Raw genomic sequence first — 56,850 nt, forward strand, 5'->3', positions numbered from 1 at the left:
CTTATGGGTGTTCATCCGGCTGGGTTCCTGGAAGGTTGGGTGTTTGGCGACTTCCAGTCTCCCAGACTCAGTCCGGATGAACCATCGATACAACCTATTGAAGCTTCACAGCTAGCCAACCAAATTGGCTCTACGCTCGCTCGCCTTCGTGCGGAGCGGGGATATACACAAGAATTTCTCGCCGAGCGGCTGGATGTAACGATTGAGACCATCGGGCGATTCGAGCGAGGTATTGTCCTTCCGACTTTGCCTCGCTTGTATCAGCTGGCTGAGGTGCTGGCCGTGCCAGTGGTCGACCTTTTACAAAGCGGGTCGTCTCGGTCAGGAGACGTTGCCCTGGAAATGACGTCGTTGCTCGAGCGACTCTCGCTTGACGACCAGACCTTCGTCCGGAAGTGGCTCTGGGAACTGTGCGAGCACCTCAGCAAGCCTCGCCATTCACGCAAAAAATGACCTGATAGCTCCCTCAGAATGCCATCGGCTGACGCTCGCCCCAACTGGACTGTTCGAAGCATACCCACACACCTCTGCCTCCGCAGCGCTCAAAGCGAGGCGGGTCGGACGAAACATTCGCGGCACTAAGAGTTTGTGCAACTACTCCGGCCCGTTCCAGTCGCATCTAGCCAAGAAGTTGCTTTTCGCGGGCGTTATCGCTCGCAAGACAGCCGGCAAGTCAGCGCAAAAGTACGAAAACGTTATGGAAGAACTGCCTGCGGACGGCCCAGATGTGCCTTTGCAGCTTCCCCGTGTGTACAACTTCGCTGCCCACACCGCGAGGGTGTGGACAGCCGCCTGACGGTGGTTCCGAAGTTGCACACACTTGAGGCTGACGCGCCGGCGTTGCCGGCTTGCCCTAACCTGGATAGATAGCCTTAAGACGACCGGCATCAGTTTGCGAGCCATCGGGTGCTGAAAGGCCGCAAAACCGATGTGGGGCTTTGAGCAACTTTTCACGCATTTTATGCTGGAAAGCAAAATGCCGGAATTCGACCGGCACGTGCTGGAAATGCTGCGTGAGCCGCTCGAAGCTGGCCGCATCACGATCTCGCGCGCGGCGCAACAGGCCGACTTCCCTGCCGCGTGCCAGCTGATCGCCGCGATGAACCCGTGTCCGTGCGGCTGGCACGGCGATCCGTCCGGGCGCTGCCGCTGCTCGCCGGACGTGGCCGCGCGCTATCTGCGCAAGCTGTCGGGGCCGCTGCTCGACCGCATCGACATCCAGATCGACCTGCCCGCGCTGTCGCCGGCCGAACTCGCGACGCGCGCGACGGCGCCCGGCGAGCCGAGCGCGGCGGTCGCCGCCCGGGTCGCGCAGGCGCGTGCGCTGCAACTCGAGCGGCAGGGCAAGACGAATCACATGCTGAGCGGCCGCGAAACCGACGACCTGTGCCGGCCGACCGACGAGGGCGAGCGGCTGCTGCGCGAGGCCGGCGAGCGCTTCGGCTGGTCGGCGCGCGCGTATTTCCGCGTGCTGAAAGTCGCGCGGACGATCGCCGACCTGGCCGGCGACCCGCTGCCGACGGCCGCGCAGATCGCCGAGGCGATCCGCTAGCGGCGTGCGCTGACGGCGCTGTGAGCGCGCGAGGAGGACAAAATCAGGCTGTCAAGACTTGACTTATACACAATTCCACTAATCCGGCCCCGGATCGCGGCTCGCCGCGGCCTTTGCCGGACCGAATTCGTATCCTTTTGTTTTAATTGATTTTTCTCAAACGGCGAACGGGCGACCAAACGAGCCGGAAGACCGTCCGGCGCGGCTTTGCGGGAAATACGCGCGACTTTTCAACAAAGTTATCCACATGCGCTGTGGATAGCCGAAAAACCCTCGCAAAATCCGTCGATTAGCGTCGAAAGCTGCGAATGAACTTTCAGTTGTCACCGCGTGTCTGAGCGCCCTCGCCGGCCGCCGTCAATCGAGTTTGAACGAGCCGAAAAACTGGTCGAGCTGCTCCTGCGCGAGCGGCCCGTCGGCGATCACGACGGCCTGGTACGCGTGCCGGCCGCGCGCGGCGAGCCGCGCGACGATCGTCTTGCGCGCGCGATCGCCGCCGGCGGCCGCGCCCGCGATGCGCAGTTCGAGCCCGTTCACCGCGCCGCCGGCGGCGAGCGGCACCGGCACCGACGCCGTCTGCGGCGTGCCTTCGAGGTTGCGCGACAGTCCCGCGCGCAGGAAGTCGAGCGCCGCGCGCCGTGTGTCGTCGCGGTCGTCCGGCAACGTCAGCGTGCCGACCGCGAATACCGCGCCGTCGACGTGCGCGGCCTGCATCCGCATCGGCATCGACTTGCCGCCGACCGCCACCGGTTGCTCCTCGACGGTCGGCTTCGCCGGCAGGTCGATCGTGTAGCCGGCGTCGTTGTGCAGCGTGCGCCAGTCGTACGACGGCGAGCACGCGGCCAGCGCGGCGCTTACGCAGGCCAGCGCGGCGAAGTGCCGCAGCGGGCGAAAAAGGGGGCGCAACGGATCGGTGACTTCCTTCGGCATGGCGTGGATCGCGGCAGGCAAAACGGCGATTATCCACCGAACCTGAAACGGGGGATGCACGGCCGCCGCCGATGCACACGCCGCATTCGCGCTAAAATAAGCGCCGAATTTCGACGTCCTTTGCATCGATCCGCGTCATCGACCCCGAGAGCACCAAGATGAACACCACGCCCCCCGCCCGCCGCAGTACCGGCCCCGTCCGCTACCTCGTCGCGGCCGCCGTCGTCGCGGCGATCGCCGTCGCCGGCTTCTTCGCGTTCAACGGCAAGTCCAGCGTGCCGGACGCGACCTTCACGCTGCTGTCGGGCCAGAAGGTCTCGACCGGCGGCGACCTGAAGGGCAAGGTCTATCTGGTGAACTTCTGGGCGACGAGCTGCGCGACCTGCATGCAGGAAATGCCGCAGATGGTCGATACCTACAATCGCTTCAAGGGTCAGGGGCTGGAATTCGTCGCGGTCGCGATGAACTACGATCCGCCGATGTACGTCGCGAACTATGCGCAAACGCGCCAGTTGCCGTTCAAGGTCGCGCTCGACGACGGCAGCGTCGCGAAGCAGTTCGGCAACGTGCAGCTCACGCCGACGACCTTCGTCGTCGACAAGGACGGCAAGATCCTGAAGCGCTACGTCGGCGCGCCGCAGTTCGCGGAACTCGACGCGCTGCTCAAGAAGGCGCTCGACGGCAACGCGGCCTGAGCGCCGCACGACAGGACTCGCAGGGCCGCACGCCGCGCCCTGCTCCGCGAAACGGACCGCACTGCGGTCCGTTTGCTTTTCAGCGCTCGGTTTCGCCTTTCGCCGACAGCCCGTAGCGCTTCATCTTCTCGTACAGCGTCGCCTTGCCGACATGCAGCCGGTCGGCCGTCGCCGCGACCGCGCCGCCCGTCTGATTCAGCGCCTCGGCGATCACCGCGCGCTCGAACTGCTCGATGCGCTCCTTCAGCGTCTGGTCGTTGTCGGCGTCGTCGCCCGCGCCCGTTTCCGGCGGCATGTCGGCCACGCCGAGCACGAAGCGGTCGGCCGCGTTGCGCAGCTCGCGCACGTTGCCCGGCCAGTCGCGCTGCATCAGGCTCGCGCGCTGCCGGTCGGTCAACACCGGCGCGGGCCGCCCGTAGCGCACGGCCGCATCGAGCATGAAGTGCTCGAACAGCGGCACGATGTCCTCGCGGCGCTCGGCAAGCGGCGGCAGCGCGATCGTCACGACGTTGAGCCGGTACAGCAGGTCGCGCCGGAACGTGCCGGCCGCGACGAGCTCGCTCATGTCGCCCTTCGCGGCCGCGATCACGCGGCAGTTCACGCGGATCGGCTGGTTCGAGCCGAGCCGCTCGAGCACGCCGTCCTGCAGCACGCGCAGCAGCTTCACCTGCAGCGCGAGCGGCATGCTTTCGATTTCGTCGAGGAACAACGTGCCGCCGGACGCGTATTCGAGCTTGCCGATGCGCCGCTTCGCGGCGCCGGTGAACGCACCGGACTCGTAGCCGAACATCTCCGATTCGAACATCGGCTCGGGCAACGCGCCGCAATTCACCGCGATGAACGGCTTGTCGCGGCGCGGCGACAGCTCGTGCAGGCTGCGCGCGATCAGCTCCTTGCCGGCGCCCGTGTCGCCGTTGATCAGCACCGACGCGTCGGTCGGCGCGACGTTCGCGATCAGCTTGCGCACCTGCTCGATCGCGGGGCTGCGGCCGATGATGCGCGGCGCGACGACGTTCTGCCCGGCCAGCTCGCGCCGCAGCGCGTGATTCTCGAGCACGAGCTCGCGGCGCTCGAGCGCGCGGCGCACCGTCTCGATCAGGCGCTCGGCCGCGAACGGCTTTTCGATGAAGTCGTACGCGCCGTCGCGCATCGCCTGCACGGCCATCGAGATGTCGCCGTGCCCGGTAACGAGGATCACCGGCACGTCCGGCACGCGCTCGCGGCACTGCGCGAGCACGTCGAGCCCGCTCGCACCGGGCAGCCGGATGTCGCTGACGATCGCGCCGGCGGTATCCGCGACGATCGCCTTCTCGGCCGCCTCGGCCGATTCGAAGCCGGCGACGTCGAAGCCCGCCAGTTGAAGGCTCTGCACGCTCGCCCGGCGCACGAGCGCATCGTCTTCGATATAGATCACTTGCAGCCGGTTGGCCATCTTGGTCACTCGCTCCTGACAGGCGCAGCGCTCGCGCGCGGCGCTCGTTGATGCCGGTCGTTCGCCGACCGGGTCTGCGGCCTACGGCGGGCTCGCGCTAATGCGAGCCCGCCGGCTCGGACACGGAGTCCGGATGATGCGTGCGAGCGCGACGCAGCGTCAAGACGAACAGCGCGCCGCCCGACGGGGCGTTGCGTGCGGTCAGCGCGCCGCCCGCGTCGCTCGCGATCGACGACGAGATCGCAAGGCCCAGCCCGAGCCCGCGCCCCATTTCCTTGGTCGTGAAGAACGGCTCGAATAGGCGCGGCAGCAGATCGGGCGCGATGCCGGAGCCGTTGTCGCGCACCTCCACCGCGAGCGTCGCGGCCGACACCGCGATCGTCACCTCGATGGCCGGCGCCGCGACGCCGGCGACCGCGTCGAGCGCGTTGCCGAGCAGGTTGATCAGCACCTGTTCGAGGCGCAGGTCCTCGCAGCGCGCGACGAGCTCCGGATAGTCGCGCGCCAGATCGAGCGGCGCGTCCTGCGCGGGCGACACGGTCGCGTCCTGCAGCGTCAGCGTGAGCGCGACGCCGCGCAGGCGCTCGTCGAGCAGCGACAGCACGCTGCGCAGCGCGCGCACGACGAGCGCCTGCTCGTTGCGCGGCTTCGCGCGGCCGACGAACAGCTTCAGCTGGTTCGTGATCTTGCCCATCCGCTCGGTGAGCGCGGCGATCGCTTCCAGGTTCTCGCGCGCGGCGGCCTGTTCGCCGCGATCGAGCAGCACGCGCGTGTTGTCCGAGAAACTGCGCAGCGCCGCGAGCGGCTGGTTCAGTTCATGCGTGATGCCGGCCGCCATCTGGCCGAGCGCGGCAAGCTTGCTCGCCTGGATCAGTTCGTCGTGCGCGGCGCGCAGCTCCTGCTCCGCACGGATCCGGTCGCCGACTTCCTTCTGCAACTGCTCGTTCGCTTCAGACAAATCGGCCGTACGCTCCTCGACGCGCCGGTTCAGCTCCGCGTACGCCTGTTGCAGCAGCGCACGGCCGCGGATCATCTCGCGCACGCGGGCGCGGCGCATCCGCCAGTAGAACGCGAGCAGCGCGACCGACACGAAGCCGAAGCCGGTGACGATCGTCGCGTTGCGCGCATCGGCATCGATCGGCGCGATCGGCGCGAGCGTGACGAGCTGCCAGTCGGGCTCGCCGATCCGGCGCTTGCTGGCGAGAAAGCGCGGCGCGCGCCGGCCGGCGCCCAGGCGCACGATTTCCGCATCGGCGCCGAGCGTCTGCTCGACGCGCAGCGGCAGCGGCGTGACCGGTTGCTGCGCGTACTGGCGCGTTTCGTAGATCGATGCGGCCACAGGCCCCGTGAGCGGGCGCAGCGTGTGGTACTTCCACGCGGGCACCGACGACAGGAACACGACACCGTGATCGTCCACGACGACGAGCGGCTCGGACGCATCGGCACCCTGGAACCATTCGAGGTTGAGCTTCACGACGACGACGCCCGCGATCTTGCCGTCGTGCCACACGGGCTGCGAGATGTAGTAGCCGGGATCGCGCGAGATCGTGCCGATCCCGAAGAAGCGGCCGACCCGGCCGTTCATCGCATCGAGGAAATACGGGCGGAAACGGTATTCGATCCCGACGAAGCTGTCGGGCGCGCGCCAGTTGCTGGCGGCGACGCACAGGCCGTCCGCACCGATCACATAGGTGACGGTCGCGTGCGCGTGTTCGTTGAGGTCTTCGAGATAGCGGTTGACGCGGGCGGTGTAGTCGCCGCGCTTCGGCTCGGCGAGCAGATCCTGCACGTACGGATGGCTGCCGAGCAGATAAGGCAGCGATTCGTAGCGGTCGAGCGTGCTCTTGAGCGCGTTGGTGGTGCGATCGACGCGCACCGCGGCATTGCGCTGCAGCTCGGCGACGCCGCGCTGCCAGGTGACCGTCCACGTGAGCGCGCATGCCGCGACGAGCGCGGCGGCGAGCACGACGAGGATGAGCAGGCGGCGCGTCACGGTCGAGGCTTCCTGGCGATGCGGATCGCCTATTGTGTCATAGGCCTGCGCATCGATACCCCGGCCGCCGCGGGCCGCACGGCCGGCGGGCGGTGCCGCCGCCTGCTCGTTCATCGGGTCAGACGCCGGCCGCCTTCTCGGTCGGCGCGACTTCGCCGCCGCCCTTCAGCGCCTGGCGCAGCTTGTTGCGGTCGAGCTCCTTCTCCCATGCCGACACGACGACGGTCGCCACGCCGTTGCCGACGATGTTGGTCAGCGCACGGCATTCGCTCATGAAGCGGTCGATGCCGAGGATCAGCACCATGCCCGACAGCGGGATCGTCGGCACGACGGCCAGCGTCGCGGCGAGCGTGATGAAGCCCGCCCCCGTCACGCCGCTCGCGCCCTTCGACGTGAGCATCGCGACGGCCAGCAGCGTGAGCTGCTGCATCCACGTCAGCTCGATGTTGGTCGCCTGCGCGATGAACAGCACGGCCATCGTCATGTAGATGTTGGTGCCGTCGAGGTTGAACGAATAACCGGTGGGCACGACGAGGCCGACGACCGAACGCGAGCAGCCGGCCTTCTCGAGCTTTTCCATCAGCTGCGGCAGTGCGGCTTCCGACGAGCTCGTGCCGAGCACGATCAGCAGCTCTTCCTTGATGTACGACACGAAGCGGATGATCGAGAAGCCGGTGGCGCGCGCGATCCCGCCGAGCACGACCAGCACGAACACGACCGAGGTCAGGTAGAACGTGCCGATCAGCTTCAGCAGCGGCACCAGCGAGCCGACGCCGTACTTGCCGATCGTGAATGCCATCGCGCCGAACGCGCCGATCGGGGCCAGCTTCGTGACGATGTGCACGATGCCGAACAGCACGCGCGTCAGGCCGTCGATGAAGTCGGTCACGACCTTGCCGCGCTCGCCGAGGTGCGCGAGCACGCTGCCGAACAGCAGCGCGATCAGCAGGATCTGCAGGATTTCACCCTGCGCGAACGCGTCGACCATCGTGTTCGGGATGATGTGCATCAGGAAGTCGACCGTCGACTGCCCGTGCGCCTTCGCCGCGTACGACGCGACGGCCTTGCCGTCAAGCGTCGCCGGATCGATGTTGAAGCCGACGCCCGGACGCAGGATGTGCGTGGCCGCGAGGCCGAGCAGCAGCGCGAAGGTCGACACGATCTCGAAGTACAGCAGCGCCTTGCCGCCGACGCGGCCCACCTTCTTCATGTCCTCCATGCCGGCGATGCCGGTGACGACCGTACAGAAGATGATCGGACCGATCACCATCTTGATCAGCTTGATGAAGCCGTCGCCGAGCGGCTTCATGTCGGTGGCGATCGACGGGTAGAAGTGGCCGAGGATCACGCCGACGATGATGGCGAAAATCACCTGCACATAGAGCACTTTGTAGAAGGGTTTCTTCTTCACGATGGTTCCTGCTGAAGTAGATGAGCCGTGGAAACGGCGTCACGCGCGCAGGCGAATGTCTCAGGGGAAAGGCATTCGCCCGCGCGGCTGCCGTGCCGCAACAAGCGATGCCTCAGGACATCCGGAGGGGGAGGAAGGCATTGGTCATCGGTTGTCTCCTTGCTTGCTGTAGTAGTTCGGCCGGGGGGATGGCCGTGCGTTTTATATCGCAAGGTCGATGCCAGGTTTCCGGAACCCCTCAAGCCGTTGTTTTCATTGTATTTCCCATAATGCGGCAGGCAAGGAAATCCGGTATTCCGGATTTCCGGAAAATATCCGTCCGGCGATCCGGACGGATGCATCGTTTCATCGGATGAATCAATGCTGGACGGCGCGGCTCGCGAGCACGCCCGTCTGCGCGTAGAACTCCTGCCGAGCGAACGCGTCGCGCTCGCGGCGTGCGCGTTCGCCGCGATCCGCGAGCGAGCCGACCACGATCCCGACGAACGCGAGCGGCACCGACACCAGCGCCGGGTTGTCGAGGAACACCGGTGCATGCGCATGGTGCAGCACGTCGACCCACACCGACTTCGACAGCACCGTGAGCGCGACCGCCGACACGAGGCCGAGGCCGCCGCCGAGCACTGCGCCGCGCGTGGTCATCCCGCGCCAGAAGATCGACATCGCGAGCACCGGGAAATTGGCGCTCGCGGCCACCGCCGCGACGAGCCCGACCATGAACGCGACGTTCACGTGCTCGAACAGGATCGACAGCGCGATCGCGATGGCCGACAACCCGATCGTCGCCGCGCGCGAGATGCGCATCTCGAGCCGTTCGTCGGGCTTGCCGCGCGCCCACATCTGCGCATACAGGTCGTGCGAGATCGTCGTCGCGCCGGCGAGCGTCAGCCCCGCGACCACCGCGAGGATCGTCGCGAACGTGACGGCCGCGATGAACCCGTAGAACCAGTTGCCGCCCACTGCCTGCGCGAGCTTCACCGCGACCATGTTCGAGCCGCCGAGCAGGTCGTGCGTCAGGTTGAACGTGCCGTTCGCGCCGAGCCGGAAGAATTCCGGATGCTGCGCGAGCAGCACGATCGCGGAGAAGCCGATCACGAAGGTCAGCAGGTAGAAGTAGCCGATGAAGCCGGTCGCGTAGAGCACCGACTTGCGCGCCTCCCTCGCGTTCGGCACCGTGAAGAAGCGCATCAGGATGTGCGGGAAGCCGGCCGTGCCGAACATCAGCGCGATGCCGAGCGACAGCGCGTTGGCCGGGTCGCGGATCAGCTTGCCGGGCCCCATGATCGACAGCGCGCCCGGATGCACGGCCACCGCGCGGCGGAACATCGCGTCGATGCTGAAGCCGAATTCGCCGAGGGCGAGCAACGCGAGCAGCGTCGCGCCGCACAGCAGCAGCACGGCCTTGATCACCTGCACCCAGGTGGTCGCGGTCATCCCGCCGAAGAACACGTAGACGACCATCAGCACGCCGACGATCAGCTCGGCCGTGCCGTACGACAGCCCGAACAGCAGCTGGATCAGCTTGCCCGCGCCGACCATCTGCACGACCAGGTACAGCACGACGATCGTCAGCGCGTTCGCCGAGGTCAGCAGCCGGATCGGCCGCTGCGCGAAGCGGTACGCGACGACGTCGACGAACGTGAACTTGCCGAGGTTGCGCAGCGGTTCGGCGATCAGGAACATCACGAACGGCCAGCCGACCAGGAAGCCGATCGAGTAGATCAGCCCGTCGAAGCCGAACATGAACACCATGCCGGACAGCCCGAGGAACGACGCGGCCGACATGTAGTCGCCGGCGATCGCGAGCCCGTTCTGCAGCCCGGTGATGCCGCCTCCGGCCGTGTAGAAGTCGCGCGTCGAACGCGTGCGGCGCGCGGCCCAGCGCGTGAGCGCGAGCGTCGCGAACACGAACGCGAAGAACATCCCGATCGCGACCGGGTTCAGCTCGACCTTGTCGGGCATCGGGCCGGCGACGCCGGTCGCATGGGCGATGGAGGAAACGAGGGAAACGAGGATGGCCAGCGCGCCGGGCGCGCTCGAAATGAATCGCATGTCGGGCTCCGTCACGGACGTTGCAGGATCGCGTCGACGCGGCGGTCGAACGCACGGTTCGCGCGCAGCACGTAGCACGCGGTCAGGCCGATCGCGACCAGGATGATCGCGACGCCCGCGGCGATCCCGACCGTCGTCGTCGCGCCGCGGTACAGCGGCGCGGCGAGCACGTGCGGCGCGAGCGCGACGAGCAGGATGAAGCCGTAGTACGTGGCGATCATCAGCGCCGTCAGCGTGAAGCTGAAGCGGCGCCGCGCCCGCACGAGCTGCTGGTAGTCGCGGCGCGCCGTGACCGATTCGATGACGGAAAGCTCCATGGTGTCTCCATTTCCGGCTCGTCATGGCGAGCGGTGTTGTGTGGTATGGTCGGCGCGCGTCGACTCACCGCCCGCGCCGCGGCGGAACAAGCGAGCTACACGACGCGATCCGCGCGCAGCCGCGCGATGTCCTCCGCCGACATCCCGAGCCAGCCGCCGAGCACCGCGTCCGTATCCGCGCCGAGCACCGGCGGCGCACCGCGCACCGGCAGCCGCGCGCCGTCGAAGCGGTACGGCGGTGCGAGCACGTCGACGCCGCCCGCGACCGGATGCGGCTGCCGCGTGACGAGCCCGGCGCGGGTCGCGCGTTCGGACGTCAGCGCTTCGTGCAAACCGAGCACTTCGCCGCACGGAATGCCTGCCTCGGCGAGCGCCGCCAGCAGCGTCGCGCGCGACCGGCGCGCGAGTTCGCCGCGAATCTCGGGCAGCAGGCCGGCGCGATTCTCCGAGCGGCCGAGGTTCGTCTTGTAGCGTTCGTCGGCCGCGAGATCGGGCCGCCCGATCGCATCGCAGAAACGCGCGAACTGCGTGTTGTTGCCGACCGTGATCACGAGCGGGCCGTCGGCCGCGTCGAACACGCCGTACGGCACGATCGACGGATGCGCGTTGCCGTAGCGCGGCGGGTCCTCACCCATCAGCAGCGCGTCGAGCCCGTAGTACGCGGTGATCATCAGCCCGCAGTCGAACAGCGCCATCTCGATGCGGCGTCCGCGCCCCGTCGTATGGCGCTCGTACAACGCGGCGAGGATCGCCTGCGCCGAATACATGCCGGTGAACAGGTCGACCGCCGCGACGCCGAACTTCAGCGGCGGCTGGCCGGCCTCGCCGTTCAGCGCCATCAGCCCCGCCTCGCCCTGCACGACGAGGTCGTAGCCGGGCCGCGCGGCCTCCGGGCCCGAGCGGTCGTAGCCGGAAATCGCGCAATGCACGAGCCGCGGATTCAGTTCGGCGAGCGCGTCGTAGCCGAGCCCGAGCTTCTCCGCGCCGCCGCACTTGAAGTTATGGAGCACCACGTCGGCCTGCGCGGCCAGCTTGCGCGCGATGCGCTGGCCGGCCTCCGTCTGCAGGTCGACGCAGATCGACCGCTTGCTGCGATTCACGCTGTTGAAATACGTCGTTTCGGTCTCGCCGATCCGCAGCCCCCAGTCGCGCGTATCGTCGCCGCGCGCCGGATGCTCGACCTTGATCACTTCCGCGCCGAAATCGGCGAGCACCATCGCGCACCACGGGCCCGCGAGCACGCGCGAGAAATCGAGCACCTTCACGCCGGCCAGCGGCAGCGCGTGCGCATCGTTCGTCATCGTCGTCTCCTCCATTCACGTGTCCGCGCTTATTGTTTCGACAGCGCGATGTAGCGCGCGAGGTGGTGATCCTCGTCGCCGAGCTGATGATCGATCATCACGAGGCGCTTCGCGTAATGCGACAGCGGCAGCTCCCACGTCATCCCGATCCCGCCGTGCAGCTGGATGCTTTCTTCCGCGACCAGCGTGCCGATCCGGCCGATGCTGTATTTCGCCGCCGCGAGCGCGCGCTCGCGCACCGCGCGCGGCGCATCGAGCTGCGCGGCCGCGTTGATCACGGCCGAGCGCGCCTCCTCGACTTCGAGCAGCAGGTCGGCCATCCGGTGCTGCAGCGCCTGGAAGCTGCCGATCGGCATCCCGAACTGCTTGCGCGTGCGCAGGTAGTCGAGCGTGTGCGCCTTCGCGACGTCCATCGCGCCGAGCGCTTCCGCCGACAGCGCGAGCAGCCCGTAGCCGAGCACGCGTTCGAGCAGTGCGGCGCCCGCTTCGCCGTCGAGCGCGTCCGGCGCGCCGAGCGCGGCATCGGCCGGCAGCGCGACACGCTCGAAGCGCACTTCGGCCGCGCGACCGCCGTCGATCTTCCTGTAATCGCGCAGCGACACGCCCGGCGCATCGGCCGGTACGACGAACAGGCCGATGCCGGCCGCGTCGTCGTCGTTGCCCGACACGCGCGCGCTGACGACGAAGAACGCCGCCTGCGCGGCCTGGTCGACGACGCCCTTCGCGCCCGTCAGCACCCAGCCGTCGCCCGACCGTTCGGCGCGCGTGCGCACCGTCGTCAGTTCGTAATGCGAGCCCGGTTCGTCGTGCGCGAATGCGGCGCTCGCGCTGCCGTCGATCAGCGCGGCGAGCCGCTCGCGATGCGCATCGCCGCCGGCGAGCGCCAGCGCACGGCCCGCGAGCAGCGCGCCGAGGAACGGCTCGACGACGAGCCCGCGTCCGAGGCATTCGAACACCACGGCGATGTCGAAGCCGGCGCCGCCGAAGCCGCCGTCGGCTTCGGCAAACAGCGCGCCGACCGTGCCGAGTTCGGCGAAGCGCTGCCACATCGCGCGGTCGAAGCCTTCGGCCGACTGCGCGATGCGGTCGCGCACCGGGAACGCGTACTGTTCGGCGATGAAGCGGTTCAACGTGTCCGCCAGCATCCGGCGGTCTTCTGTGTGCTGGAAATCCATCGTCGCGTCCCTCTTACAGCCCGAGCATCATCTTCGCGATGATGTTCTTCTGGATCTCGTTCGAGCCGCCGAAGATCGACAGCTTGCGGTTGTTGAAATACTGCTGCGCGGCGCTCGCGGCTTCGTCGGGGCCGACCGGTTCGCCGGCGTAATCGGCGTCGAGCGCGTCGTCGACGAACGGCTGCGCGTACGGCCCCATCGCGCGGCGCATCAGCGCGGTGATCTCCTGGCGGATCTGCGTGCCGCGGATCTTCAGCATCGAGCTCTCCGCGCCCGGCACGCCGCCGCCCGCGACCGCGGCCAGCACGCGCAGATTGGTCGTGCGCATGTTTTCCAGTTCGATCTCGACGCGGGCAAGCCGCGCGGCGAAGAACGGATCGTCGGCAAGCGGCCGGCCATTCTTCGTGACCTTCGCGGCGACCGCGCGCAGCCGGTCGAGGGCGGCGGTCGAGAAGCCGATTCCGGCGATGTTGGTGCGCTCGTACGTGAGCAGGTATTTCGCGTAGGTCCAGCCGCGGTTCTCTTCGCCGACGAGGTTCTCCACGGGCACACGCACGTCGGTGAAAAACACCTCGTTCACCTCGTGCTCGCCGTCGAGCGTGATGATCGGGCGGACCTCGACGCCCGGCGTGTTCATGTCGATCAGCAGGAAGCTGATGCCTTCCTGCTTGCGTACGTCCGTCGCGGTGCGTACGAGGCAGAAGATCATGTTCGCGTAGTGGCCGAGCGTGGTCCACGTCTTCTGGCCGTTCACGACGTAATGATCGCCCTGCACGTCCACACGCCGCACCGCGCTGGTCTTCACCGCCGCGAGATCGGAACCGGCGCCCGGCTCCGAATAGCCCTGGCACCACCAGTCGGTACCGTCGAGAATGCGCGGCAGCCAGTGGCGCTTCTGCGCTTCGTTGCCGTACTTGATCAGCACGGGGCCGAGCATGTTCACGCCGAACGGCACGATGCGCGGCGCGCCGGCGAGCGCGCATTCGTTGTCGAACAGGAATTTCTGCGCGACGCTCCAGCCGGGGCCGCCGTATTCGCGCGGCCAGTGACTCGCGAGCCAGCCGCGCGCGTTGAGGATCGCATGCCATTCGCGCATGTCGTCGCGCGTCAGGTGCAGGCCGCCCTTCACCTTGCGCGCGATGCGCTCCGGCAGTTCGGCTTGCAGGAAGCGCTGCACTTCCGTGCGGAACGCTTCCTCTTCGGGAGTGAAATCAAGGTCCATCGTGGGTCCGTGGCGAATGCGGTGGGCGTTCAGTCGATGCGGTTCAGGCTCGCGAAATCCGCGCCGCGCGCGACGAGATCGACGAGCAGCGGCGACGGCTTCCAGAACAGCGGATCTTCGTTCGCGAACGCGCGGATATCGGCGAGCACGTTCGCGAGGCCGACCGTGTCCGCGTAGTGCATCGGGCCCCCGCGATAGCGCGGGAAGCCGTAGCCGTACAGGAACACCGCGTCGACATCGAGCGGACGCAGCGCGATCTTCTCGTGCACGACGTTCGCGCCTTCGTTGATCATCGCGGCGAGGTAGCGGCGCAGGATCTCGTCATCGGCGAACGTGCGCGGCGTGACGCCCTTCTTCGCACGCTCTGCCGCGACGATCGCGTCGACTTCCGGGTCGGGCGTGCCGACGCGCGCGCCGTCCGGATACAGGTAGTAGCCGCGACCGGTCTTCTGCCCGAACCAGCCGCGCTCGCACAGCCGGTCGGAAATCTCCACGTAGCGCGCGTTCGGATCGCGCGTCGCCGCGCGGCGCTTGCGGGTCGCCCAGCCGATGTCGCCGCCCGCGAGGTCGACGACCTGGAACGGGCCCATCGGGAAGCCGAACTCGCGCACCGCGCGATCGATCTGGTACGGCGACGCGCCGTCTTCCATCAGGTAGTCGGCGGCAGTGCGATAGACGGCGAGGATCCGGTTGCCGATGAAGCCGTCGCACACGCCCGCGCGCACCGGCGTCTTCTTCAATTGCCTGGCCAGCGCGAACGCGGTCGCGACGACGTCCGCGCTCACGCGCTTCGGCACGACGATCTCGAGCAGCTTCATCACGTTGGCCGGCGAGAAGAAATGCAGGCCGATCACGTCGGCCGGCCGGTCGATGCTCGCGGCGAGCGCATCGATGTCGAGATACGACGTGTTGGTCGCGAGCACCGCGCCCGGCTTGCACACGCGCGCGAGTTCGGCGAACACCGCCTGCTTCACGGCCATGTCCTCGAATACGGCTTCGATCACGACGTCGGCCTGCGCGAGCGCGTCGTACGACGTGCTGCCCTCGAAGCGCGCGAGGCGCGCCGCGTGCGCGGCCGGCGTCATCCGGCCTTTCGCGACGAGGCCGTCGTACACCTTCTCGACGTGCGCACGGCCGCGCGCGAGCGACGCGTCGTCGCGCTCGATCATCGTCACCGGCAGCCCGGCGTCGAGCGCCGCGACCGCGATGCCCGCGCCCATCGTGCCGCCGCCGACCACGCCGATCCGCTCGACCGGCCGTGCGCTCGCGCGCCGCGCCTCGGGCGCCTTCGCCGCTTCGCGTTCCGCGAAGAACGCATGCACGAGGCCCGCGCGCTGCGGGCTGTCGATGCACTGCAGGAACAGGCTGCGTTCGTACTTCATCCCCGCGTCGAACGACTGCGTGAGCGCGGCCTCGACCGCATCGACGATCTTCGCCGGCGAGAAGAGCCCGCGCGACTTCTTCGGCAATTCCGCGCGCGCCGCGTCGATCGCGGCCTGCGCGGCCGCGCGGTCGGCCAGGCCCTGCGCGTCGCGCGTGCGGCGCACCGGCGCGCCGAGCGACACGAGTTCCTGCGCGTACGCGAGCCCTTCGGCGAGCGTGTCGTCGCTGTGCGCGATGCGATCGACGAGGCCGAGCGCGAGCGCTTCGTCGGCGCTCGCATGGCGGCCCGTCAGCATCAGGTCGAGCGCGGCCTTCGCGCCGATCAGGCGCGGCGCGCGCTGCGTGCCGCCCCCGCCGGGCAGCAGGCCGAGCGTCACTTCGGGCAGACCGAGCTTCGTGCCGGGCACCGCGAGCCGGTAATGCGCGGCCAGCGCGACTTCGAGGCCGCCGCCGAGCGTCGCGCCGTGCAGCGCGACCACGACCGGCTTGGTACCCGATTCGATCCGCTCGCACACGTCGGGCAGCGACGGCGGCACGGGCGGCTTGCCGAATTCGCGGATGTCGGCGCCCGCGATGAAGTTGCGGCCGGCGCCGACGATCAGCACCGCGCGGATCGCGTCGTCGGCCTGCGCGGCGTCGATCGCGTCGGCGAGGCCGCGCCGCACGTCGGCGGACAGCGCGTTGACGGGCGGATGGTCGACCGTGACGACGAGCACCTTGTCGCGCCGTTCGCGCGTGACGGTGCCGGCCGTCGGGCTGGCGGGGGAAGCGGTGGCATTCATCGTGTCTCCAGTGGTGCGGTGCGCCGGGCGGCAGGAACCGGTCGGGCCGGCCAGCAGCGCCGGTGCGCGAGCCAGTCCGGGCGGCGCGGGAAACCGTCCGGCATGGTTGCCGGGCATGACTCGATTCTCGATTGATCGAGATTCATTGACAATTCCCGCACGCCTTTACAAGCTGTCAAATCTGACTTGACACTGAATGCTTCCGGACCGTTTCTGTGCGTTAAACGGGACGGATCAGGAGACACCCGCATGGACCTGAACGCGCTGACGCTGCTCGTCGAGATCCTCGACGCCGGCAATCTCAGCAAAGCCGCGCAGCGACTCAAGATGAGCCGCGCGAACATCAGCTACCGCTTGAACCAGCTCGAACGCTCGATCGGCCAGCAGCTCGTGCGGCGCACGACGCGGCGCATGGAGCCGACCGAGATCGGGCTAAAGCTGTACGAGCACGGCCGGCGCATCCGCAACGAACTGCTCGCCGCGCAGGAATCGGTGACGACGCTCGGCCAGGACCTGCAGGGCCGCGTGCGGCTGTCGGTGCCGAGCGGCTACGGGCAGATGGTGATGTCCGACTGGCTGCTCGCGTTCAAGCGGCTCCATCCGGGCATCGTGCTCGACGTGGTGTTCGAGAATCGCGTGGAAGACCTGATGCGCGACGAAGTCGACATCGCGATCCGCGTGATGTCCGAGCCGCCGCAGAACCTCGTCGCGCGCGACATGGGCGCGGTGCGCTACGTCGCATGCGCGTCGCCCGCGTTCGCGGCCGCGCACGGGATGCCGGCGAGCCTCGGCGCGCTGGCCGCCGCGCCGGTCGTCACTGCGACGGTGCTGGGCCGGCAGCTCCGCATCGCCGCGTATCTCGGCGACGAACGCCACGAGGTGCTGCTCGAACCGACGTTGATTTCGGAGAACTTCCTGTTCCTGCGCCAGGCGATCCTCGCGGGGATCGGCGTCGGCATCGTGCCCGACTACGTGATGCAGGACGACCTGCGGCACGGCGCCGTCGTCACGTCGCTCGATGCGTACCGGCTCAGCATCTTCGGCACCCACATGTACATGCTCTACATGCCGAACCGCCACCACACGCGCGCGACGTCGACGTTCATAGAGTTCATCCTCGAACAGGCCGGCAAGACCGGCCGGGGCGGGCCCGGCGGGAGGCGTCAGGGTTTCCTGTCGGATGACAAGCCGCCGGGCGCACGGCGACAATAGCGCGCCGGGGCGGGCAGCGCCGTTGCGCCCGCACCGATGTCAACGTCAACGCCGCTCTCCTTCGAATTCACTGCTGCCGAGGGTTCCATGTTCGACCGGATTCGTCCGCATTCGCGTCCCTGGACGCTGCTTGCCGCCGTCGCGCTCGTCGCGTTGAACGCCGGCTGCACGTCCCCGTCCGCGCCGTCGGGCGCCGTCGTCCCGGTCGCCGCCGCATCGGGCGCGGCCGTCCCGCTGCCCGGCGTTCACGCGCCCGAACTGTCGTCCGGCTGGACCGACAAGCCGGGCTGGACCTCGCAGCACTTCATGATCGCGGCCGCGAACCCGCTCGCGACGCAGGCCGGCTACGACATGCTGAAGGCCGGCGGCACCGCGATCGACGCGGCCATCGCGACGCAGATGGTGCTCGCGCTGGTCGAGCCGCAATCGTCGGGGATCGGCGGCGGCGCGTTCATGCTGTACTTCGACGGCAAGACGACGCAGGCGTACGACGGCCGCGAAACCGCGCCGGCCGCCGCGACCGAGCGCCTCTTCTACGGGCCGACCGGCCAGCCGATGGGCTTCTACGAAGGCGTCGTCGGCGGGCGCTCGGTCGGCACGCCGGGCGTGCTGCGCATGCTCGACGCCGCGCACCGCGCGCACGGCAAGCTGCCCTGGCGCCGGCTGTTCCAGCCGGCCATCCGGCTCGCCGAGCGCGGCTTCACGATCAGCCCGCGCCTGGCGATGCTGATCGCGAACGACAAGTACCTGAACAACGACCCGGCCGCCCGCGCGTACTTCTACAACGCGGACGGCACGCCGAAGGCCGCCGGCACGGTGCTGAAGAACCCGGCGCTCGCAACCGTGCTGCGCCAGGTCGCCGATCGCGGCGCGAACGCGTTCTACAGCGGCGCGATCGCGCGCGACATCGTCGCGAAGGTACGCAAGCATCCGACCAACCCGGGGCTGCTGTCGTTGCAGGATCTCGCGCGCTACCAGCCGAAGGTGCGCGCGCCGCTGTGCGCCGACTACCGGCGCTCGGTCGTGTGCGGGATGCCGCCGCCGTCGTCGGGCGGCCTCGCGATCGCGCAGATGCTCGGCATGCTCGAAGCGATGCCCGACTGGCAGCAGATCGGCGCGCAGAAGCCCGTGCGCAACGCGGTCGGCTACGAGCCGACGCCGTTCGCCGCGCACCTGTTCAGCGAAGCCGGGCGCCTCGCGTATGCGGACCGCGCCCGCTACGTGGCCGATCCCGATTTCGTGCCGCTGCCGGGCGGCAACTGGGCGAGCCTCACCGACAAGACCTATCTCGCGCAGCGCGCGCGGCTGATCGGCGACAGCAGCATGGGCGTCGCGCAGGCCGGCACGCCGCAGGGCGCGACGCTCGCGCTGGCCGACGACCGCAGCCCCGAATTGCCGTCGACGTCCGACATCGCGATCGTCGACCGCTACGGCCAGGCGGTGTCGATGACGACCAGCGTCGAGGATGCGTTCGGCTCGCGGCTGATGGTGCGCGGCTTCATGCTGAACAACCAGCTCACCGATTTCTCGTTCGCATCGACCGACAACGGCCGGCCGGTCGCGAACCGCGTGCAGCCCGGCAAGCGGCCGCGCTCGGCGATGTCACCGGAACTCGTGTTCGACAAGAAGACGAAGCAGGTGACGATGATCGTCGGCTCGGCCGGCGGCCCCGCGATCATCAATCACGTCGCGAAGACGCTGGTCGGCGTGCTCGACTGGGGGATGACGATGCAGCAGGCGATCGCGCTGCCGAACTTCGGGTCGATGAACGGGCCGACGCAGCTCGAGCGCGGCCGCGTGTCGGACGCGCTCGCCGACGGGCTGAAGGGCCGCGGGCACGACGTGCGGATCGTCGAGATGAATTCGGGGCTGCAGGGGATCCAGCGGCTGAACGTGCAGGGGCAGACGGTGTGGTTCGGCGGCGCGGATCCGCGGCGGGAAGGCGTGGCGATGGGGGATTGAGCGCGGCAGGCACGAGCGGCGCGTACGCGCTCGTTACCCGTGCCGTCAGCGTGACGTCAGCGTGACGTCAGCCGCGCCCCTTCCACGGCACCACCCGCCGCTCGACCCAGCGCATCGCAAGATCGAACAGCCACGCGATCGCGCCGATCAGCAGAATGCCCATCACGACGATGTCGGTACGCAGGAAGCTCGATGCGTTGAGCACCATCTGCCCGAGCCCGGCCGTCGCGGCAACCATCTCGGCCGCGACGAGCGTCGTCCAGCCGAACCCGATCGCGATCCGCAGCCCCGTGAGGATTTCCGGCAGCGCGGCCGGCAGCACCACGTGGCGCACGATCTGCACGAAGCTGCCCCCGAGCGAATACGCGGCGTTGATCTGCTCGACGGTTGCCGCACGCACGCCGGCGCGCGCGGCCATCGCGATCGGCGCGAAGCAGGCGAGGAAGATCACGACGAGCTTCGCCGTCTCGTCGATGCCGAACCAGATCACGACGAGCGGCAGATACGCGAGCGGCGGCAACGGCCGATAGAACTCCAGCAGCGGATCGAGCACGCCGCGCGCGATGCGGCTCACGCCCATCAGGATGCCGGCCGGCACGCCGATCGCGGTCGCGAGCGCGAACGCACCGAACACGCGAGCGGCGCTCCACAACAGATGGTCGGACAACGGCAGGCCGCCCTGGATGCGGCCGTGCCACGCGTCGACGAACGCGGTCCACACCGCTTCCGGCGCGGGCAGGAACAGCGGCGGCAGCCACTGCAGATGCGTCGCGACCCACCACAGCACGGCCAGCGCCGTGACCGTCGCGGCGCTCAACGCGGCCGTCTTCCCCTGCCCCGGCAACCGGTAGCGATGCGATATGCGTGCAGGACGCGCGGCGCGATGCCGCTGCGTCGCGCGTTGATCCTGCCCGAGCTCCGCGGCCGTTCGATCCGCCGCCCACGATTCCTGCGTGCTCATGTCGTCCTGCCTGTGCAATGTACTGATCCGGCCACGCCCGACGGACGCGCCCTGCCTCGCGAATTCATGCATCACGCCGACTCCGCGACCGCCTCGTCGCGATGCAGATACGCGATCAGCCGCTCGCGCCACGCGATGAAATCCGGCGACGACTTCACCGCACGCGCGTCGCGCGATTCGACGTAGCGACGCGCGAACGGCAGCTCGAAGGTTTCGGCGATGCGGCCGGGACCCGGCGTCATCACGACGAGACGCGTCGCGAGAAACAGCGCCTCCTCGACGTCGTGCGTGATGAAGAACACCGTCTTGCCGGTACGCGCCCATACGTCGAGCACGAGCGCCTGCATCGTGCCGCGCGTCATCGCATCGAGTGCGCCCATCGGCTCGTCCATCAGCAGCACGCGCGGATCGCTCGCGAGCGCACGCGCGATGCCGACGCGCTGCTGCATCCCGCCCGACAGCTCGTACACCCGCGCATGCGCATGGCGCTCGAGGCCGACAAGCGCGAGCATCTCTTTCGCGCGCGCTTCGCGTTCGGCTTTCGACACGCGCGCGAAGCGCAACCCGAGCGCGACGTTCTCGAGCACGTCGAGCCACGGCAACAACGCGTATTTCTGGAACACGACGCCACGATCGGCGCCGGGGCCCGTGACGGGCACGCCGTCGACGCACACGTCGCCGGTCGTCGGCGCGACGAAGCCGGCCATGCAGTTCAGCAGCGTCGTCTTCCCGCACCCGGACGCACCGAGCGCGACGACGAATTCACCGGACTCGATGCGCAGGTCGACGCGCGCGAGCGCCTGCGTCGTCGGCCTGCCGCGCTCGCCCGGATACGCGACCGATACCTGACGGACTTCCAGCGTGCTCATGATCGAAGGGCTCCGCGATGAGTGGGCTAAGTGGCCGCGCTCAGCGCGCGGCCTTCTGCACGAACTGCGGATCGACGCCGGCCGAATAGTCGGCGAGCACCGTCTGGATCGTGCCTTGCGATTTGAGGAATGCAGCCGTGGCCGCGAGCGACTTCGCGGCACCCGATTGCGCGCCGCCGCCGAGCCACGTCGGCGATGCCTGTTCGGCCGCCGTCGGGAATGCGTAGAGCGCGAGGCTGGCCGGCACGTCCTGCGCGTTCGCGCCGGACACCTTCGCGACCGCCGCGACCTGCGGCGAGCCGACCTTCCACGCCGCCGCATGCGCGCGGTAGTCGGCGTCTGCCGCCGCGAGCACCTTCACGAAGCGCGTGACGAACTCGGGGTTCTCGCGCGCGAACTTGCGGCTCACGACGAAGCCGTCGAAGGTCGACTTGCCGCTTTCCTTCGCAACCTGGCCGGACGTCGTCAGCACGGTGCCCGACTGCTTGACCTTCGCGAGCACCGGGTCCCAGATGTAGGTCGCGTCGATGTCGCCGCGCGTCCACGCGGCCGCGACTTCGGGCGGACGTAGGTTGACGATCTTCACGTCGTTCGGATTGACGCCCGCGGCCTGCAGCGCGACGAGCGTATGGAAGTGCGACGTCGACACGAACGGCACGCCGATCTTCTTGCCCTTCAGCGCGGCGACGCTGGTCACGCCCGAGCCGTTGCGCGCGACGAGCGCCTCGGCGTCGTTGATGTTGTCGAGCACCCAGAACAGCGAGATGTCGAGCCCCTGCGACAGGCCGGCCGCGATCGGGCTCGACCCGGCTTCGCCGAGCTGCACGGAGCCCGACGCGAGCGCGCGGATCACGTCGGCGCCGCTGTCGAGCTTGCGGAACGTCACCTTGTAGCCGGTCGCCTTTTCGACTTCACCGCTCGCCTGCGCGTAGCGCCACGGCACGACCATGTCCTGGTACGCGATCACGACTTCGCGCGATTCGGCGTGCGCCGCGCCGAGCGCGGCAAAGGCGGTCAGTGCGACGACGGCGCGGCGGATGAAGCTGAAACGGGACATGCGGCTCTCCTTCGGAATGCGGGCATTGCTGCGGGAGAGCCGACTTTACGAGCTTTGCGCACGGCGGGAGCGAACTTATCCTGCGAAGCTATCGATGCCGTTTCAGCTTTGCTTTTCATGCTCGACCGGAATGCGCGTCCGGTCGGGTGACGTTTGTCGTGCAAAGGCGCGGGTCGCGCGTTTCATCGAACGCACACGGCGCAAGCCGCCCTTAACCTCCGTGTGCGATGCGACGCGCTGGCCTGCCGAGAAGCGCGCGAACCCGCTCGGTCTGAGCATGCTCGAATGCATCCTCGAGATCGTCGAGCTCGCGGGGCGTCATGCCGACGTCGGCCGACTGGCCGACGCGTCGCCACCCCTGAACCCCATCGAACACTTCGCCCGTCGCGGCAAGTGCCTGCTCACGCGTCAACGAAAAGTAGCCACACGCATCGAGCAGCATGTCGATCGAATCGATAGGGCCGACCTCTTCGGTAAGCCACGTTTTCGACTCGCGCAGCTTGCCGGGTATCGGATTCAGGTCGAATGCAGGCGCGAGCCGCCAGCGCCCGTCGCCGTCGTACAGAAAGCCGAGATTCTGCAGATGGTCGTCGGTGTTCGTGATGAGCAGGTTGAACACCAGACGCCGCCAAAGCTGGCGCACATCGTCGAGCGGGTGCGCGCCGCGCTGCCGCATGATGTCCACGATCTCGGTATACGCGTGTTCTTCATGGCGAGCGGCCTCCAGCATCGAGGCGGCAGACAGATACGGAATACGACGACCGTCATCGGTCCGATCAAACCGCTCGATGAGCGCGACCGGCGTGCCGCCCACCTTCACGCAGCGCGCGGCCGCCGTATCGATCCGGGCCGCGCGTGCGAGACGCAAAGCCAGCACTTCGGCCCGCGTCACGCTGATGGTGTCTCCGACACTCGGGAACTTGCCGATCGCCAATCTGCCGTTCTCGTCCAGCACCGTGCATTTCGGGCGCATACCGCCCAGCGAGGTGCCCTTGCCTTGCAGGTAGCGCAAATCGTCGGCCGTGTCGGTTCCCGCATCGAGCGCATGAGTGGCTTCGGCGATCCGCCCGAGTTCGATGAACGGCGGCGTGGTTCGGCAGCCGTCCTCCGCGGTCCGCAGATACCGACCCGCGCGGCAAAGCCGCAACGCACCGACCCGACTGAAATCGTCCACCGCGCACAGATAGTCCAGCTCATTGAGCGGCCTCAGATCGGGCTGGGTCCGGCGCAGCTTCGCATGCGCGCGATCGATGACGCGCCGCCCCCAAGCATCGGGCTCCGTATCGGCGAGTGCGAAGTGAAACGCCGAATCCGCGGCATGCGGCGCTCGACGAGTCTGATAACCGGATTGGAGCGGCAGATCGGGTGAAATCTCGAAACGGTCGGGATGCGACAGCCAGGCCTCGTCATAGACGAACTGGGACAGCTCGCGCCGCCCTCGACTCACGTACAGTACCTGGCCGACCGGCAGCCCGGCCGTGCCGATACGTAGCTCCAGTGTGTCGCTGACATCCGGTTTGATTGCTTTGCCGTTCATTCGCCGCTCAGAATGCATGGGTGGTTTTCTTGCGCATGCGAACCCGCTGCGGCAATTGGTCATCCATCAACGCAAGCCCGACATCGTCCTGCGCGCTATCGAGCAGATCGCCCAGCCGGTCGAGCTCGCCGAATACCTGAAGCACGCGCGCCAGCACATGCAGTTGCATACGCGGATCGCCGGCCTCCAGTCGCTTGATCGTGCTGAGTCCCGCGCCGACGCGCTCGGCCAGCGCCTGCTGCGTCAAGCCGCGCCGACGCCGACCGCGATTGATGTCGCTGCCCAGTTTCTTGAGTGTCCGCTGTACGGTGACAGGAAGAGGTCGCTCATTCTGACGGCTCTCAACCGGACCCTTATTGGCTTTAATAGTTCCCATATGACCCATTATAGGTCGAGATATGACGAACGGAGGCTCGATGCAATTTAAAGGATCCGAACAGAACCGCAAACGGTCTTAAAGGATCTCACCAGACACTTAAATGCCAAAAATGATCGGCGACACGGCGTGCGTGCAACCCGAATACCATCGGTAGCGCTCGACATGTCGCCCGGACCTTGGCGCGACATCGCAATCATCATCGGCCACAACGGGCCGGGCCTCAATTCGGCCGTTTGGTCATGTTCCGCACCGCCAACGAAAAAGCCCGCATCGCTGCGGGCTTTCGGGACTGCGGGACTTCTGCCGAAGGAGGCGAATGCGGTGCTCAGACCACCCCGGCCCCGTGCGCCTGCAGATCGGCGTGATAGCTCGAGCGCACCATCGCGCCGACGGCCGCGTGCGTGAAGCCCATCTTGTACGCCTCTTCTTCATACATCTTGAACGTATCCGGATGCACATACGCACGCACCGGCAGGTGGTGCTCGGACGGCTGCAGGTACTGGCCGATCGTCAGCATGTCGACGTCGTGCGCGCGCAGGTCGCGCATCACCTGGAGGATTTCCTCTTCGGTCTCGCCGAGGCCGACCATCAGGCCCGATTTCGTCGCGACGTCCGGATGCAGCGCCTTGAAGTCCTTCAAGAGCTTCAGCGAGTGCGCGTAGTCCGAACCCGGACGCGCTTCCTTGTACAGGCGCGGCACCGTTTCGAGGTTGTGGTTCATCACGTCGGGCGGCGCGGCGTTCAGGATCGAGATCGCGCGGTCGAGACGGCCGCGGAAGTCCGGCGTCAGGATCTCGATGCGCGTGTCCGGCGACTGCGCACGCGTTTCGCGAATGCACTCGACGAAGTGAGCGGCGCCGCCGTCGCGCAGGTCGTCGCGATCGACGCTCGTGATCACCACGTACTTGAGCTTGAGCGCGGCGATCGTGCGCGCGAGGTTCTTCGGTTCATCGGCGTCGAGCGGATCGGGACGGCCGTGGCCGACGTCGCAGAACGGGCAGCGGCGCGTGCACTTGTCGCCCATGATCATGAACGTCGCGGTGCCCTTGCCGAAGCATTCGCCGATGTTCGGGCAGCTCGCTTCCTCGCACACGGTGTGCAGGTTGTGCTCGCGCAGGATCGTCTTGATCTCGTTGAAGCGCGAGCTGCCGGTGGCCGCCTTCACGCGGATCCACTCGGGCTTCTTCAGCTTTTCGATCGGAATGACCTTGATCGGGATGCGCGCCGTCTTCGCCTGCGCCTTCTGCTTGGCGGTCGGATCGTAGGCAGGAGTCGCGGCCGTATCGGCCGGTGCGGGAGAAGCGGTAACGTCAGTCATTCGATTGTTCCAGTGCGTGCGGCTTGTCGGCGGCCGCGGATGCGCCGTCGAGGTTGGCGATCAGACGGCTCACCAGCGTGTGGGCGACGTCGTTCCAGTCGGCGGCCACCTCGAGGCTCGCCATGTCGACGGTTTCCAGTCCGGCATAGCCGCACGGGTTGATCGCGAGAAACGGGCGCAGATCCATCTTCACGTTCAGGCTCAGCCCGTGATAGCTGCAGCCGTTGCGGATCTTCAGGCCGAGGGCCGCGATTTTCGCGCCCTCGTGCACGCCGGATGCCACGTAGATCCCGGGCGCGCCCGCCTTGCGGACCGAAGCGAGATTATACGCCGCGAGGGTTTCGATCACGGCCTCCTCGATCTTCGTCACGAGCGTGCGCACCATCAGCTTGCGCCGGCGCAGGTCCAGCAGCAGGTAGACGACGATCTGGCCGGGGCCGTGGTAGGTAATTTGCCCGCCGCGGTCGACCTTCACGAGCGGCACGCCGCTGTCGGCCACCAGCAGGTGCGCCGGGTCGCCGGCCTGGCCGAGCGTATAGACGGGCGGATGCTCGACCACCCAGAGCTCGTCGCCGGTGTCGGCCGTGCGCGTGTCGGTGAACGCGCGCATCGCGTCGAAACTCGCGTCGTACGCCTCGCGGCCCCGCCACCGCACGATGACCGGCTGGGCCGGCTGATCCGGGACTCCGGCGGGCGATGCGGAAACGGCGACAGGCGTGGACACGATGGAAACCGGCGAAACGGACATGGGCGGTAGTTTACCGAAAACCCGTGGGTCTCGCCGGCCTGGGGACGGGGACGGATCGCCGGTATCCGTCGGATGAAACGATGGTCAGACGGTACGCCAGCCGTCGTGCAGCAGCGCGTTGACGCGTTCGCGCAGCCGCGACAGCCCACCGAGCGCGACTTCCCGCGGCGGGCGCGACACCGAGAACGCGACGCATGCGCCCTCGCGGCCTTCCGCGCTGAGCCACAGCCGCTCGCCGCGGCGCAGCTTCAGCGTCTCGCCGTCGGCCAGGAAGTAGTCGTCGACGTCGTTGCTGCGCGTCGCCCAGACCGGCCCGCACTGGACGATCAGCCGCGTGCTGCGTTGCACCTTCATCGGTACGGTCTCGCCCGGGGGAATTTCGAAGGTGATGCTTGAAGAGATTTCTTGCATGATCGACTCCGCCAATAAGTGCTTCGATGACTACAATCCTAGTCACTTGAAGGTGTCCGACCAAACGACCAATTTTCACGTCGATGTGAGGAAAATTAGCAAATGGACCTCCGCCAGCTGCCGGCGCTGAACGCGATTCGCGCGTTCGAAGCCGCCGCCCGCCACGAGAACTTCTCGCGCGCCGCCGACGAGCTGTTCGTCACGCACGGCGCGGTCAGCCACCAGGTGCGCGCGCTCGAGGAGGAGCTCGGCGTGCAGCTGTTCACGCGCAACGGCAAGCGGCTGTGCCTGACCGACGCCGGCATGCGCTACGCGCAGCAGATCCGCACCGCGCTGATGGTGATCGCCGACGCGACGCGCGACGTGCGCGCGAGCGACCGCGACCGGCGGCTGGTGGTGTCGATGCTTTCGTCATTCGCCGCGCGCTTCATCACGCCGCGCATCGGCACGTTCATCGAGCGGCATCCGGAAATCGACGTGGAGCTGCAGTCGACCAACTCGCTCACCGATTTCGCGCGCGACGACGTCGATCTCGCGATCCGCTTCGGCTTCGGCAGCTATCCGGGGCTGCACGTGGAGCCGCTGTTCGAGGAGGTATTCTTTCCGGCGTGCGCGCCGACGCTGAACGGCGGCAAGCTGCCGCAGACGCCCGCCGATCTCGCGCACTACCCGCTGCTGCGCTCGGACGACGAGCTGTGGCGGCCGTGGTTCGACGCGGCCGGGCTCGATACGCTGACCGAGCCGAAACGGGGGATTCTGTACCAGGATTCGTCGAACCTGCTGCTGGCCGCGATCGAGGGCCAGGGCATCGCGCTGGTGCGTCGCTCGCTCGCGGTGCACGACCTGCTCGACGGGCGCATCGTGCGCCTGTTCGACATCGACGGGCCGAGCCCGTGGCACTATTTTTTCGTGTGTCCGCCGCCGCTCTTGAACACGCCGCGCGTGCAGGCGTTCCGCACCTGGCTGTTCGAGGAAGTCGCCGAATACAAGCGTCTGTGCGACGAGTTGGACGCGCGGCGCGCGGCGGGCAAATGCCCCGCCGAGTGCGCGCTGGAAGGAGGATGGAAAGGGATCAGCGGCCGATTACGCTGACCCGGGCGCCGGAACGAACGAGCGCTTAAAGAACGACCTTGACCATCGGATGGCCGGTCAGCGCGCGATAGATGTTGTCGAGTTGTTCCTGGCTCGTCGCGCGCACGGTGATCGTCAGGCCCGTGTAATTGCCGCCGCTCGACGCGCGCTCCTCGATCTTCTCGACGTCGATCTCGTTGTCGTGAACGGCGACGACCTTGAAGATCGTGTCCTTGAATTCGGGGTGCGCCTTGCCCATGATCTTGATCGGGAAATCGCACGGAAACTCCAGCAGCGACTCCTTCCGGGTCTCGATCGCGCCGGTGACCTCGACGGTTTTGGTCGGTTCGCTCATCATTTTCTCCGGGTTAGGTCAAACTGTTCAAACTCGCGTGCCTTCGCACGCTGGTACGCGTCATACAGCGCCGCGAACACGGGGCCCGGCTTGCCGCCCTGCACGGGCAGATCGTCGAGCGACGTCACAGGCAGGATTTCCTTGGTGGCCGACGTCAGCATGATTTCGTCGGCCGAGCGCAGCTCGACCTCGCTGATCTCCCGCGCGACGAACCGGATCCCGCACTCTTCGGCCAGCTGCTCGACCAGCGCGTAGCGGATCCCTTCGAGGATCTTGTTGCTGCGCGGCGGCGCGAACAGCTCGCCGTTCTTCACGATCCACACGTTCGACGACGAGCCTTCGGTCACGTTGTCGTCGCGCAGCTGGATCGTCTCGAACGCATCGCGTTCGGCCGCATGCTGCGCCATCAACACGTTGCCGAGCAGCGAGATCGACTTGATGTCGCAATGCAGCCAGCGGCGATCCTCGGCCGTCACGCAGCGCACGCCCTTCGCGCGCTCCGCTTCGGACGGCAGGCGCAGCGGGCTCGTCATCGCGAACACCGTCGGCACCGCGTTCGCCGGGAACGCGTGGCCGCGCTTCGCGACGCCGCGCGTCACCTGCAGGTAGACGAGCGCGTTGCCGTCGGCGAGGCCTTCGGCGTTCGCCGCGACCACCCGCTCGATCAACGCGCGCCAGCCGGCCGCATCGTGCGGGTTGTCGATGCCGATCTTCTTCAGGCTGCGCGCGAGCCGGTCCAGATGCTGTTCGATCCGGAACGGCACGTGCGCGCCGTCGTGCGCATAGACGGGGACGACTTCATACACGCCATCGCCGAAGATGAATCCGCGGTCGAGCACCGGCACACGGGCTTCGGACAGCGGCACCAGTTCCTCCTGCGCCGAGACGCTGAGGTAGACGATCGGTTCGAATTCGGCTTGGCTCATAGCTTTGACAGATGGGGATGAAGTCGTGAAAACAAAGGCCCGTCGTGCTTACTTCTTCTTGCTGAACATCAGCAGGATCGAGTCCCAGATACGTCCGAAGATACCCGCTTCCGGCACCGCCTGCAGCGCGACGACCGGGAATTCGGACAGCGTCTTGCCGTCGGCGACGATCTTCACGGTGCCGACCTGCTGGCCTGCCGCGAGCGGCGCGATCAGCGGCGCGTTGACGTCGACCTCGGTCTTGACCTTGTCGCCGAGGCCGCGCGGCACGGTCGCCCACTGGTCGCCCTTCACGCCGACCTGCACGGTGTTGTCCTTGCCCTTGTAGACGCGCGGCGTCGACATCGCCTGGCCCCCCTTGAACAGGCGCACCGAATCGAACGCGCTGTAGCCGTAGTTCAGCATCTTCATGCTGTCCTGCGTACGGTCGCTTTCCTTCTGCTCGCCCATCATCACCGACACGAGGCGGCGCTGGCCGTCGACGCCCGGGATCGCGCGCTTCGCCGACGCGATCAGGCAGTAACCGGCCGCCTGCGTGTGCCCCGTCTTCAGGCCGTCGACCGTCGGGTCGAGCCACAGCAGACGGTTGCGGTTGCCCTGGCGGATGTTGTTGTACTTGAATTCCTTCTCCGAGAAGATGCCGTAGTACTGCGGAAAATCGCGGATCAGGTGGGCCGACAGCTTCGCGAGATCGCCGGCCGTCGTGTAGTGGTTCGGGTCGGGCATGCCGTTCACGTCGGCGAAATGCGTGCCCTTCATGCCGAGGCGCTGCGCCTCGTCGTTCATCAGCGTGACGAACTGTCCTTCGCTGCCGCCGACGAGTTCGGCCAGCGCGATCGCGGCGTCGTTGCCCGACTGGATGATCATCCCGTACACGAGGTCGTGCACGGACACCGGCTTGTTCGCCTCGATGAACATGCGCGACTCGTCGCGGCCGACGCGGCGCACGGCTTCGCTCGGCGTGACGATCTGCTCCATCGAGATCTTCTTCTTGTCGAGCGCCTCGAACACGAGGTAGGCCGTCATCAGCTTCGTCAGCGACGCCGGCTCGACGCGTTCGTCCGCATTGCCCGATGCGAGCACCGTGTTGCTCGTCGCGTCGACGAGCACCCACGAGCGCGCGTTCACGCCCGGCGGCGGCACCACGCCCGGCATGTAGGTCGCGGGCGCGCCGGTGAACTGCTCGGCGGCCGGCGCCGCATGCGCGGCCTTGGCCTTGGCGGCCGGCTTCGCCTCGGCGACGACGATCGTCGATGCGAGCGCGACGGGCAGCATCACGCCGAGCGCGACGTTGCGCGCGGCGGTGCTGAAGGCGATGGAGGAAGCGAGGGACTTGAGGCCTTGGGAAGACAGACGCATGATCGATTCAGGCTGATGGCAGAAAGTGCGGTGCGAAACGCGCAGGGTTGAACGGCAAGGCGGCGGGCGTGTCGGTCGCTCGCCCGACACCGTCGGGCGACGCGAAACGCGCCGGTTGGACTCGTGCGGGCGCGTTCGGTTCGCGGCCGTCGCGAGCGGGCGGACAGGCGGCGAAACGAGCGCCGCATGGGCCCAGCCGGGCCGCGGGCAACGCGAAAGCGGCCATTATACGTGGCCGCGAACGGCGTTTTCGCGAACGTGGCGGCGGACGTCCGCAACCCGGTTGCGCGAGCATCGCACGGGAATGCGGCGGGCACGCGTGCTCGAAGCCGCGCGAAAGGCGTGCGCAGGCGGCGTGCAAGCCGGGTTACGCCGCGATGCGGCAGGCGGGGCGCCGTGCGGTGCGGCGCGATGTCGCGTGAAGTTTCGGGAAGGGTCGCGCATCGTCCGGACGGGCGCCGGTGCGCGGTACGGGCCGCCCGCGCTTACACCGGCGCCCGCCTGCCGGCTAGCGCCACGCGTCGACGATGATGCGCTTCAGCACGTGCAGCTTGCGATGGAGGAAATGCTCGGCGCCGGGGATCACGACGACCGGCAGCTCCTGCGGCCGCGCCCAGTCGTACACCGACGCGATCGGCACCGTGTCGTCGGTTTCGCCGTGGATCACGAGCGTGTTCTCGGGCACGTCGGCCACCTGCCAGCGGCTCGCGGCCGTACCGACGAACACCATCCGCTCGATCGTCTCGCCCGCGTCGCGCAGGCGCTTCGCGACGTGCGACAGCACGAAGGTGCCGAACGAGAAGCCCGCGAGCACGAGCGGCAGGTCCGCATACGCGGGCAGCGCGCGCATGTGCGCGAGCACCGCGAGAAGATCGTCGGCCTCGCCCGTGCCGTTGTCGTGCACGCCTTCGGTCGCGCCGACGCCACGGAAGTTCGACCGGTAGACGACGTAGTTCAGTTGCACGAGCGTGCGCGCGAGCGTCTGCGCGACCTTGTTGTCCATCGTGCCGCCGAACAGCGGATGCGGGTGCGCGACGAGCGCGACGCCGCGCGGCGCGGCGCCGCCTTCGCGCACGGCGTCGGGCAGGTCGACCGCGATTTCGATCTGGCCGATCGGGCCCGCGATCAGCGATTTCTGCGTATGAACGTTCATTCGGCCGGCCCGCTCAGATCTTCAGGCGGTCGACGACGTTGCCGTCGCGCAGGTGCGACTCGACGATCTCGTCGATGTCGGCCTGGTCGACGTACGTGTACCACGTGCCTTCCGGATACACGACCATCACCGGCCCTTCCTCGCAGCGGTCGAGGCAGCCGGCCTTGTTGATGCGCACCTTGCCGGGCCCCGCGAGACCGAGTTCCTTCACGCGCTTTTTCGCGTATTCCTGCATGGTCTGCGCATTGCATTGCGCGCAGCTCGGGCGCTCGGCGCCCGGATCGCGCTGGTTCAGGCAGAAGAAGACGTGGTGCTGGTAGTAGGAATCCATGATGGTGACGAGCGGCCCGGCGCGAGGCCGTGCGCAAAGAAGGGCGATGAATTGCCGTTGCGCAAGGCGGCAACGGAGGATGCGGACGATTATAGCGAGCGGCGCACGCGGCTGCCCGCGGCACGCCCGCCGCCGCGCGGCCCCGGGCTGCCGCGTCAGCGGCGCAGCGCGGCCGGCAGCCACGCGTGCTCGACGCGCTGGCCGAGCCAGATCAGCGCCGCGTAGGGCCAGATCCACGCGAGCCAGCGCGCGAGGCTGTTGAAGTGCACGTAGCGGCCCTGCCGCCACCCCGACAGCGTGAAGTCGAAGAACGGGTTGACCGGCAGCAGGTTCACGAGCGCGACGCCGGCCAGCAGCGCGAGCGCCGCGAGCATCGCGCGCCACGTCGCCGGCACGCGCAATGCGACGAGCGCCGCCGCGAAACCGAGCTCGATGCCGAGCCGCGCGCCGGGCGTCGCCCACACGACGACGAGGCCGGTGGCCGACTGCATGAACGTCGCGGCCGCCTTCAGCACCAGCGTGGCGACCACCAGCGCGATCAGCAGCCGGATGCGCGGCGCGCGCGGGCGCATCGCGAGCGACGCGATCGCCAGCGCGGCGAACAGCATCAGCCCGCCGAGCACCGCTTCCCACGCGGAATCGGACAGCCAGCCGTCGACCCGCTCGGGCCATTCGCTGACGCGCCACGCGGCCGGCAGCCACGCGAGCAGCGCGTCCTGCATCGACGCGTCGGCGCGCTCCCACAGCGCGGCCGGCCAGTCGCCGATGCCGAACAGGAACGGCGACGGAAACACGATCGCGAACGGCCACAGCGCGGCGAGCAGCAGCGGCGTCGAACCGTCGGCCTCCAGCCACGCGAAGCGCAGCCGGCGCAGCGCGCCGCGGTCGAGCAGCGCGCCGGTGGCCGGCGCGGCGAGCGCCGCGCCCAGCAGCGCGCCGAGCGCGTTGGCGCCAAGGTCGAGATTCGACGCGACGCGCGTCGGCAGGTAGGTCTGCAGCGCTTCCATCGCGCCCGACAGCAGCACGCCGAGCGCGCCCGCGATCAGCGTCGCGGCCACGCCGCGCCAGCGCGGGTGCAGCGCGAGCACGCCGAGCGCGCCGAACGGCAGATAGCCGAGCACGTTCGTGGCCACGTCGAACGTGGTCACGTAGCGCTGCATCGGCGCGAACAGGTAATCGAACGGACCGATGCCGAGCGACAGCCAGCCTTCGAACGGATACAGCGACGCATAGACGATCAGCGCCGCGTAAGCGGCAAACGCCTGCCGCGCGAGCGGCGACGCGCGATGCGTGCCCGGCACGTTCATCGCGGATGCAATCGCGGCTGCACGTCGGCCGTCACGGCGTGCCCGCGTACGCCTGCACGCCGACCCACGCGGCGATCTGCGACACGAGTTCGTCGCTGGCCGCCGCGAGCGCACGCGCGCCGCCGGCCGCGTCGGGCGTGCTCGACGGCGCCCGCGCGACGAACGTGCGCTGGCCGAGCACCTTGCCGTCCTGCATCAGCGTCGCGCGCGCGGTCACCGCGCCGTGGCTTTGCGACTGTCCGTCGAAAACCTGTTCGAATTCGCTCAGGTCGACCTTGAGCGTCGGCGCGCGCACGCCGTCGGCGCCTTCGAGCACCGTCCCGCGCGACGACAGCGCGCCGCGCAGCCGCTGCGTGAGCAGTTGCGCGGGCGGCGCGGTCCAGCGGCTGTCGCGATAGACGGCCACGTGCTGCGCATCGGCGTACGCGAGGCGGTACGCGAACTTGTCGGAATCGAGCGCGTCCGGCGCGGCGACGTCGAGCACCTTCAGCGCGGGGCCCGAACCGGTGGTCGTCACCGACGACGCGGGCCCGAGGTCGTAGCGGATATTGGACAGCACCGCGTCGTTGCCGGCGCAGCCGGCCGCCAGTACGAGCGTCAGTACGGCAAGCGCGGCCGCGGCCGGGCGCAGCGCGCGGTCAAGAATTCGTGGCATGGCGTATTCCTGCATGAGGTTTCCGGTTTTCGATGGGCGTCACTTCCCGGCCGTCGCACCCGGCCAGACGAAGCCCGCTTCGCCCGGCCCCGGCGCCGCGCCGGGCGAGCCGAACAACAGACTGCGCGGGTTGCGACCGAGTTCACCGGCAACGTCCTTCAATTGCCGCGACGCATCGCCGACGCTATCGGCCAGCGCGTTGAAGCGCGGCAGCGTGTCGTACTGCACGCGCGCGTTCAGGCCGTTCAGCGCGACGCCGACCTGCTCGGCGGCCGTGCCGGCCTTGTTCAGGTTCGACACGAGCGGCCCGTTCGGCTGCAGCAGCGTGTTCGCCGACGCCATCGCGCGGTTCACCTCGTGCATCGTTTCCGGCAGCGCGGTGACGGCCGGGCCGAGCTGCCTGGTCAGCGTCGCGGCGCCGTCGGCCGCGTGCTGCAGGCTTTCGGCGGTCGCGCGCAACTGCTCGCGCATCTCCGGCGACATCAGCGCGTTCGCGCTCTTCGCGGCCAGTTCGAGTTGCCGCAGCAGCACGTCGCCGCGCTCCTGGATCTGGTCGAACAGGCTCGGCCGCATCGGGATCTGCGCGATCGACTTCGCGGACGACGGCAGCGGCGCCAGATCGCGCCCCGTATCCTCGAGCTGCACGAACGCGATGCCGGTCACGCCCTGGAAGCCGAGGCTGCCGTAGGTCGACTGCGTGATCGGCGCGTCGTGATCGACGAGAATGCGGATCCGGATCTGTCCCGGATGCGTGCGATCGAAGCCGATCGACTGCACCTTGCCGACGTCGAGGCCGCGAAAGCGCACGGCCGCGTCCGGGAACAGCCCGGTCACGTTGGTGCGCGCGAGCAGGTCGTACGGCACGCGCACGGTGCGGTCGACGTTGAACCAGAACACGGTGCCCGCGATCGCGAGCGTCAGCGCGATCGTGAACAGGCCGGCCCAGAACGCATGTGATTTGTTTTCCATTCGCGGGTTCCTTGCTTCTACAGCTCGACGCTCGACAGCGCCGGTTCGAGGGCCGCCTTCGGCAGCTTCGCGCGCCGCTCGGGCGGCAGCGCCTGCAATGCGCGGCGCCCGCGCAGCCCCAGGAAATATTCGTGGATGAACGGATGGTCGACGTTCGCGGCCTCCTCGACGGGCGCGGCGACCAGCACCTTGCGGTCGGCCAGCACCGCGACGCGCGTCGACAGCGCGACCATCGTGTCGAGGTCGTGCGTCACCATCACGACGGTCAGCCCGAGCGTGCGGTGCAGCGTCGCGATCAACTCGACGAATTCGTCGGACGCCTGCGGATCGAGGCCGGCCGTCGGCTCGTCGAGGAACAGCAGCTCGGGCTCCAGCGCGATCGCGCGCGCGATGCCGACCCGCTTCACCATCCCGCCCGACAGCGCGGCCGGCATCTTCGACGCGTGCTTGCACGGCAGCCCGACCATCTCGAGCTTCAGCATCACGATGTCGTGCAGCAGGTCCGGCGGCACGCGGCCGAGCTCGCGCAGCGGCTGCGCGACGTTGTCGAACACCGTCATCGACGAGAACAGCGCGCCCTGCTGGAACAGCATCCCCGAACGCGTGCGCATCATCCGCGCGGTCGCGTCGTCGATCGTCGCCGTATCCTCGCCGAACACCTTGATCGTGCCCGACGTCGGCCGCTCGAGGCCGAGGATCTGGCGCACGAGCGTCGTCTTGCCGGAGCCCGACCCGCCGACGATCGACACGATCTCGCCGCGCCGCACGTCGAAGTCGAGCTTCTGGTGAACGACGTTGCGCCCGTAGCGCTTGGTCAGGTTGCGCACCTCGATCACGAGGTTGCCGGCGTCGGCGGCCGCGTCCGGCCCGGCGCCGACCGACCCGGCGCCGATCGCCGCGGCATGCGCGGTCGTTTCGTTCGATGCGTTCATCCGAGCCCCACGTTCTGGAACAGGATCGCGAACACCGCGTCGGCGAGAATCACGACCGTGATCGACGACACGACCGACGTGGTCGTGCCTTCGCCGAGGCTCTGCGAGTTCGCCTTGATCCGGAAGCCGAAATGGCACGCGACCAGCGCGATCAGCATGCCGAACACGACGCCCTTGCCGACGCCGATGTACAGGTTCGCGATCGGCACGACGCCCGGCAGCGAGCGCACGAAATAGTTGATGTCGATGCCGAGCACCAGCTTCGCGGCGAGCGCGCCGCCCGTCAGCGCGATGATGTTGGTCCACATCACGAGCAGCGGCATCGCGACGCCGAGCGCGAGCACGCGCGGCAGGATCAGCCGCAGCCCGTGCGGGATGCCCATCACGCGCATCGCGTCGAGCTCCTCGGTCACGCGCATCACGCCGATCTGCGCGGTGATCGCCGAGCCCGAGCGGCCCGCGACGAGGATCGCCGACAGCACGGGACCGAGCTCGCGGATCACCGACAGCCCGAGAATGTTCACGATATAGCGGTTCGCGCCGAACATCTGCAACTGCTGCGCGGACAGGTAGCTGAGCACGATGCCGATCAGGAACGCGACGAGCGCGGTGATCGGCAGCGCCTGCGCGCCGGCGCTGTAGATGTTCGCCGAGGTCTCCTTCCACGGCATCGTCCGTGGGCGGCGCAGCACCGACAGCGCGTCGAGGATCACGCGGCCGAACATCGCGATGCCGCCCTGCAGGTGTTCGCCGAACGCGAAGATCGCCAGGCCGAGCCGCGTGACGGGATCGAACCGCACGATGCGCTCGGGCGCCTCGCGCTGGCTGTCGAGCCGTTCGATGCGCTCGAAGATCGTGCGCTGCGTGGCGCTCAGCGCGACGCCGGCCGGCAGCTTGCGGCCCCACACGCGCCACAGCGCCTGGCCGCCGACGTGGTCGAGCCGCTCGATGCCGGACAGATCCCATTCGCTCACGCGCCCGCTGGCGAGGGTCGCGATGCGGCGCGCCACGGCGCCGCGGTTGCGCGCGAGCGACAGCGCGGTCCACTGGCCGGTCAGGCGCACCGTCTGGCCCTGGCCGCCGGCGTCGACCGACAGGCCGGGAGGAGTCTCGAAGTCCAAGGGCGGGTTGTTTGCAAAAGGATGACAGCGGCCATTGTAGCGAACCGCCCGGCGCCGCGACGTGAGGATTACGGCCGGCATGCCCGGCCGCGGCGCCGGGCCGGGCATGCCGGCCGGGGCCGGCCCGAAGCCGCCGCGGGCCTCGGCCAGCGGCCGGCGTCGCGACCTTTCATTGTTCCGTCACGTTTCCTTTCGATACTCTCACGCGCCGCACCTCAGGCCGTCGGCGCGCCGCGCCGCCATTCGTGCGTACCTCGCGTTTCATAAAACAGAACACCGAACAGGACAACCGATGCGTCTCCCCCCGCTTTCCCGCCGCCACGTGCCGGCCGCCGCCGCGCTCGCCAGCCTCGCCTTCGTCCTCGCCGGCTGCGGCGGCGACGACGTCACCGCCACGCCGCCGTCGCAGCCCGAGGCCCAGGCGCCCGTCGGCACGACGGCCACGCTCGCGCTGCTCGAGACGACCGACCTGCACACCAACGTGCTGTCGTACGACTATTTCAAGCTCGCCGCCGACAATTCGCTCGGCTTCGAGCGCGTGTCGACGCTGATCGCGCAGGCGCGCAAGCAGTACCCGAACACGCTGCTGCTCGACAACGGCGACACGATCCAGGGCACAGCGCTGTCGGACTACCAGGCGCTCGTGAAGCCGATCGGCTGCGACCAGACGCTCGCGATCTACAAGGTGATGAACGCCGCGAAATTCGACGGCGGCGGGATCGGCAACCACGAGTTCAACTACGGGCTGCCGTACCTGTCGCAGGTGACCGGCAACACGTTCGAGGTCGACGGCCTGCCCGCGCCCGCCCAGCAGAAGAAGTGCGCGGGCCCGGACTTCCCGCAGGTGCTCGCGAACGTGATCAGCGCGAAGACCAATGCGCCGCTGTTCACGCCGTACACGATCCTGACGCGCACGGTGACGGCCACGACGCCGGACGGCAAGACGGTCAGCGCGCCCGTGAAGATCGGCATCATCGGCTTCACGCCGCCCGCGATCATGAACTGGGACAAGCGCTGGCTCGACGGCAAGGTCTACACGACCGGGCTGAAGGAAGCGGCCGAGAAGTACATTCCGGAGATGCGCGCGAAGGGCGCCGATCTCGTCGTCGCGATCTCGCACGGCGGCCTCGACAATTCCGCGTACTCGCCGACGATGGAAAACGGCAGCTGGTGGCTGTCGAAGGTGTCCGGCATCGACGCGATGCTGATCGGCCACTCGCACCAGGTGTTCCCGGACGCGAACAGCACCGTCGCGCAGTTCAACCTGCCGGGCGTCGACAAGGTCAAGGGCACCGTCAACGGCGTGCCGACCGTGATGGCCAACTACTGGGGCAAGCACCTCGGCGTGATCAAGCTCGGCCTGAAGTTCGACGGCAAGACGTGGATCGTCGACAAGTCGCTAACGACCGTCGAGGCGCGGCCGATCCAGAACGCCGACAAGAGCTACGTCGCGGCCGACCCGTCGGTGTCCGCCGCGATCGCGGCCGAGCACCAGGCGACGATCGACTACGTGAAGACGCCGATCGGCTCGACCGACTACCGGATGAACTCGTACTTCGCGGACGTCGGCGATCCGGGCGCGATCCAGATCGTCAACGAAGCGCAGGCCGACTACGTGAAGACCTACGTGCAGGCGAACCTGCCGCAGTACGCGTCGCTGCCGGTGCTGTCGGTCAGCGCGCCGTTCAAGAGCGGCTTCGGCGGCGGCACCGACTACACCGACGTCGCGCCGGGCGCGCTCGCGATCAACAACGCGGCCGACCTGTACCTGTATCCGAACACCGTGTACGCGGTGAAGGTGAGCGGCGCCGACGTGAAGAACTGGCTCGAGACGGCCGCGAAGCGCTTCAACACGATCGACCCGACCAAGGCCACCGTGCAGCCGCTCGTCAGCACCTTCCCCGGCTACAACTTCGACATGTTCACGTCGGCCGATCTCGCGTATGAAATCGACGTCACGCAGCCGGTCGGCAGCCGGATCCGGAACCTGACGTACAAGGGTGCGCCGATCGACCCGAACGCGCAGTTCATCGTCGCGACCAATAACTACCGCGCGAGCGGCGGCGGCAACTTCCCGGGCCTCGACGGCAGCAAGACGATCTTCGCGTCGCCCGACGCGAACCGCGACGTGCTGATCGCGTTCATCAAGAAGCGCGGCGCGATCACGCGCGCGGCCGACGGCGCGCAGCGCAGCTGGCGCTTCACGAAGCTCGCGAGCTCGGTCGCGCACGTGCGGTTCGCGTCCGCGCCGAACCGCCTCGGCGACGCGGCGGCGGCCGGCCTGACCGGCATCACGCAGGTCGCGGCCGACGACGGCTCGGGCAAGAACCTCGCGACCTACGAGATCGACCTCACGCAATGAGACACACGATGCAACCGATCCGGACGATGCGGCCCGCCGAAACCGGCTTCGCCGCCGCCGCGCGGCGCGTGCTGCGCGCGAAACTCCCGCCGGCCGCGCTGCTTGCGACGGCGGCCGTGACCGTCGCGGCCGTCGTCGCGGCGACCGGCCTGCGCGGCGCCGGCGCCGGCGCCGCGCCGAGCGCCGCGCAGCTCGACGAATGGCAGGCGATGGTCACGCAGGCGACCGAGCCGCATGCGCTGGCGCAGTTGCGCACGCTCGCGCGCCGCGGCTCGGGCGCCGCGCAGGCAGCGCTCGGCATCGCGCTCGTCGATGCGCATGAACCGGGGCTGCGCGACGAGGGGCGCGGCTGGCTGGAAACGGCCGCGGCGGACAAGGCCGACAAGGCCGACGCGCCGGCTGCGCGGCGCGCGCAACTCGCGCTCGGCAAGGCGTTGCTGCTCGGCAGCGGCGATCTCCCGAAAGACTATGCGCGCGCCCGCGCGCTGCTCGGTGCAGCGGCCTCGGACGGCGACCCGGCCGCCGCGTATTACCTCGGGCTGATCTACCGCAGCGGCTACGGCATCGCCGCCGATCCGGTGCAGGCCGCGCACTGGTTCGACATCGCGTCGCGCGCGGACATCCCGGCCGCCGACTTCATGCTCGCGAACGCGTACCGCGACGGCAGCGGCGTGCCGCGAGACGACGCGCGCGCGCTCGCGCTGTATCGCCGGGCCGCCGAGCACGAGCTGCCGGAAGCCGTGCAGACGCTCGCGATGGCCTATCGCAACGGCGAACTCGGGCTTCGGCCCGATGCGGACGAGTTCCACGCGCAGTGGATCGAGACCGCGCATGCGCTGAAGCACCCGGTCGTCGCGCCGTGACCGCCGTTCGGCCGGACGCGCGCGAGCGTGACCTGGCCGAACGGGCGCTGCTTCGCATGCGTCATCCTCGCGGCGCGTGTCGGTCATCCGGCAACGGAATCGGTTGCAGGGCGCCGGTCGCCGGCTTCAGCGCCCCCGTCGGCGCGCGGCGATGTCTTAACATGCAGCCTCACAATAAAACCTGAGAGAACTGCATCATGTCCGATCGCCTGTCGCGACTTCGCGTCGCCCTCGGCCTGGCCGTCATTTCGGTCACGGCCGCCCCGTTCGTCGCGCTCGCCGCGCCCGCCGCCCGCTACGACATCTTCGACGCCGCCCTCTGCAAGCCGCCGTTTACGGCGGACCTGATGGATTCGATCTACAACACCGCGAAGGCGGCCGATCCGAAACCGGACACGTCGATGCTGGGCGCCATGGTCTATCGCCTGCCGGAGCCGATCCGCCGCGACGGCTTCACGACGCAGCACGTGGTGTTCGTCAGTACCGGCATCGGCGTGCTCGTCGACGGCGAAGTCGCCGACCGGCTCGCCGAGCGCTATCAGCTCACGCTCGAGAAAGGCCACCTGCTGGGGGCATCGTCCGTCGGCTATTCGCGCCGGCTGACCGTCCGCGGCCCGGGCGGCGCACTGATCCTCGTGTCGGCTCGGCAGGGCCCGGCGCTCAAGGGCAAGACGCTGCTCGTGTGCGAAATGACGACCGAAGACGACATCAAGGCGCTGGAGCGGATGGAAAAGCACTAAACCGCACGGCGGCGCCCCGCCGCCTTGCAGGTTCGCGCGCGCCGTCCGGCGCGCGCCCACGCCCCCTGTCGCTACAATAGGCGCCATGAACGCCCCCACCTCCTCCGACACGCCCGAATCCGGCGACGCGCACATCGCGCGCAACCGGCTCGAGGCGCACCTCGACGCCGCGCCGCGCGCGTGGCCGCTCGACATCGTCGCCGCCACCGGCTCGACCAACGCCGACGTCGCGACCCGGCTCAAGGCGCTGCCGCGCAGCGCGAACGCGTTGCCCGCGCCGCTCGTGCGCGTCGCGTTCGAGCAGACGGCCGGCCGCGGCCGGCAGGGCCGCCCGTGGTTCGCGCAGCCCGGCAATGCGCTGCTGTGCTCGGTCGGCTGCATCGTGCCGCGCGCCATCGACGCGCTAGGCGGCCTCAGCATCGCGATCGGCGTCGCGCTCGCCGAAGGGCTGGCCACGCTGCCGCTCGACGCCCGCATGCGCGTCGCGCTCAAATGGCCGAACGACCTGCTGCTGACGGCCGACGACGACGGCGCGCCGCGCATCGTCGGCAAGCTCGCCGGGATCCTGATCGAAACCGTCTGGACCACCGCCGACGCCACCGCCGTCGTGATCGGCTTCGGCATCAACGTGCGCGGCGCGGAAGCCGTCGCCGCGCAGGTCGACGCGCTGCGCGCGCGCGAAGCCACGCTCGCGAGCGGGCTACCGCCCGCCGCGCTGTCGATCGCGTGCGCGTCGGCGAACCTCACCGATACGCTCGCCGCGTCGCTGAACGCACTCACGCCCGCGCTCGCGCAGTTCGGCACCGACGGCCTCGCACCGTTCCTGCCGCGCTGGCACGCACTGCACGCGTACGCGGGCCGCGAAGTCGCGCTGCTCGAACAGGGCGTCGAACGCGCGCGCGGCATCGCGACGGGCATCGACGCGACCGGGCAACTGCTGCTCGACACGCCGAGCGGCGTACAAACGATCGCAGCCGGCGACGTATCGCTGCGCGAAGCGCAATGAGCGAACCGCACCTGCTGATCGACGCCGGCAACAGCCGGATCAAGTGGGCGCTCACCGACGCGCGGCGCACGCTCGTCGACACGGGTGCGTTCGGCCACACGCGCGACGGCGGCGCCGATCCCGACTGGTCGATGCTGCCGCGACCGCGCGGCGCGTGGATCTCGAACGTCGCGGGCGCCGACGTGGCCGCACGGCTCGACGCGCTGCTCGACGCGCGCTGGCCGGGCGTGCCGCGCACGACGATCCGCTCGCGCCCCGCGCAATGCGGCGTGACGAACGGCTATACGACGCCCGACCAGCTCGGCAGCGACCGGTGGGCCGGCCTGATCGGCGCGCATGCGGCGTTTCCGGGCGAGCATCTGCTGATCGCGACGTTCGGCACCGCGACGACGCTCGAGGCACTGCGCGCGGACGGCCGCTTCACCGGCGGCCTCATTGCGCCGGGCTGGGCGCTGATGATGCGCGCACTTGGCACGCACACCGCGCAGTTGCCGACGCTGACCACCGATATCGCCAGCGGCCTGCTCGCGGGCGCGCAGGCCGAACCGTTCCAGGTCGATACGCCGCGCTCGTTGTCGGCCGGCTGCCTGTACGCGCAGGCCGGGCTGATCGAACGCGCGTGGCGCGATCTCGTCGCCGCGTGGCAGGCGCCGGTGCGGCTCGTGCTGGCCGGCGGTGCGGCGGACGACGTCGCGCGTGCGCTGACGGTCCCGCATACGCGGCATGACACGCTGATCCTGTCCGGGCTCGCGCTGATCGCAGCGGACACGGCCGGCCCGGCGACGGTGCAGGATTGATGTAAAGGCGCCGGCATCCCAGCGGCGCGTGGCGACGCAGACCGAAGCGGGCCCGCGTCACGCCGACGATGCAATACGCGCGGTGCCGCACCGGCGGCCCGCACGCACGGTCGACGGAAGCCATGAAAAAGCCGGCCATGCGGCCGGCTCGACTGAACGACGTGAACCACGTCGATGACGACAAGGAGTTTCGACGATGCTGCGCTGGCTGATCGCTGTTCTCTTTCTCGCCAACATGCTCGCGTTCGTGGTGGCGCGCGGCGTGTTCGGGCCGCTGCCGGCGGCCGGCCCGCGCGAACCCGGCGTGCTGTCGCGGCAGGTGCAGCCCGACGCATTGCGCGTGACCCCGCTCATGCGGGCGACCGACCAGCCCGTCGTCGGCGGCCCGATCGCGGCGCCGGCCGTCACGACCGCACCGCTCGCGGCATCGGCCCCGTGACGGCGCCGCGCCCCGCTCAGGACTGTTGCGCGCGCACCTTCTTCAACAACGCAGTGGTGGAGCGGTCGTGCTCGAACGGAATCGCGAGCGCGCGGCCGCCCCAGCCGCGCACGAGCGCGGATTCCGGCAGCGCATCCATGTCGTAATCGCCACCCTTCACGAGGATGTCCGGACGGACGGCCTCGATCAGCGACACGGGTGTCTTTTCCGCGAACGTCACGACCCAGTCGACGCTTTCCAGCGCCGCCAGCAATGCCGCGCGATCCTCTTCGCGGTTGATCGGCCGGTCGTCGCCCTTGCCGAGCATGCGCACCGACGCATCGCTGTTCACGCCGACGATCAGGCACGCGCCGAGCGCTTTCGCATCGGCGAGATACGTGACGTGGCCGCGATGCAGGATGTCGAACACGCCGTTGGTGAACACGACGGGCGACGGCAGCGACGCGCGCAGCGCGACGAGGGCATCACGGGTGATCAGCTTGCGTTCGAAGGTGGCGGACATGATGGAGATCGGACGGAATGAACGACGGCGCGCGCGACGGCGACACCCGATAAAAAGCCCGCCGGACCGGCCGGGCGGGCTTCATGCAACGAACGCGACACGGTGTGCCGCGAGCCGCGTGCGAATCGGGTGCGAATCGGACCCGACTTGCGCCGGCGGCGCCGGCCGGCCTCAGGCCGGCTGTGCGGCCGACGACGGGCCGCTTTCGGCCTGCAGGCGGCCGGTGACTTCCTTGCGGTAGCGGTTCAGTTCCTGCGCGGTCGCGAACGTGCGCTCGAACAGGATCGACAGGTTGTGCAGGATCCGCTCGACGACCTTCTTCTCCCACTCGCCGTCGAAACGGATCTGCTCGTCGAGCCAGCGCTCGAGCCATTCCGGATCGGGCAGGCGCGACTGCACGGTGTCGCGCGGGAACAGCGCCTGGTTCACGTGCAGGTTGGTCGGGTGCAGCGGCTTCTCGGTGCGACGCGCCGACGCCATCAGCACGCCGATCTTCGCGAATGCGGCGCGGGCGACGTCGCCGCAGTTGTTCAGCGCTTTCTTCATATAGCGCAGGTACGCGCCGCCGTGACGCGCTTCATCGCGCGAAATCGTTTCGTAGATCTGCTTGATGACGGGTTCGGTGTGCCAGTCGGCCGCGCAGCGGTACCAGTGATTCAGGCGGATTTCGCCGCAGAAGTGCAGCATCAGCGTCTCGAGCGGCGGCGCCGGATCGAACTGGAAACGCACCGCGTGCAGTTCCTCTTCGGTCGGCACCATCTCCGGCTTGAAGCGGCGCAGGTATTCCATCAGCACGAGCGAATGCTTCTGCTCCTCGAAGAACCACACGCTCATGAACGCGGAAAAATCGCTGTCGTGCTGGTTGTCGCGCAGGAACATTTCCGTCGCGGGCAGCGCCGACCATTCGGTGATCGCGTTCATCTTGATCGTCTTCGCCTGCTCGTCGGTGAGCAGCGAAGCGTCGAACTTGTCCCACGGAATGTCCTTCTCCATGTCCCAGCGGACAGCTTCGAGCGACCTGTAAAGTTCCGGATAAAGCATGGTGTTCATGATGGTCCCACCCCTGTTCTGCGCAATGCGACTTCTCTAAACGTGACTGTTGCCGCGCAAGCGCGCCACGCGCGCTTTTTGCAGCCAAGACTGTAATTTTACGCGGGAAACCGGCCCGCCGGACGTCGATTCCTCGTCCGGCAGCCAGGCGGCCGCGTTGCCGCCGTTGGGCATGCCGCAACCCGCTCCGTTCGGACGAAGCCGGCCGCGCTTGCCTGAGTGGGGGCCGGCGCTGGCCGGCTCGTTGGCGCGCCCGTCCCCTGCCCCAGGCGGGTTCCCCGAAAGGTCCCCGTGCGGATGCCGGATCGGCGGGCTGCTCGATATGGTGTATACGGCGGCGGCCATGATAGCACGCGTGCATGACGGTTCCGAGACGCCCGGCCGGTCGCGCGCCGCCTACCTCGGTGCGGCGATCGGTCGCGGCCGACCGTCGCGAAAACGCAACCTTACAGTGCGCCTGCGCGTATCAGACCCGTATTTCGCCGGTCGCGAGGCCGTCTTCCGGCGGCGTGCCGGCTGCCGGCGCGCTGCCGCCGTCCGCCCCCGCGATCCAGCCGGCGAGTGTCTCCCGCTGGGCCCGGCCGTCGCGGTAGCCGAGCTCGATCAGCTCGCGCGTGAACGCTTCCTCGAACAGCAGGTAGCTGGCGAACGACGCGCCGGCCGGCTGGCTGCCGCCGATCGCGCCGAGCAGCCCGCGCATCGTCGCCGGCATCTGCTTCAGGTGTTTCGCGGCGATCAGCTCGATGCGCTCGGACGGCGCGATCGCGAGCACGTCGACGTGCCGCCAGCCGCTGTCGATCTCGACCTGGTGCGGCAGGTGCTCGATCATCTGGTTGATGTGCTCGATCCGTTCGATGTCCGAGCCGATCGAGTCGAGGAACACGCTCGCGAGCACCTGCTGGCCGATCTGCGCGAGCGTCGGGTAGCCACGGGCCCGTCCCGTGCCGTTCGCGGCCGGGATCTCGGGCCGCGGATCGGCCGCACCGACGACGACGATCCGGTCCGCGCCGAAGTGGATCGCCGGCGACAGCGGTGCGATCTGCCGGATCGAGCCGTCGCCGAAGTACTCGACCTGTCCGTCGAGCACGAGCGGCACGGCGGGAAACACGAACGGAATGGCCGACGACGCGAGCAGGTGCGACGCCGACAGGTCGACGAGCCGCGCGGTGCGCTGCGCGCGCCGCCACGCCTGGATCGGCTCGGCGGCCTGGTAGAACGTGAGGTGCCGGCCGCTCGAATAGCTGAGCGCGGTGACCGCGAGCGCGTGCAGCAGGCGCGCCTCGAGCATCTGCTCGATCCGGTGGAAGCTCAGCTCGCGCTGCAGCAGGTGCGCGAGCGGCGTGTTGTCGAGCAGCCCGCGCGGCGAGCGGCGGGCCGCCCAGCCGAACGTCATCGTCGCGAGCCAGCGCGCGCCGGCGCCCGCGATGCCGAGCCAGTCGGTGCGATACACGTAATCGGCGCGCAGCGGCTCCCAGAATTCGAGCAGGCGCCGCACGCCGTGGGAAAAATCGTCCGCGTGGCTCGCGATCGACGTCGCGTTGATCGCGCCGGCCGATGAACCGCAGATCACCGCGAACGGCACCGTATGCCGCTGCGGATCGGCCTCGCGCGCGATTTCGGCCAGCGCCTTCAGCACGCCGACCTGGTATGCGGCGCGCGCGCCGCCTCCCATCAGAACGAGCGCGAGTCGCATGATCGACCGGCTAGCTGCGCCGCATCACGTCGAGCGCTTCGGCGGACGCGTTTCGGGCGACGAAGCGGCCGCCGCGCGCGCCGCGGCCGAACCGGACGGCTTCGCGCGCTTCGCGGCGGGCTTGCGCGGCGCGGCCGCGGCGGACTTCGTCGCGGGCCCGGGCGCGGCGGCGGCCTCCGGCGGCGCGGCGTCCGACGCGGCGGGCTGCATGCCCGGTTGCGCCATCGCGAGGCTCGCGAGCTGGTTGAATTGCGTCTGCAGCAGGTTCCACCAGCCGGACGGGTCGAACGGCTGCTGCGCGGGGTCGCCTTCCGCCGCATCGGCCGCATCGGCCGTGGGCGCGGCCTCGCCCGCCGACGCGGGTTTCGCGGCCTGCGCGGCGGCCACGGCCGCTTCCTCGGCCGCCGACATCGAGCTTTGCGCGAACGCGCCGAACGCGCGCAGCGTCGCGAGCGTCGCGCGCTGCACCTCGAGCGCCTGGATCGCGGACTGCAGCATCCCGAGATTGAGCTTCAGCCACTGCTCGACCGCGCGCAGATCGGTGATCCGCTTGTCGAGTTCCTCGACGTTCGTGAGCGGCGACATCATGTCGGACATGCTCGACAGCGACGGCGGCAGCCCGTGCGTGGCGCCCGGAAACGGCGCCATCCCGCCGAACGGCGACATCCGCATCATGTCCCACATCCGGTCCATCATGTCGGCGGGCTGGAACCCGGCAAAGCCGGCGAAAGGGTTGGCGCCGGAGGCATCGGTCGTCATACGGGCATCCTGGTTGACTGGGGGAGCGAGGCGGCCGCCGAGCGTCGCGCAGCCGCGCGTGATTCGATCATAGCGCGCACGTCAGAACGGCGCGTCGCCGGGAAATGCGGGCGGGCGCCGCTCGCGCAGCGAGCGGATGCCTTCCTGCACGTCGGGCCCCGAAAAGCCCATGAATTCGAGCGCGAGCGACGTATCGAAGGTCGGCCCGGCCGTGCGCAGCCAGTTGTTCAGCGCGTACTTGGTCCAGCGGATCGCCGACTGCGAACCGTGCGCGAGCCGCTCGGCCACTTCGTATGCCTTCGGCAGCAGGTCGGCCGGCTCGACCGCGAGCGAGACCAGCCCGATCCGCTCGGCCTCCTCGCCGCTCACGGGCTCGCACAGCATCAGGTAGTACTTCGCCTTCGCCATCCCGCACAGCAGCGGCCACACGATCGCCGCGTGGTCGCCGGCCGCGACGCCGAGCCGCGTATGGCCGTCGATGATGCGCGCATCCTTCGCGGCGATCGAGATGTCGGCGAGCAGCCCGGCGACGAGCCCCGCGCCGACGGCCGGCCCGTGCATCGCCGACACGATCGGCTTGCTGCAGTTGATCACGTTGTAGACGAGGTCGCGCGCCTCGCGCCACACGCGGGCGCGCACGTCGAAATCGTTCGCCATGTCCTCGACGAGCGCGAGATCGCCGCCCGCCGAAAAGCCCTTGCCTTCGCCGCGGATCACCGCGACGCGCGTGTCGGGATCGCGATCGACGTCGCGCCAGATGTCGGCGAGTTCGCGATGCATGCGCGCGTTCGCGGTCGCGAGGCCGCTTCGGTTCGCGCCCTCGCCGCTCATCACGATGTCGAGCACGCCATGGTCGCGGCGCGTCACCTTCAGTGCTTCGTAACCGCCGTACGCGGCGAGATCGGCCATCTGCTGCTCCTTGTGCGAGGTGCTCGAACGCTTGAATCGAGTGTAGCCAAGCCCGCGCGGTCAAACATCGGGCGAAACCCGGCGCGCGGGCCGAGGCCGGGGTTCGCCGTCGCGTCGCGTTGCGTTACGTACCGCGCCGCTTATGCCGCGCCGTCGGGCGGGGAAACCGACTGCTCGATCGCGCCGAAGATCGACTTGCCGGCCGCGTCGAACATCTCGATGCGCACGGTGTCGCCATAGCGCATGAACTCGGTCTGCGGCGCGCCGTGCTCGATCGTCTCGAGGCAGCGCTTCTCGGCGATGCAGCAGTAGCCGCGCTTCGCGTCCTTGTTCGATACCGTACCGGAGCCGACGATCGAGCCGGCGCGCAGGTTGCGCGTCTTCGCCGCGTGCGCGATCAACTGGCCGAAGTGGAACACCATGTCGGTGCCGGCGTCGGGCTGGCCGACCTTCTTGCCGTTCCAGTGGACGATCATCGGGCGGTGCACGCGGCCCTCGCGCCATTCGTCGCCGAGCTCGTCGGGCGTGACGGCGACCGGCGCGAACGCGGTAGCCGGCTTGCTCTGGAAGAAGCCGAAGCCCTTCGCGAGTTCGGCCGGAATCAGGTTGCGCAGCGACACGTCGTTCACGAGCGTGACGAGCCGCACGGCCTTCAGCGCATCGTCGGGCGACGCGCTCATCGACACGTCGCCGGTGATCACCGCGACTTCCGCCTCGAAATCGATGCCCCATTCCTCGGACGGGCATACGACGTCGTCGCGCGGCCCCAGGAAATCGTCGCTGCCGCCCTGGTACATCAGCGGATCGGTCCAGAACTCGGGCGGCATCTCGGCGCCGCGCGCACGGCGCACGAGCTCGACGTGGTTCACGTACGCGGAGCCGTCGGCCCACTGGAACGCGCGCGGCAGCGGCGCCATGCAGTTGGCCGGGTCGAATGTGAACGCGTTGCGCGCGCGGCCGTGGTTCAGCGCGTCGTACAGGTCGCGCAGTTGCGGCGCGTAGAACGCCCAGTCGTCGAGGACGCGCTGCAGCGTCGGCGCGATCGCATCGGCAATCGCCGCGGTGTGCAGGTCGCGCGACACGACGATCAGCTGGCCGTCGCGCGTGCCGTCCTTCAGCGAAGCAAGTTTCATAGGGAGGATCTGCCGTTGTAGTGACGATGGAGGGAATCTATTTTACGATGGTGAATCCCTGCGGCGCGCCATGATCGCGCACGCCGTTTTCGCCCTGTTTCCTGTCGCATTTTCGCGCACCCGTTGCCCATGCCCGCCAGCCCGCTCCCCGACGACGATCTCGCCGACTCCGACACCGACGACGCCGCTTCCGGCGAGCACGGCGAAAAAGTTCGTTCCGGCATCCAGTCGATCGAGGTCGGCTTCCGCCTGCTCGACGTGCTGACGAGCGAGCCGCGCGCGATGATGCTGCGCGATCTCGCGCAGCGCGCGGGCATGAGCCCGGCGAAGGCGCACCGCTACCTGGTCAGCTTCTCGCGGCTCGGCGTCGTGTCGCAGGACCCTGTCTCTGGCCGCTACGAGCTCGGCGGCTTCGCGCTGCAGATGGGCCTCGCGCGGCTCGCGCGCGTCGACGGCGTGAAGCTCGCGCGGATCGCGCTGACCGAATTCCGCGACCGTCTCGACCAGACGGTCGGCATCGCGGTATGGGGCAACCAGGGGCCGACGATCGTGCACTGGATGGAATCGAGCCATCCGGCGAAGGCGTCGCTGAAGCTCGGCGACGTGATGCCGCTGCTCGGCTCCGCGACGGGCCTGCTGTTCGCCGCGTACCTGCCGCGCAGCAAGACCGCCGCGATGCTCGAGCGCGAACTCGCCGATACGCGCCGCTCGCCGCACCACGGCGGCCCGCGCACGCTCGACGAAGTCGACGCGGTGCTCGCCGACGTGCGCGAGCACCAGGCCGCGCGCGTCGAAGGGATGCTGCTGCCGACGATCCACGCGTTCTGCATGCCCGTGTTCGACGCGGTCGGCGAACTCGCGCTCGCGATCGTCGCGCTCGGCCAGGAAGGCTCGTTCGACATCGCGTGGGGCGGCGAGATCGACACCGCGCTGCGCGCATGCGCGCAGAAACTGTCTTACGAACTCGGCTATAGTCCCGACGCACGCGACGCCTGACACATCCGGTTCACGCGACGTCACGCCTCGCGAACGCGCAGCGCATCCGGCGGTCCGATTCCTGTGGCGCGCGCCGCGCGCCCGATGTCACCCACGCGCCCGACCCTGTTCCAATGCCCAACCAGCCTGCCGACCTTCGCCCGAATCACGCCCTGCCCCGCCGCTGGCTGCGCGTGGGCGTCGCGCTGGTCGCCGTGCTGGTACTGCACGCGCTTGCCGGGTTCTGGCTGATGCGCAACCGCGAATCGTTCACGCCGCCGCCGCCCGCTGAGATCCCCGTGCAGATCGAGCTGCTGAAACCGCAACCGATCGAGCGCCAGCCCGCGCCACCGGAACCGAAGCCGGTCGAACGTCCGGCCGCACCCAAGGCTGCCGCGCCGGAGGCCGCCCCGCCGAAACCCGCGCCGTCGCACGAGCCGGTACTCACGTCCACGCAGACGGCCGAGCACGGCGAACCGCCGGCGGCCGCCGCATCCGCGGCGAGCGGCGCATCGGGGGCTTCGGGCACGCAAGCCGCGTCGGCCGCGGGGGCCAGCGCCGCGACGCCGGGGCCTGCCACGAGCGGCGTGAAGTTCGCCGCGCCGCCATCCGGCGACCTGCAATACGACACGTTCTACAACGGCATGCAGAACATGATCGGCACGATCCACTGGCGCACCGACGGGCACACGTACGACCTGTCGGTGTCGATGCCGGTGCCGTTCGTCGGCCCGTTCACCTATCGCAGCGAAGGCCGCATCGACGCGTTCGGCGTCGCGCCCGACCGTTACGTCGAGAAGCGCGGCAAGCGGCCGGAAGACATCGCGATCTTCAACCGCGAGATCCGGCAGGTGGTGTTCACGCGCACGCCGAACAACGCGCCGCTGCCCGACGGCGTGCAGGACCGCTTCAGCATGCTGATGCAGTTGTCGGGGCTGCTGCGCGGCAATCCCGCCGCCTACAAGCCGGGCGTCACGCAGCAGTTCTTCGTGATCGACAACAACAGCGGCGAGACCTGGCCGATCACCGTGATCGGCGACGAGCAGGTGCAGACGCAGGCCGGCATCGTCGGCGCGCGCCACTTCATGCGCCTGCCGCGCCGCGACGGCGACACGCGCCGCATCGACATGTGGCTCGCGCCGTCGCTCGGCTGGCTGCCCGCGCGGCTCGTGCAGACCGAGCCGAACGGTGCGCAGATCGAGCTGCTGTGGCACGGCCGCCTCGCCGCACCGAACGTGCCCGCCGATGCAGCGCCCGCCGGCGCAACGAACGCGCCCACCGCGGCGTCGACGCCCGATGCATCGCCTGCGCCGCCTGCGGAACCGGCGCCATCGACACCGCCCGCGACGATGCAACCACCGGCGGCGTCGACTGTCATACAGTGATAAACGCACATGAATCGGCAATTTCGACCGATTACAGTTTTTCCGGAAATGGCCGATGACATTCTTTAACAACTATTTCAGTCCACCGGCTCACAATGAGAAACGTTTGATAGACATCGGCTTCTAACCGATACACCCCACGCAAACGGGAGAACGGGGTGTGCAGCGCAAGCCCCTTGAAACCGGCAAGGCTTGCCCCACCTAGGGGACAACAAGGCCAGATGCCACTGCGAAGAGGAGTGCCGCCATGCAAATGATCTACAACAGCCCCAACTACTGCGTCGTCGAATTTGCGCCGCAGGCCGGCCATCACCTGATGAATGCCGGCGGATACGAAATCGTCGACAAGAACGCGCAGCGCGAAATCTTCATCGACGGCGAACTTGCCGAACGATTCCGCGCGCACGTGAAGCAGCTGATCGAGGATGAACCGTCGCTCGACGAGGTCGACGAATTCCTCGGACAATTCGACAGCCTGATGATGATGCCCGTCGTGCTGCACTGACGACTCGCGGCCCGGCGCGTCACGCGGCCGGGCCATTCGCCGCGCATCGATGCGGCGCCGCGTGCACTCCGATCCTGCCCCCGTCCGGCTCGCCGGCGGGGGCTTTCATTTGGCGGGCCGTCCGGCCGCGCGGCGAGGGCCGGCGACCGCTTGACGCACCGGCTACAATGACGGTTTTCCGTCTTCGCCGGTCTTCCGCCCATGTCTGCGACTCCTCTCGCCGCTCCCGTCCCGCTCGACGCGTCCTACACGCGCGGCGCCGCCCTGCCCGCGCTGCTGAAATCGCGCATCCTGATCCTCGACGGCGCGATGGGCACGATGATCCAGCGCTACAAGCTCGACGAAGCCGCGTATCGCGGCGAGCGCTTCAAGGATTTCCCGCGCGACATCAAGGGCAACAACGAGCTGCTGTCGCTCACGCAGCCGCAGATCATCCGCGAGATCCACGACCAGTACTTCGCGGCCGGCGCCGACATCGTCGAAACCAACACGTTCGGTGCGACGACCGTCGCCCAGGCCGACTACGGGATGGAAGATCTCGTCGTCGAGATGAACGTCGAATCGGCGAAGCTCGCGCGCGAATCGGCCGCGAAATACGCGACTCGGACCAAGCCGCGCTTCGTCGCGGGCGCGATCGGGCCGACGCCGAAGACGGCCAGCATCTCGCCGGACGTCAACGATCCGGGCGCACGCAACGTCACGTTCGACGAGCTGCGCACGTCGTACTACCAGCAGGCGAAGGCGCTGCTCGACGGCGGCGTCGACCTGTTCCTCGTCGAGACGATCTTCGACACGCTGAACGCGAAAGCCGCGCTGTTCGCGCTCGACGAGCTGTTCGAGAACACCGGCGAGCGCCTGCCGATCATGATCTCGGGCACCGTCACCGATGCGTCGGGCCGGATTCTGTCGGGCCAGACCGTCGAGGCGTTCTGGAATTCGCTGCGTCACGCGAAGCCGCTCACGTTCGGCCTGAACTGCGCGCTCGGCGCGGCGCTGATGCGCCCGTACATCGCCGAGCTCGCGAAGCTGTGCGACACCTACGTGTCGTGCTACCCGAACGCGGGCCTGCCGAACCCGATGAGCGACACCGGTTTCGACGAAACGCCCGACGTCACGTCGGGCCTGCTGAAGGAATTCGCGCAGGCCGGGCTCGTGAACCTCGCGGGCGGCTGCTGCGGCACGACGCCCGAGCACATCGCCGAGATCGCGAAGGCGCTCGCCGACGTGAAGCCGCGCCGCTGGCCGAACCAGTACAGCGACCACGCCTGACCGACCGCCCCACGTCCATCATCAACAGAATTCGCACCGCCATGACCGATCACATGATGCGCCTTGCCGGCCTCGAGCCGTTCAACGTCACGCCCGGGACGCTCTTCATCAACGTCGGCGAACGCACCAACGTCACCGGCTCGAAGGCGTTCGCACGGATGATCCTCAACGGCCAGTTCGACGAGGCGCTCGCCGTCGCGCGCCAGCAGGTCGAGAACGGCGCGCAGGTGATCGACATCAACATGGACGAGGCGATGCTCGACTCGAAGGCGGCGATGGTGCGCTTCCTGAACCTGATCGCGTCGGAGCCGGACATCGCGCGCGTGCCGATCATGATCGACTCGTCGAAGTGGGACGTGATCGAGGCCGGCCTCAAGTGCGTGCAGGGCAAGGCGATCGTGAACTCGATCTCGCTGAAGGAAGGCGAGGACGCGTTTCGCCACCACGCGAACCTGATCCGCCGCTACGGCGCGGCCGCGGTCGTGATGGCGTTCGATGAAACCGGCCAGGCCGATACGTACGAACGCAAGACGGAGATCTGCAAGCGCTCGTACGACTTCCTCGTGAACGAAGTCGGCTTCCCGCCGGAAGACATCATCTTCGACCCGAACATCTTCGCGGTCGCGACCGGCATCGAGGAGCACAACAACTACGCGGTCGACTTCATCGAGGCGACCCGCTGGATCAAGCAGAACCTGCCGTTCGCGAAGGTGAGCGGCGGCGTGTCGAACGTGTCGTTCTCGTTCCGCGGCAACGACCCGGTGCGCGAGGCGATCCACACCGTGTTCCTGTACCACGCGATCCAGGCCGGGATGGACATGGGCATCGTGAACGCGGGCCAGCTCGGCGTGTATGCCGATCTCGACCCGGAGCTGCGCGAGCGCGTGGAAGACGTGATCCTGAACCGCCGCGACGATTCCACCGATCGTCTGCTCGAAATCGCCGACAAGTTCAAGGCGGGCGGCGCGAAGAAGGAAGAGAACCTCGAGTGGCGCAACCAGCCGGTCGAGAAGCGGCTCTCGCATGCGCTCGTGCACGGCATCACGACCTTCATCGTCGAGGACACCGAAGAAGTCCGCGCGAAGATCGCCGCGGCCGGCGGGCGTCCGATCAACGTGATCGAAGGGCCGCTGATGGACGGGATGAACATCGTCGGCGACCTGTTCGGCCAGGGCAAGATGTTCCTGCCGCAAGTGGTGAAGTCGGCGCGCGTGATGAAGCAGGCCGTCGCGCACCTGATCCCGTTCATCGAGGAAGAAAAGCGCCTGCTCGCGGAAGCGGGCGGCGACGTGCGCGCGAAGGGCAAGATCGTCATCGCGACCGTGAAGGGCGACGTGCACGACATCGGCAAGAACATCGTGTCGGTCGTGCTCCAGTGCAACAACTTCGAAGTCGTCAACATGGGCGTGATGGTCCCGTGCAACGAGATCCTCGCGAAGGCGAAGGTCGAGGGCGCGGACATCATCGGGCTGTCGGGCCTCATTACGCCGAGCCTCGAGGAAATGGCGTACGTCGCATCCGAAATGCAGCGCGACGACTACTTCCGCGTGAAGAAGATTCCGCTGTTGATCGGCGGCGCGACGACGTCGCGCGTGCACACGGCCGTGAAGATCGCGCCGCACTACGAAGGCCCGGTCGTCTACGTGCCGGACGCGTCGCGTTCGGTGTCGGTCGCGTCGAACCTGCTGTCGGACGAAGGCGCGGCGAAGTATCTCGACGAACTGAAGTCCGATTACGAACGGATCCGCGACCAGCATGCGAACCGCAAGGCGCAGCCGATGGTCACGCTCGCCGACGCGCGCGCGAACAAGACGAAGATCGACTGGGCCGGCTACCAGCCGGTGAAGCCGAAGTTCATCGGCCGCCGCGTGTTCAAGAACTACGACCTGAACGAGCTCGCGAACTACATCGACTGGGGCCCGTTCTTCCAGACCTGGGATCTCGCGGGCCCGTACCCGGCGATCCTGAACGACGAAATCGTCGGCGAATCGGCGCGGCGCGTGTTCTCCGACGCCAAGTCGATGCTCGCGCGCCTGATCCAGGGCCGCTGGCTGACCGCGAACGGCGTGATCGCGCTGCTGCCGGCGAATACCGTCAACGACGACGACATCGAGATCTACAGCGACGAGTCGCGCTCGGAAGTGCTGCTCACGTGGCGCAACCTGCGCCAGCAGAGCGTGCGGCCGGTGGTCGACGGCGTGATGCGGCCGAACCGTTCGCTCGCCGATTTCATCGCGCCGAAGGAGTCGGGTGTGGCCGACTACATCGGGATGTTCGCGGTGACGGCCGGCCTCGGCGTCGACGTGAAGGAAAAGCAGTTCGAAGCCGATCACGACGACTACAGCGCGATCATGCTGAAGGCGCTCGCCGACCGCTTCGCGGAAGCGTTCGCCGAAGCGATGCACGCACGCGTGCGGCGCGAGCTGTGGGGCTATGCGAGCGGCGAGACGCTCGACAACGACGCGCTGATCGCCGAGAAGTACGCGGGCATCCGCCCGGCGCCCGGCTACCCGGCCTGCCCCGACCACCTCGTGAAGCGCGACATGTTCGACGTGCTGCACGCGGACGAGATCGGCATGAGCGTGACCGATTCGCTGGCGATGCTGCCGGCGGCGAGCGTGTCGGGTTTCTACCTCGCGCATCCGGACAGCCGCTATTTCTCGGTCGGCAAAATCGGGCAGGACCAGCTCGAGGACTACGCGCAACGCATGGCGCTGTCGCTCGACGACGCGCGCCGCGCGCTCGCGCCGCAGCTCTGATCGACGCAAACGGGCGGCCCGGCCGCTCTTTCATCAGACAAAATAAAAAGCCCGCTCAAACGCGGGCTTTTTGCTCTCTGGCGAACCGTTCGATCCGCCCAAGCAAGGACGCTCAGAAGCCCCAGTGCACGTCGGCCTGGCCGGCCTTCGCTTCGCGCAGCATCGTCAGGAACGGCGCGACGCGCTGGGCGAGGCTCGGCGGCACTTCGTGGTGCGCGTGGTCGGCTTCGTCCTCGTGGAAATGGCCGGCGTGCTCGGCGCGCTCCTGCTTCGCCTGCGCGACCGCGCCTTCCAGCTTGGCGATCGCGTGGTCCAGTTCGTCGTGCGTAATGACACCGCGCTCGCCCAGCTGCTTGCCGACGAGACCCAGCACATACACGGCGAAATCCTTCAGCACGTCGAGATCCTGTGCCGCCTTGCTCTTGAACGTAATCATGACAATTCCCTTTTCATCTTGTTGTGCCTGCGCGGCGCGGTTGGGGAACGCCGACAGACCGGCGTCCGGCCTCGCGGACGCGGGCCGCCTGAGCGGCATATTAGCACCTGTTAAAATTCTGCGATCCCTGAAACGCGCGCTTAAAAAGCGCGCCGGCGGCCCGGCGTTTCCGGCCGCCACCAACGAAGCCTTCTACCAGCATGCTGCCAGCACACAAACAGACCCTCGAAGCCCTGCTCGCGGATAGCGTCAAGCAGGTCGCACACGCGCTGAAAGGCGCCGACGCAGCATTCGTCGCCCCCGCCATCACGCTGGAGCGCCCGAAGGTCGCCGCGCACGGCGACGTCGCGTGCAACGTCGCGATGCAGCTCGCGAAGCCGCTTGGCACGA

Annotated in this window: 52 protein-coding genes and 1 pseudogene (1 of these 53 only partly in view); 18 read left to right on the forward strand and 35 right to left on the reverse strand. The window is 68.5% G+C overall.

The features are described 5' to 3' along the window. Both HWX55_RS17680 and HWX55_RS17685 read left to right on the forward strand, forming a co-directional pair. Positions 1-453: helix-turn-helix transcriptional regulator (locus tag HWX55_RS17680; protein WP_175976649.1), on the forward strand; the 453-nt coding region annotated here is incomplete at its 5' end. Between the two features lie 520 nt (positions 454-973). Then, positions 974-1,552, forward strand: a pseudogene (locus HWX55_RS17685) (ATP-binding protein); the annotation flags it as partial. A 357-nt stretch (positions 1,553-1,909) separates the two neighbouring features. Here the strand turns inward: HWX55_RS17685 and HWX55_RS17690 are convergent. Then, on the reverse strand, positions 1,910-2,482 hold the full coding sequence (locus tag HWX55_RS17690; protein WP_175976650.1) for a hypothetical protein: 573 nt from the start codon (positions 2,480-2,482) through the stop codon (positions 1,910-1,912). A 158-nt stretch (positions 2,483-2,640) separates the two neighbouring features. On the opposite strand from HWX55_RS17690, the gene HWX55_RS17695 reads away from it, so the two are divergent. Beyond that, positions 2,641-3,177, forward strand: coding sequence for a TlpA disulfide reductase family protein (locus HWX55_RS17695; RefSeq protein ID WP_050014745.1), 537 nt, complete (start codon positions 2,641-2,643; stop codon positions 3,175-3,177). 79 nt (positions 3,178-3,256) lie between these two features. Here the strand turns inward: HWX55_RS17695 and HWX55_RS17700 are convergent, their stop codons facing one another. The 9 genes from HWX55_RS17700 to HWX55_RS17740 form a co-directional block, all read right to left on the reverse strand. Further along, positions 3,257-4,609 carry a sigma-54 dependent transcriptional regulator gene (locus tag HWX55_RS17700; protein WP_175976746.1) on the reverse strand — a complete coding sequence of 451 codons (1,353 nt, stop codon included), beginning with the start codon at positions 4,607-4,609 and terminating at the stop codon, positions 3,257-3,259. A gap of 97 nt (positions 4,610-4,706) precedes the next feature. Beyond that, positions 4,707-6,716: an ATP-binding protein gene (locus HWX55_RS17705; RefSeq protein WP_175976651.1), complete on the reverse strand. Its 2,010-nt coding sequence runs from the start codon at positions 6,714-6,716 to the stop codon at positions 4,707-4,709. 4 nt (positions 6,717-6,720) lie between these two features. Continuing rightward, positions 6,721-8,013: a dicarboxylate/amino acid:cation symporter gene (locus HWX55_RS17710; protein WP_175976652.1), complete on the reverse strand. Its 1,293-nt coding sequence runs from the start codon at positions 8,011-8,013 to the stop codon at positions 6,721-6,723. Between the two features lie 357 nt (positions 8,014-8,370). Further along, positions 8,371-10,065, reverse strand: coding sequence for a cation acetate symporter (locus HWX55_RS17715; RefSeq protein WP_175976653.1), 1,695 nt, complete (start codon positions 10,063-10,065; stop codon positions 8,371-8,373). Positions 10,066-10,076: 11 nt separating this feature from the next. Next, complete coding sequence (locus tag HWX55_RS17720; RefSeq protein WP_069620222.1) at positions 10,077-10,382, reverse strand: DUF485 domain-containing protein; 306 nt, start codon at positions 10,380-10,382, stop codon at positions 10,077-10,079. Between the two features lie 95 nt (positions 10,383-10,477). Next, positions 10,478-11,683, reverse strand: a complete 1,206-nt coding sequence (locus HWX55_RS17725) for a CaiB/BaiF CoA-transferase family protein (protein ID WP_175976654.1) — start codon at positions 11,681-11,683, stop codon at positions 10,478-10,480. A 29-nt stretch (positions 11,684-11,712) separates the two neighbouring features. Further along, positions 11,713-12,858, reverse strand: a complete 1,146-nt coding sequence (locus tag HWX55_RS17730) for an acyl-CoA dehydrogenase family protein (protein WP_175976655.1) — start codon at positions 12,856-12,858, stop codon at positions 11,713-11,715. Positions 12,859-12,871: 13 nt separating this feature from the next. Continuing rightward, the gene (locus HWX55_RS17735) at positions 12,872-14,080 is read right to left on the reverse strand and encodes an acyl-CoA dehydrogenase family protein (RefSeq protein ID WP_175976656.1); all 1,209 of its coding nucleotides are present in this window, start codon (positions 14,078-14,080) and stop codon (positions 12,872-12,874) included. A gap of 29 nt (positions 14,081-14,109) precedes the next feature. Continuing rightward, entirely contained in the window at positions 14,110-16,245 is a 2,136-nt protein-coding gene (locus HWX55_RS17740; protein WP_175976657.1) for a 3-hydroxyacyl-CoA dehydrogenase NAD-binding domain-containing protein, read from the reverse strand. Between the two features lie 249 nt (positions 16,246-16,494). Here HWX55_RS17740 and HWX55_RS17745 point away from each other — a divergent pair, with 249 nt between their 5' ends. Both HWX55_RS17745 and ggt read left to right on the forward strand, forming a co-directional pair. Next, positions 16,495-17,457 (forward strand): LysR family transcriptional regulator, encoded by a 963-nt coding sequence (locus HWX55_RS17745; protein WP_175976658.1) that lies wholly within the window; start codon positions 16,495-16,497, stop codon positions 17,455-17,457. Between the two features lie 87 nt (positions 17,458-17,544). Further along, positions 17,545-19,419, forward strand: coding sequence for a gamma-glutamyltransferase (ggt, locus tag HWX55_RS17750; protein WP_175976659.1), 1,875 nt, complete (start codon positions 17,545-17,547; stop codon positions 19,417-19,419). 67 nt (positions 19,420-19,486) lie between these two features. Here ggt and HWX55_RS17755 read toward each other — a convergent pair whose 3' ends face one another. The 8 genes from HWX55_RS17755 to HWX55_RS17790 form a co-directional block, all read right to left on the reverse strand. Next, a complete protein-coding gene (locus HWX55_RS17755) occupies positions 19,487-20,452 on the reverse strand; it encodes an ABC transporter permease subunit (protein WP_175976660.1) in 966 nt (321 codons plus the stop codon). Continuing rightward, the gene (locus HWX55_RS17760; protein ID WP_175976661.1) at positions 20,452-21,249 is read right to left on the reverse strand and encodes an ATP-binding cassette domain-containing protein; all 798 of its coding nucleotides are present in this window, start codon (positions 21,247-21,249) and stop codon (positions 20,452-20,454) included. Before HWX55_RS17760 ends, HWX55_RS17755 begins: the two co-directional genes overlap by 1 nt. A gap of 40 nt (positions 21,250-21,289) precedes the next feature. Beyond that, positions 21,290-22,306 carry a taurine ABC transporter substrate-binding protein gene (tauA, locus tag HWX55_RS17765; protein ID WP_175976662.1) on the reverse strand — a complete coding sequence of 339 codons (1,017 nt, stop codon included), beginning with the start codon at positions 22,304-22,306 and terminating at the stop codon, positions 21,290-21,292. A gap of 211 nt (positions 22,307-22,517) precedes the next feature. Next, on the reverse strand, positions 22,518-23,843 hold the full coding sequence (locus HWX55_RS17770) for a type II toxin-antitoxin system HipA family toxin (protein WP_175976663.1): 1,326 nt from the start codon (positions 23,841-23,843) through the stop codon (positions 22,518-22,520). Positions 23,844-23,850: 7 nt separating this feature from the next. Further along, complete coding sequence (locus HWX55_RS17775) at positions 23,851-24,228, reverse strand: helix-turn-helix transcriptional regulator (RefSeq protein ID WP_347879630.1); 378 nt, start codon at positions 24,226-24,228, stop codon at positions 23,851-23,853. A 319-nt stretch (positions 24,229-24,547) separates the two neighbouring features. Then, a complete protein-coding gene (gene lipA / locus HWX55_RS17780) occupies positions 24,548-25,540 on the reverse strand; it encodes a lipoyl synthase (protein ID WP_006477693.1) in 993 nt (330 codons plus the stop codon). Next, positions 25,533-26,288 carry a lipoyl(octanoyl) transferase LipB gene (gene lipB / locus HWX55_RS17785; protein WP_175976664.1) on the reverse strand — a complete coding sequence of 252 codons (756 nt, stop codon included), beginning with the start codon at positions 26,286-26,288 and terminating at the stop codon, positions 25,533-25,535. The genes lipA and lipB overlap by 8 nt, the downstream gene beginning before the upstream one ends. 84 nt (positions 26,289-26,372) lie before the next feature. Continuing rightward, entirely contained in the window at positions 26,373-26,699 is a 327-nt protein-coding gene (locus HWX55_RS17790) for a DUF2917 domain-containing protein (protein ID WP_050018167.1), read from the reverse strand. A gap of 102 nt (positions 26,700-26,801) precedes the next feature. On the opposite strand from HWX55_RS17790, the gene HWX55_RS17795 reads away from it, so the two are divergent. Beyond that, entirely contained in the window at positions 26,802-27,791 is a 990-nt protein-coding gene (locus tag HWX55_RS17795) for a transcriptional regulator GcvA (protein WP_089499200.1), read from the forward strand. Between the two features lie 25 nt (positions 27,792-27,816). Here the strand turns inward: HWX55_RS17795 and HWX55_RS17800 are convergent, their stop codons facing one another. The 10 genes from HWX55_RS17800 to HWX55_RS17845 all read right to left on the reverse strand — a co-directional run bounded on the left by HWX55_RS17800 (position 27,817) and on the right by HWX55_RS17845 (position 36,878). Continuing rightward, positions 27,817-28,125, reverse strand: coding sequence for a YbeD family protein (locus HWX55_RS17800; protein ID WP_011546305.1), 309 nt, complete (start codon positions 28,123-28,125; stop codon positions 27,817-27,819). Continuing rightward, positions 28,125-29,051, reverse strand: a complete 927-nt coding sequence (locus tag HWX55_RS17805) for a D-amino acid aminotransferase (RefSeq protein ID WP_050018154.1) — start codon at positions 29,049-29,051, stop codon at positions 28,125-28,127. Before HWX55_RS17805 ends, HWX55_RS17800 begins: the two co-directional genes overlap by 1 nt. A gap of 48 nt (positions 29,052-29,099) precedes the next feature. Further along, positions 29,100-30,410: a D-alanyl-D-alanine carboxypeptidase family protein gene (locus tag HWX55_RS17810; RefSeq protein WP_175976665.1), complete on the reverse strand. Its 1,311-nt coding sequence runs from the start codon at positions 30,408-30,410 to the stop codon at positions 29,100-29,102. 508 nt (positions 30,411-30,918) lie between these two features. Then, positions 30,919-31,563, reverse strand: coding sequence for an alpha/beta hydrolase (locus tag HWX55_RS17815; protein WP_175976666.1), 645 nt, complete (start codon positions 31,561-31,563; stop codon positions 30,919-30,921). A gap of 13 nt (positions 31,564-31,576) precedes the next feature. Further along, positions 31,577-31,894: a ferredoxin gene (locus HWX55_RS17820; RefSeq protein ID WP_050018157.1), complete on the reverse strand. Its 318-nt coding sequence runs from the start codon at positions 31,892-31,894 to the stop codon at positions 31,577-31,579. Between the two features lie 155 nt (positions 31,895-32,049). Next, positions 32,050-33,201, reverse strand: coding sequence for a VanZ family protein (locus tag HWX55_RS17825; protein WP_175976667.1), 1,152 nt, complete (start codon positions 33,199-33,201; stop codon positions 32,050-32,052). Positions 33,202-33,232: 31 nt separating this feature from the next. Then, positions 33,233-33,856 carry an ABC-type transport auxiliary lipoprotein family protein gene (locus HWX55_RS17830; RefSeq protein WP_175976668.1) on the reverse strand — a complete coding sequence of 208 codons (624 nt, stop codon included), beginning with the start codon at positions 33,854-33,856 and terminating at the stop codon, positions 33,233-33,235. A gap of 39 nt (positions 33,857-33,895) precedes the next feature. Next, complete coding sequence (locus HWX55_RS17835; protein WP_175976669.1) at positions 33,896-34,825, reverse strand: MlaD family protein; 930 nt, start codon at positions 34,823-34,825, stop codon at positions 33,896-33,898. Between the two features lie 17 nt (positions 34,826-34,842). Then, positions 34,843-35,757, reverse strand: a complete 915-nt coding sequence (locus HWX55_RS17840) for an ABC transporter ATP-binding protein (RefSeq protein ID WP_175976670.1) — start codon at positions 35,755-35,757, stop codon at positions 34,843-34,845. Then, positions 35,754-36,878: an ABC transporter permease gene (locus HWX55_RS17845; RefSeq protein WP_050018161.1), complete on the reverse strand. Its 1,125-nt coding sequence runs from the start codon at positions 36,876-36,878 to the stop codon at positions 35,754-35,756. The genes HWX55_RS17840 and HWX55_RS17845 overlap by 4 nt, the downstream gene beginning before the upstream one ends. 292 nt (positions 36,879-37,170) lie before the next feature. Between HWX55_RS17845 and HWX55_RS17850 the strand changes: the two genes are divergently transcribed. From HWX55_RS17850 to HWX55_RS17875, 6 genes are all read left to right on the forward strand, one after another. Further along, the gene (locus HWX55_RS17850) at positions 37,171-39,240 is read left to right on the forward strand and encodes a bifunctional 2',3'-cyclic-nucleotide 2'-phosphodiesterase/3'-nucleotidase (RefSeq protein ID WP_175976671.1); all 2,070 of its coding nucleotides are present in this window, start codon (positions 37,171-37,173) and stop codon (positions 39,238-39,240) included. Positions 39,241-39,248: 8 nt separating this feature from the next. Next, positions 39,249-40,103, forward strand: coding sequence for a tetratricopeptide repeat protein (locus tag HWX55_RS17855; protein WP_175976672.1), 855 nt, complete (start codon positions 39,249-39,251; stop codon positions 40,101-40,103). A 197-nt stretch (positions 40,104-40,300) separates the two neighbouring features. Continuing rightward, positions 40,301-40,843 carry a hypothetical protein gene (locus HWX55_RS17860; RefSeq protein WP_175976673.1) on the forward strand — a complete coding sequence of 181 codons (543 nt, stop codon included), beginning with the start codon at positions 40,301-40,303 and terminating at the stop codon, positions 40,841-40,843. A gap of 85 nt (positions 40,844-40,928) precedes the next feature. Next, complete coding sequence (locus HWX55_RS17865) at positions 40,929-41,849, forward strand: biotin--[acetyl-CoA-carboxylase] ligase (protein WP_175976674.1); 921 nt, start codon at positions 40,929-40,931, stop codon at positions 41,847-41,849. Continuing rightward, on the forward strand, positions 41,846-42,646 hold the full coding sequence (locus tag HWX55_RS17870; protein ID WP_175976675.1) for a type III pantothenate kinase: 801 nt from the start codon (positions 41,846-41,848) through the stop codon (positions 42,644-42,646). Before HWX55_RS17865 ends, HWX55_RS17870 begins: the two co-directional genes overlap by 4 nt. A 196-nt stretch (positions 42,647-42,842) precedes the next feature. Beyond that, on the forward strand, positions 42,843-43,085 hold the full coding sequence (locus tag HWX55_RS17875; protein WP_175976676.1) for a hypothetical protein: 243 nt from the start codon (positions 42,843-42,845) through the stop codon (positions 43,083-43,085). A gap of 16 nt (positions 43,086-43,101) precedes the next feature. Here the strand turns inward: HWX55_RS17875 and rfaE2 are convergent, their stop codons facing one another. The 6 genes from rfaE2 to HWX55_RS17905 form a co-directional block, all read right to left on the reverse strand. Continuing rightward, the gene (gene rfaE2 / locus HWX55_RS17880) at positions 43,102-43,587 is read right to left on the reverse strand and encodes a D-glycero-beta-D-manno-heptose 1-phosphate adenylyltransferase (protein WP_069620197.1); all 486 of its coding nucleotides are present in this window, start codon (positions 43,585-43,587) and stop codon (positions 43,102-43,104) included. Positions 43,588-43,758: 171 nt separating this feature from the next. Further along, positions 43,759-44,637 (reverse strand): diiron oxygenase, encoded by an 879-nt coding sequence (locus HWX55_RS17885; RefSeq protein WP_011353352.1) that lies wholly within the window; start codon positions 44,635-44,637, stop codon positions 43,759-43,761. Positions 44,638-45,103: 466 nt separating this feature from the next. After that, positions 45,104-46,330 (reverse strand): patatin-like phospholipase family protein, encoded by a 1,227-nt coding sequence (locus HWX55_RS17890; protein ID WP_175976677.1) that lies wholly within the window; start codon positions 46,328-46,330, stop codon positions 45,104-45,106. A 24-nt stretch (positions 46,331-46,354) separates the two neighbouring features. Continuing rightward, positions 46,355-47,089 (reverse strand): PhaM family polyhydroxyalkanoate granule multifunctional regulatory protein, encoded by a 735-nt coding sequence (locus HWX55_RS17895; protein WP_175976678.1) that lies wholly within the window; start codon positions 47,087-47,089, stop codon positions 46,355-46,357. Positions 47,090-47,170: 81 nt separating this feature from the next. Continuing rightward, on the reverse strand, positions 47,171-47,998 hold the full coding sequence (locus HWX55_RS17900) for an enoyl-CoA hydratase/isomerase family protein (RefSeq protein ID WP_006495425.1): 828 nt from the start codon (positions 47,996-47,998) through the stop codon (positions 47,171-47,173). Between the two features lie 140 nt (positions 47,999-48,138). Beyond that, positions 48,139-49,131: a fumarylacetoacetate hydrolase family protein gene (locus HWX55_RS17905; RefSeq protein WP_175976679.1), complete on the reverse strand. Its 993-nt coding sequence runs from the start codon at positions 49,129-49,131 to the stop codon at positions 48,139-48,141. A gap of 129 nt (positions 49,132-49,260) precedes the next feature. On the opposite strand from HWX55_RS17905, the gene HWX55_RS17910 reads away from it, so the two are divergent. From HWX55_RS17910 to metH, 5 genes are all read left to right on the forward strand, one after another. Further along, on the forward strand, positions 49,261-50,127 hold the full coding sequence (locus HWX55_RS17910; RefSeq protein WP_027812547.1) for an IclR family transcriptional regulator: 867 nt from the start codon (positions 49,261-49,263) through the stop codon (positions 50,125-50,127). A 113-nt stretch (positions 50,128-50,240) separates the two neighbouring features. Further along, entirely contained in the window at positions 50,241-51,491 is a 1,251-nt protein-coding gene (locus HWX55_RS17915) for a DUF3108 domain-containing protein (RefSeq protein ID WP_175976680.1), read from the forward strand. Between the two features lie 247 nt (positions 51,492-51,738). Continuing rightward, positions 51,739-51,996 carry a DUF3567 domain-containing protein gene (locus HWX55_RS17920; RefSeq protein ID WP_006477667.1) on the forward strand — a complete coding sequence of 86 codons (258 nt, stop codon included), beginning with the start codon at positions 51,739-51,741 and terminating at the stop codon, positions 51,994-51,996. A 201-nt stretch (positions 51,997-52,197) separates the two neighbouring features. Continuing rightward, a complete protein-coding gene (locus HWX55_RS17925) occupies positions 52,198-53,265 on the forward strand; it encodes a homocysteine S-methyltransferase family protein (protein WP_175976681.1) in 1,068 nt (355 codons plus the stop codon). A gap of 41 nt (positions 53,266-53,306) precedes the next feature. Continuing rightward, a complete protein-coding gene (gene metH, locus HWX55_RS17930; protein WP_175976682.1) occupies positions 53,307-56,024 on the forward strand; it encodes a methionine synthase in 2,718 nt (905 codons plus the stop codon). A 112-nt stretch (positions 56,025-56,136) separates the two neighbouring features. Here metH and HWX55_RS17935 read toward each other — a convergent pair whose 3' ends face one another. Next, entirely contained in the window at positions 56,137-56,460 is a 324-nt protein-coding gene (locus HWX55_RS17935; RefSeq protein ID WP_006489103.1) for a DUF1840 domain-containing protein, read from the reverse strand. A gap of 200 nt (positions 56,461-56,660) precedes the next feature. Between HWX55_RS17935 and argS the strand changes: the two genes are divergently transcribed. Continuing rightward, positions 56,661-56,850, forward strand: the 5' portion of a protein-coding gene (gene argS, locus HWX55_RS17940) for an arginine--tRNA ligase (RefSeq protein ID WP_175976683.1). Its footprint extends 1,592 nt past the window's final position; the window shows 190 of its 1,782 coding nt (coding positions 1-190); its start codon is at positions 56,661-56,663; its stop codon lies beyond the right edge, outside the window.

It is taken from the genome of Burkholderia sp. BCC1047 (genome assembly GCF_902833155.1).
GTDB lineage: Bacteria > Pseudomonadota > Gammaproteobacteria > Burkholderiales > Burkholderiaceae > Burkholderia > Burkholderia sola.

Excerpts from the sequence above, each read along its gene's own strand:
- HWX55_RS17700 (WP_175976746.1), bottom strand. The coding sequence starts at position 4,609 with ATGGCCAACCGGCTGCAAGTGATCTATATCGAAGACGATGCGCTCGTG.
- HWX55_RS17690 (WP_175976650.1), bottom strand. The coding sequence starts at position 2,482 with ATGCCGAAGGAAGTCACCGATCCGTTGCGCCCCCTTTTTCGCCCGCTG.
- ggt (WP_175976659.1), top strand. The coding sequence starts at position 17,545 with ATGTTCGACCGGATTCGTCCGCATTCGCGTCCCTGGACGCTGCTTGCC.
- HWX55_RS17720 (WP_069620222.1), bottom strand. The coding sequence starts at position 10,382 with ATGGAGCTTTCCGTCATCGAATCGGTCACGGCGCGCCGCGACTACCAG.
- HWX55_RS17835 (WP_175976669.1), bottom strand. The coding sequence starts at position 34,825 with ATGGAAAACAAATCACATGCGTTCTGGGCCGGCCTGTTCACGATCGCG.
- HWX55_RS17805 (WP_050018154.1), bottom strand. The coding sequence starts at position 29,051 with ATGAGCCAAGCCGAATTCGAACCGATCGTCTACCTCAGCGTCTCGGCG.
- HWX55_RS17735 (WP_175976656.1), bottom strand. The coding sequence starts at position 14,080 with ATGGACCTTGATTTCACTCCCGAAGAGGAAGCGTTCCGCACGGAAGTG.
- HWX55_RS17755 (WP_175976660.1), bottom strand. The coding sequence starts at position 20,452 with ATGCATGAATTCGCGAGGCAGGGCGCGTCCGTCGGGCGTGGCCGGATC.
- HWX55_RS17935 (WP_006489103.1), bottom strand. The coding sequence starts at position 56,460 with ATGATTACGTTCAAGAGCAAGGCGGCACAGGATCTCGACGTGCTGAAG.
- HWX55_RS17840 (WP_175976670.1), bottom strand. The coding sequence starts at position 35,757 with ATGAACGCATCGAACGAAACGACCGCGCATGCCGCGGCGATCGGCGCC.
- HWX55_RS17715 (WP_175976653.1), bottom strand. The coding sequence starts at position 10,065 with ATGCGATTCATTTCGAGCGCGCCCGGCGCGCTGGCCATCCTCGTTTCC.
- HWX55_RS17915 (WP_175976680.1), top strand. The coding sequence starts at position 50,241 with ATGCCCAACCAGCCTGCCGACCTTCGCCCGAATCACGCCCTGCCCCGC.
- HWX55_RS17920 (WP_006477667.1), top strand. The coding sequence starts at position 51,739 with ATGCAAATGATCTACAACAGCCCCAACTACTGCGTCGTCGAATTTGCG.
- HWX55_RS17865 (WP_175976674.1), top strand. The coding sequence starts at position 40,929 with ATGAACGCCCCCACCTCCTCCGACACGCCCGAATCCGGCGACGCGCAC.
- HWX55_RS17775 (WP_347879630.1), bottom strand. The coding sequence starts at position 24,228 with ATGGGTCATATGGGAACTATTAAAGCCAATAAGGGTCCGGTTGAGAGC.
- HWX55_RS17885 (WP_011353352.1), bottom strand. The coding sequence starts at position 44,637 with ATGAACACCATGCTTTATCCGGAACTTTACAGGTCGCTCGAAGCTGTC.
- HWX55_RS17740 (WP_175976657.1), bottom strand. The coding sequence starts at position 16,245 with ATGAATGCCACCGCTTCCCCCGCCAGCCCGACGGCCGGCACCGTCACG.
- HWX55_RS17925 (WP_175976681.1), top strand. The coding sequence starts at position 52,198 with ATGTCTGCGACTCCTCTCGCCGCTCCCGTCCCGCTCGACGCGTCCTAC.
- HWX55_RS17855 (WP_175976672.1), top strand. The coding sequence starts at position 39,249 with ATGCAACCGATCCGGACGATGCGGCCCGCCGAAACCGGCTTCGCCGCC.
- lipA (WP_006477693.1), bottom strand. The coding sequence starts at position 25,540 with ATGACTGACGTTACCGCTTCTCCCGCACCGGCCGATACGGCCGCGACT.
- HWX55_RS17900 (WP_006495425.1), bottom strand. The coding sequence starts at position 47,998 with ATGGCCGATCTCGCCGCGTACGGCGGTTACGAAGCACTGAAGGTGACG.
- HWX55_RS17800 (WP_011546305.1), bottom strand. The coding sequence starts at position 28,125 with ATGAGCGAACCGACCAAAACCGTCGAGGTCACCGGCGCGATCGAGACC.
- tauA (WP_175976662.1), bottom strand. The coding sequence starts at position 22,306 with ATGTCCCGTTTCAGCTTCATCCGCCGCGCCGTCGTCGCACTGACCGCC.
- HWX55_RS17810 (WP_175976665.1), bottom strand. The coding sequence starts at position 30,410 with ATGCGTCTGTCTTCCCAAGGCCTCAAGTCCCTCGCTTCCTCCATCGCC.
- HWX55_RS17725 (WP_175976654.1), bottom strand. The coding sequence starts at position 11,683 with ATGACGAACGATGCGCACGCGCTGCCGCTGGCCGGCGTGAAGGTGCTC.
- HWX55_RS17790 (WP_050018167.1), bottom strand. The coding sequence starts at position 26,699 with ATGCAAGAAATCTCTTCAAGCATCACCTTCGAAATTCCCCCGGGCGAG.
- HWX55_RS17910 (WP_027812547.1), top strand. The coding sequence starts at position 49,261 with ATGCCCGCCAGCCCGCTCCCCGACGACGATCTCGCCGACTCCGACACC.
- HWX55_RS17890 (WP_175976677.1), bottom strand. The coding sequence starts at position 46,330 with ATGCGACTCGCGCTCGTTCTGATGGGAGGCGGCGCGCGCGCCGCATAC.
- rfaE2 (WP_069620197.1), bottom strand. The coding sequence starts at position 43,587 with ATGTCCGCCACCTTCGAACGCAAGCTGATCACCCGTGATGCCCTCGTC.
- HWX55_RS17745 (WP_175976658.1), top strand. The coding sequence starts at position 16,495 with ATGGACCTGAACGCGCTGACGCTGCTCGTCGAGATCCTCGACGCCGGC.
- HWX55_RS17730 (WP_175976655.1), bottom strand. The coding sequence starts at position 12,858 with ATGGATTTCCAGCACACAGAAGACCGCCGGATGCTGGCGGACACGTTG.
- lipB (WP_175976664.1), bottom strand. The coding sequence starts at position 26,288 with ATGTCCGTTTCGCCGGTTTCCATCGTGTCCACGCCTGTCGCCGTTTCC.
- HWX55_RS17830 (WP_175976668.1), bottom strand. The coding sequence starts at position 33,856 with ATGCCACGAATTCTTGACCGCGCGCTGCGCCCGGCCGCGGCCGCGCTT.
- HWX55_RS17895 (WP_175976678.1), bottom strand. The coding sequence starts at position 47,089 with ATGACGACCGATGCCTCCGGCGCCAACCCTTTCGCCGGCTTTGCCGGG.
- metH (WP_175976682.1), top strand. The coding sequence starts at position 53,307 with ATGACCGATCACATGATGCGCCTTGCCGGCCTCGAGCCGTTCAACGTC.
- HWX55_RS17875 (WP_175976676.1), top strand. The coding sequence starts at position 42,843 with ATGCTGCGCTGGCTGATCGCTGTTCTCTTTCTCGCCAACATGCTCGCG.
- HWX55_RS17815 (WP_175976666.1), bottom strand. The coding sequence starts at position 31,563 with ATGAACGTTCATACGCAGAAATCGCTGATCGCGGGCCCGATCGGCCAG.
- HWX55_RS17705 (WP_175976651.1), bottom strand. The coding sequence starts at position 6,716 with ATGAACGAGCAGGCGGCGGCACCGCCCGCCGGCCGTGCGGCCCGCGGC.
- HWX55_RS17825 (WP_175976667.1), bottom strand. The coding sequence starts at position 33,201 with ATGAACGTGCCGGGCACGCATCGCGCGTCGCCGCTCGCGCGGCAGGCG.
- HWX55_RS17770 (WP_175976663.1), bottom strand. The coding sequence starts at position 23,843 with ATGAACGGCAAAGCAATCAAACCGGATGTCAGCGACACACTGGAGCTA.
- HWX55_RS17870 (WP_175976675.1), top strand. The coding sequence starts at position 41,846 with ATGAGCGAACCGCACCTGCTGATCGACGCCGGCAACAGCCGGATCAAG.
- HWX55_RS17795 (WP_089499200.1), top strand. The coding sequence starts at position 26,802 with ATGGACCTCCGCCAGCTGCCGGCGCTGAACGCGATTCGCGCGTTCGAA.
- HWX55_RS17850 (WP_175976671.1), top strand. The coding sequence starts at position 37,171 with ATGCGTCTCCCCCCGCTTTCCCGCCGCCACGTGCCGGCCGCCGCCGCG.
- HWX55_RS17695 (WP_050014745.1), top strand. The coding sequence starts at position 2,641 with ATGAACACCACGCCCCCCGCCCGCCGCAGTACCGGCCCCGTCCGCTAC.
- HWX55_RS17760 (WP_175976661.1), bottom strand. The coding sequence starts at position 21,249 with ATGAGCACGCTGGAAGTCCGTCAGGTATCGGTCGCGTATCCGGGCGAG.
- HWX55_RS17905 (WP_175976679.1), bottom strand. The coding sequence starts at position 49,131 with ATGAAACTTGCTTCGCTGAAGGACGGCACGCGCGACGGCCAGCTGATC.
- HWX55_RS17860 (WP_175976673.1), top strand. The coding sequence starts at position 40,301 with ATGTCCGATCGCCTGTCGCGACTTCGCGTCGCCCTCGGCCTGGCCGTC.
- HWX55_RS17820 (WP_050018157.1), bottom strand. The coding sequence starts at position 31,894 with ATGGATTCCTACTACCAGCACCACGTCTTCTTCTGCCTGAACCAGCGC.